Origin of the sequence: Psychrobacter fulvigenes, from assembly GCF_904846155.1 — a bacterium.
GTDB lineage: Bacteria > Pseudomonadota > Gammaproteobacteria > Pseudomonadales > Moraxellaceae > Psychrobacter > Psychrobacter fulvigenes.
On record NZ_CAJGZP010000001.1, the window covers coordinates 3,055,822 to 3,113,492 of the forward strand.

Annotated in this window: 43 protein-coding genes, 2 tRNA genes and 3 rRNA genes (1 of these 48 running past the window's edge); 17 read left to right on the forward strand and 31 right to left on the reverse strand. The window is 44.7% G+C overall.

All coding sequences use genetic code 11. The annotated features are described in order from the left end of the window. A protein-coding gene (locus tag JMX03_RS12905) for a lytic murein transglycosylase (RefSeq protein WP_201597255.1) crosses the window boundary here: on the forward strand, window positions 1-1,019 show its 3' portion. 442 nt of this gene lie to the left of the window's left edge; the window shows 1,019 of its 1,461 coding nt (coding positions 443-1,461); the start codon falls outside the window, past its left edge; it ends in the stop codon at window positions 1,017-1,019. 139 nt (window positions 1,020-1,158) lie between these two features. On the opposite strand, the gene JMX03_RS12910 is transcribed toward JMX03_RS12905, so the two are convergent. From JMX03_RS12910 to JMX03_RS12935, 6 genes are all read right to left on the reverse strand, one after another. Continuing rightward, on the reverse strand, window positions 1,159-1,665 hold the full coding sequence (locus tag JMX03_RS12910; RefSeq protein WP_192992684.1) for an IS630 family transposase: 507 nt from the start codon (window positions 1,663-1,665) through the stop codon (window positions 1,159-1,161). Window positions 1,666-1,709: 44 nt separating this feature from the next. Then, window positions 1,710-2,195, reverse strand: a complete 486-nt coding sequence (locus JMX03_RS12915) for a winged helix-turn-helix domain-containing protein (RefSeq protein WP_201597045.1) — start codon at window positions 2,193-2,195, stop codon at window positions 1,710-1,712. A gap of 51 nt (window positions 2,196-2,246) precedes the next feature. Further along, window positions 2,247-2,549, reverse strand: a complete 303-nt coding sequence (locus JMX03_RS12920) for a hypothetical protein (protein ID WP_201573404.1) — start codon at window positions 2,547-2,549, stop codon at window positions 2,247-2,249. Window positions 2,550-3,052: 503 nt separating this feature from the next. Continuing rightward, a complete protein-coding gene (locus JMX03_RS12925; RefSeq protein ID WP_201597256.1) occupies window positions 3,053-4,021 on the reverse strand; it encodes a DUF4062 domain-containing protein in 969 nt (322 codons plus the stop codon). A 50-nt stretch (window positions 4,022-4,071) separates the two neighbouring features. Further along, complete coding sequence (gene murI, locus JMX03_RS12930) at window positions 4,072-4,932, reverse strand: glutamate racemase (RefSeq protein ID WP_227695935.1); 861 nt, start codon at window positions 4,930-4,932, stop codon at window positions 4,072-4,074. Window positions 4,933-5,456: 524 nt separating this feature from the next. Beyond that, window positions 5,457-6,074, reverse strand: a complete 618-nt coding sequence (locus JMX03_RS12935; protein WP_201597264.1) for a DUF1285 domain-containing protein — start codon at window positions 6,072-6,074, stop codon at window positions 5,457-5,459. Between the two features lie 672 nt (window positions 6,075-6,746). Here JMX03_RS12935 and JMX03_RS12940 point away from each other — a divergent pair. Then, window positions 6,747-8,384, forward strand: coding sequence for an electron transfer flavoprotein-ubiquinone oxidoreductase (locus JMX03_RS12940; RefSeq protein ID WP_227695936.1), 1,638 nt, complete (start codon window positions 6,747-6,749; stop codon window positions 8,382-8,384). 147 nt (window positions 8,385-8,531) lie between these two features. Here the strand turns inward: JMX03_RS12940 and JMX03_RS12945 are convergent, their stop codons facing one another. Further along, entirely contained in the window at window positions 8,532-10,028 is a 1,497-nt protein-coding gene (locus JMX03_RS12945) for an alanine/glycine:cation symporter family protein (RefSeq protein ID WP_201597268.1), read from the reverse strand. Between the two features lie 1,113 nt (window positions 10,029-11,141). Between JMX03_RS12945 and JMX03_RS12950 the strand changes: the two genes are divergently transcribed. From JMX03_RS12950 to JMX03_RS12960, 3 genes are all read left to right on the forward strand, one after another. Next, a complete protein-coding gene (locus JMX03_RS12950; protein WP_201573396.1) occupies window positions 11,142-11,402 on the forward strand; it encodes a DUF4212 domain-containing protein in 261 nt (86 codons plus the stop codon). Between the two features lie 4 nt (window positions 11,403-11,406). Further along, window positions 11,407-13,275, forward strand: a complete 1,869-nt coding sequence (locus JMX03_RS12955; protein ID WP_201573393.1) for a sodium:solute symporter family protein — start codon at window positions 11,407-11,409, stop codon at window positions 13,273-13,275. Between the two features lie 173 nt (window positions 13,276-13,448). Beyond that, window positions 13,449-13,991: a hypothetical protein gene (locus JMX03_RS12960; RefSeq protein WP_201597269.1), complete on the forward strand. Its 543-nt coding sequence runs from the start codon at window positions 13,449-13,451 to the stop codon at window positions 13,989-13,991. A 12-nt stretch (window positions 13,992-14,003) separates the two neighbouring features. On the opposite strand, the gene JMX03_RS12965 is transcribed toward JMX03_RS12960, so the two are convergent. From JMX03_RS12965 to JMX03_RS12985, 5 genes are all read right to left on the reverse strand, one after another. Further along, window positions 14,004-14,609 carry a rhomboid family intramembrane serine protease gene (locus JMX03_RS12965; RefSeq protein ID WP_201573389.1) on the reverse strand — a complete coding sequence of 202 codons (606 nt, stop codon included), beginning with the start codon at window positions 14,607-14,609 and terminating at the stop codon, window positions 14,004-14,006. A gap of 51 nt (window positions 14,610-14,660) precedes the next feature. Beyond that, a complete protein-coding gene (locus tag JMX03_RS12970) occupies window positions 14,661-15,713 on the reverse strand; it encodes a 5'-nucleotidase (protein ID WP_201597270.1) in 1,053 nt (350 codons plus the stop codon). Window positions 15,714-16,133: 420 nt separating this feature from the next. After that, on the reverse strand, window positions 16,134-17,426 hold the full coding sequence (locus tag JMX03_RS12975; RefSeq protein ID WP_201573378.1) for a TRAP transporter large permease: 1,293 nt from the start codon (window positions 17,424-17,426) through the stop codon (window positions 16,134-16,136). After that, a complete protein-coding gene (locus JMX03_RS12980) occupies window positions 17,423-17,950 on the reverse strand; it encodes a TRAP transporter small permease (RefSeq protein WP_201597271.1) in 528 nt (175 codons plus the stop codon). Before JMX03_RS12980 ends, JMX03_RS12975 begins: the two co-directional genes overlap by 4 nt. Window positions 17,951-17,971: 21 nt before the next feature. Continuing rightward, window positions 17,972-19,042 carry a TRAP transporter substrate-binding protein gene (locus JMX03_RS12985; RefSeq protein ID WP_201597272.1) on the reverse strand — a complete coding sequence of 357 codons (1,071 nt, stop codon included), beginning with the start codon at window positions 19,040-19,042 and terminating at the stop codon, window positions 17,972-17,974. A gap of 286 nt (window positions 19,043-19,328) precedes the next feature. Here JMX03_RS12985 and JMX03_RS12990 point away from each other — a divergent pair, with 286 nt between their 5' ends. Then, window positions 19,329-20,276 carry an IS256 family transposase, variant Zn-binding type gene (locus tag JMX03_RS12990; protein ID WP_455233749.1) on the forward strand — a complete coding sequence of 316 codons (948 nt, stop codon included), beginning with the start codon at window positions 19,329-19,331 and terminating at the stop codon, window positions 20,274-20,276. Between the two features lie 130 nt (window positions 20,277-20,406). Here the strand turns inward: JMX03_RS12990 and rrf are convergent. The 6 genes from rrf to JMX03_RS13020 all read right to left on the reverse strand — a co-directional run bounded on the left by rrf (window position 20,407) and on the right by JMX03_RS13020 (window position 27,124). After that, window positions 20,407-20,521: ribosomal RNA gene (gene rrf / locus JMX03_RS12995) — 5S ribosomal RNA — on the reverse strand. Between the two features lie 116 nt (window positions 20,522-20,637). Next, a 23S ribosomal RNA gene (locus tag JMX03_RS13000) occupies window positions 20,638-23,491 on the reverse strand. A gap of 355 nt (window positions 23,492-23,846) precedes the next feature. Continuing rightward, window positions 23,847-23,922 (reverse strand) — tRNA-Ala (locus JMX03_RS13005). Between the two features lie 7 nt (window positions 23,923-23,929). After that, window positions 23,930-24,006 (reverse strand) — tRNA-Ile (locus tag JMX03_RS13010). Between the two features lie 157 nt (window positions 24,007-24,163). Continuing rightward, window positions 24,164-25,698: ribosomal RNA gene (locus tag JMX03_RS13015) — 16S ribosomal RNA — on the reverse strand. Together the 16S, 23S and 5S rRNA genes with 2 tRNA genes alongside form the textbook arrangement of a ribosomal RNA operon. Before the next feature lie 796 nt (window positions 25,699-26,494). Next, window positions 26,495-27,124 carry a DNA glycosylase gene (locus JMX03_RS13020; protein ID WP_201598147.1) on the reverse strand — a complete coding sequence of 210 codons (630 nt, stop codon included), beginning with the start codon at window positions 27,122-27,124 and terminating at the stop codon, window positions 26,495-26,497. Window positions 27,125-27,468: 344 nt separating this feature from the next. On the opposite strand from JMX03_RS13020, the gene upp reads away from it, so the two are divergent. Both upp and JMX03_RS13030 read left to right on the forward strand, forming a co-directional pair. Continuing rightward, entirely contained in the window at window positions 27,469-28,116 is a 648-nt protein-coding gene (upp, locus tag JMX03_RS13025; protein WP_201573374.1) for a uracil phosphoribosyltransferase, read from the forward strand. A gap of 65 nt (window positions 28,117-28,181) precedes the next feature. After that, window positions 28,182-28,934, forward strand: a complete 753-nt coding sequence (locus tag JMX03_RS13030; protein ID WP_201597273.1) for an SDR family NAD(P)-dependent oxidoreductase — start codon at window positions 28,182-28,184, stop codon at window positions 28,932-28,934. Between the two features lie 12 nt (window positions 28,935-28,946). Here JMX03_RS13030 and JMX03_RS13035 read toward each other — a convergent pair whose 3' ends face one another. Next, entirely contained in the window at window positions 28,947-29,633 is a 687-nt protein-coding gene (locus tag JMX03_RS13035; RefSeq protein ID WP_227695754.1) for a hypothetical protein, read from the reverse strand. A gap of 217 nt (window positions 29,634-29,850) precedes the next feature. On the opposite strand from JMX03_RS13035, the gene JMX03_RS13040 reads away from it, so the two are divergent. Further along, the gene (locus JMX03_RS13040; RefSeq protein WP_201597274.1) at window positions 29,851-30,807 is read left to right on the forward strand and encodes an alpha/beta fold hydrolase; all 957 of its coding nucleotides are present in this window, start codon (window positions 29,851-29,853) and stop codon (window positions 30,805-30,807) included. A gap of 75 nt (window positions 30,808-30,882) precedes the next feature. Here the strand turns inward: JMX03_RS13040 and JMX03_RS13045 are convergent, their stop codons facing one another. Further along, the gene (locus JMX03_RS13045; RefSeq protein ID WP_201597276.1) at window positions 30,883-31,113 is read right to left on the reverse strand and encodes a DUF1653 domain-containing protein; all 231 of its coding nucleotides are present in this window, start codon (window positions 31,111-31,113) and stop codon (window positions 30,883-30,885) included. A gap of 96 nt (window positions 31,114-31,209) precedes the next feature. Continuing rightward, the gene (tyrS, locus tag JMX03_RS13050) at window positions 31,210-32,421 is read right to left on the reverse strand and encodes a tyrosine--tRNA ligase (protein WP_201597278.1); all 1,212 of its coding nucleotides are present in this window, start codon (window positions 32,419-32,421) and stop codon (window positions 31,210-31,212) included. A 168-nt stretch (window positions 32,422-32,589) separates the two neighbouring features. Here tyrS and JMX03_RS13055 point away from each other — a divergent pair, with 168 nt between their 5' ends. From JMX03_RS13055 to JMX03_RS13065, 3 genes are all read left to right on the forward strand, one after another. Continuing rightward, window positions 32,590-33,942 (forward strand): anhydro-N-acetylmuramic acid kinase, encoded by a 1,353-nt coding sequence (locus tag JMX03_RS13055; RefSeq protein ID WP_201597281.1) that lies wholly within the window; start codon window positions 32,590-32,592, stop codon window positions 33,940-33,942. Between the two features lie 166 nt (window positions 33,943-34,108). Then, window positions 34,109-35,482: a beta-ketoacyl-ACP synthase II gene (gene fabF / locus JMX03_RS13060; RefSeq protein WP_201597283.1), complete on the forward strand. Its 1,374-nt coding sequence runs from the start codon at window positions 34,109-34,111 to the stop codon at window positions 35,480-35,482. A 128-nt stretch (window positions 35,483-35,610) separates the two neighbouring features. Beyond that, the gene (locus JMX03_RS13065; RefSeq protein ID WP_227695774.1) at window positions 35,611-36,408 is read left to right on the forward strand and encodes a hypothetical protein; all 798 of its coding nucleotides are present in this window, start codon (window positions 35,611-35,613) and stop codon (window positions 36,406-36,408) included. 114 nt (window positions 36,409-36,522) lie between these two features. Here the strand turns inward: JMX03_RS13065 and JMX03_RS13070 are convergent, their stop codons facing one another. The 6 genes from JMX03_RS13070 to JMX03_RS13095 form a co-directional block, all read right to left on the reverse strand. Beyond that, window positions 36,523-38,340, reverse strand: coding sequence for an aminopeptidase P family protein (locus JMX03_RS13070; protein ID WP_201597287.1), 1,818 nt, complete (start codon window positions 38,338-38,340; stop codon window positions 36,523-36,525). A gap of 312 nt (window positions 38,341-38,652) precedes the next feature. Continuing rightward, window positions 38,653-40,215: a peptide MFS transporter gene (locus JMX03_RS13075; protein WP_201597288.1), complete on the reverse strand. Its 1,563-nt coding sequence runs from the start codon at window positions 40,213-40,215 to the stop codon at window positions 38,653-38,655. A 351-nt stretch (window positions 40,216-40,566) separates the two neighbouring features. Continuing rightward, window positions 40,567-41,736, reverse strand: a complete 1,170-nt coding sequence (locus JMX03_RS13080) for a cytochrome-c peroxidase (protein ID WP_201597289.1) — start codon at window positions 41,734-41,736, stop codon at window positions 40,567-40,569. A 164-nt stretch (window positions 41,737-41,900) separates the two neighbouring features. Continuing rightward, complete coding sequence (locus JMX03_RS13085; protein WP_201597290.1) at window positions 41,901-42,320, reverse strand: hypothetical protein; 420 nt, start codon at window positions 42,318-42,320, stop codon at window positions 41,901-41,903. Window positions 42,321-42,454: 134 nt separating this feature from the next. Next, the gene (lnt, locus tag JMX03_RS13090) at window positions 42,455-44,029 is read right to left on the reverse strand and encodes an apolipoprotein N-acyltransferase (protein WP_201597291.1); all 1,575 of its coding nucleotides are present in this window, start codon (window positions 44,027-44,029) and stop codon (window positions 42,455-42,457) included. A gap of 266 nt (window positions 44,030-44,295) precedes the next feature. Further along, window positions 44,296-45,195, reverse strand: a complete 900-nt coding sequence (locus tag JMX03_RS13095; protein ID WP_201573326.1) for a CBS domain-containing protein — start codon at window positions 45,193-45,195, stop codon at window positions 44,296-44,298. A 230-nt stretch (window positions 45,196-45,425) separates the two neighbouring features. Here JMX03_RS13095 and JMX03_RS13100 point away from each other — a divergent pair, with 230 nt between their 5' ends. After that, the gene (locus JMX03_RS13100) at window positions 45,426-46,667 is read left to right on the forward strand and encodes an Lnb N-terminal periplasmic domain-containing protein (RefSeq protein WP_201597292.1); all 1,242 of its coding nucleotides are present in this window, start codon (window positions 45,426-45,428) and stop codon (window positions 46,665-46,667) included. A 5-nt stretch (window positions 46,668-46,672) separates the two neighbouring features. On the opposite strand, the gene JMX03_RS13105 is transcribed toward JMX03_RS13100, so the two are convergent. Further along, window positions 46,673-47,182: a YcgN family cysteine cluster protein gene (locus tag JMX03_RS13105; RefSeq protein WP_227695937.1), complete on the reverse strand. Its 510-nt coding sequence runs from the start codon at window positions 47,180-47,182 to the stop codon at window positions 46,673-46,675. Between the two features lie 279 nt (window positions 47,183-47,461). Here JMX03_RS13105 and JMX03_RS13110 point away from each other — a divergent pair, with 279 nt between their 5' ends. The 3 genes from JMX03_RS13110 to mutY all read left to right on the forward strand — a co-directional run bounded on the left by JMX03_RS13110 (window position 47,462) and on the right by mutY (window position 50,946). Further along, window positions 47,462-48,199 carry a dienelactone hydrolase family protein gene (locus JMX03_RS13110; RefSeq protein WP_201597294.1) on the forward strand — a complete coding sequence of 246 codons (738 nt, stop codon included), beginning with the start codon at window positions 47,462-47,464 and terminating at the stop codon, window positions 48,197-48,199. Between the two features lie 248 nt (window positions 48,200-48,447). Further along, window positions 48,448-49,401, forward strand: coding sequence for a ribosome biogenesis GTPase YlqF (gene ylqF / locus JMX03_RS13115; protein WP_201597295.1), 954 nt, complete (start codon window positions 48,448-48,450; stop codon window positions 49,399-49,401). A 324-nt stretch (window positions 49,402-49,725) separates the two neighbouring features. Continuing rightward, on the forward strand, window positions 49,726-50,946 hold the full coding sequence (gene mutY / locus JMX03_RS13120; RefSeq protein ID WP_201597297.1) for an A/G-specific adenine glycosylase: 1,221 nt from the start codon (window positions 49,726-49,728) through the stop codon (window positions 50,944-50,946). Between the two features lie 19 nt (window positions 50,947-50,965). Here mutY and JMX03_RS13125 read toward each other — a convergent pair whose 3' ends face one another. Together JMX03_RS13125 and rapA are read right to left on the reverse strand one after the other, a co-directional pair. Then, the gene (locus tag JMX03_RS13125; protein ID WP_201573302.1) at window positions 50,966-51,868 is read right to left on the reverse strand and encodes an acyl-CoA thioesterase; all 903 of its coding nucleotides are present in this window, start codon (window positions 51,866-51,868) and stop codon (window positions 50,966-50,968) included. Window positions 51,869-52,382: 514 nt separating this feature from the next. Then, window positions 52,383-55,271, reverse strand: coding sequence for an RNA polymerase-associated protein RapA (rapA, locus tag JMX03_RS13130; RefSeq protein ID WP_201597299.1), 2,889 nt, complete (start codon window positions 55,269-55,271; stop codon window positions 52,383-52,385). A gap of 428 nt (window positions 55,272-55,699) precedes the next feature. On the opposite strand from rapA, the gene JMX03_RS13135 reads away from it, so the two are divergent. Further along, complete coding sequence (locus JMX03_RS13135) at window positions 55,700-56,641, forward strand: D-2-hydroxyacid dehydrogenase (protein ID WP_201597301.1); 942 nt, start codon at window positions 55,700-55,702, stop codon at window positions 56,639-56,641. 26 nt (window positions 56,642-56,667) lie between these two features. Here the strand turns inward: JMX03_RS13135 and JMX03_RS13140 are convergent, their stop codons facing one another. After that, window positions 56,668-57,381 (reverse strand): RluA family pseudouridine synthase, encoded by a 714-nt coding sequence (locus JMX03_RS13140; RefSeq protein ID WP_201597303.1) that lies wholly within the window; start codon window positions 57,379-57,381, stop codon window positions 56,668-56,670. Window positions 57,382-57,671 lie beyond the last annotated feature (290 nt).

Below are 57,671 nucleotides of genomic sequence, written 5' to 3' on the forward strand. Positions count from 1 at the left end.
AATCCTTAGCGACATTATCATGTTTCGATCGTCGCCAAAGCTACTTCCAAGGTGAGTTTGCCAATGCGCTCAAAATCGTCCAACGTGGTGATATTGCACCAAGTGACATGACTGGCTCTTGGGCAGGGGCGTTTGGCCAGACACAGTTTATGCCGAGCACCTTTTTAGAGCTAGCAGTAGACTTCGATGGTGATGGTCGTCGCGACTTGGTCAATAGTGTGCCAGATGCGCTGGCATCTACCGCCAACTTCTTAGCCAAGCGCGGCTATCGCTCAGGTGAGCCGTGGGGTTATGAAGTCAAGCTTCCTGACGGCTATTGGGCAGCCTCTAGCCGCAAAAACAAAAAGTCGATGAGCCACTGGCGTAATCAAGGGTTAACGCTGGCCAATGGCAGCTCGTTACCTTATGACCTTGGTAGCGCAGGATTGCTATTACCTGCAGGTATTGACGGTCCTGCATTTTTAGTCGGTAAAAACTTCGATACCTTCTATTCTTACAATGCTTCAGAAAACTACGCATTGGCCATCGCTCACCTATCAGACTTAATCACACGCGAGGACAGCAGCAAAACGGACTTTGTTACCGCATGGCCAACCAGCGATCCAGGTATCAGCCGCCAACAAGCCAAAGATATTCAGCAAGCGCTATTAGACGCGGGTTATGATATTGGCGGTGTCGATGGCATCATTGGTGACAATACCCGTACCGCTATTCAGCAATATCAGACTAGCCGCGGCATCTTCCCAGCTGATGGCCGTGCAGGACAGAATTTTTACCGTGCCATTATTGGTACTACTGCTCCCAATAGCGGCCAATATGGCCAACCAATAAACCGTCAACCATTAATGCCCGCATCTGGGGATAGCATGGGACAGCTGATTCAACAACAATCAACAACGCCTAGCACTCCCACTTACTCAGCGCCAACCTCCGCGCCGCAGTCAGGCAATGTTCGCTATCGCCGTGTCGTGGGTAATGACGGGGTCACTCGTCTCGTACGAGTTGATGATGGTTCATAACATGACGTTGCTTGAATTGATCAGATAGTCCAAGTAATGATAAATCGAAAAAGCCACGCTCATATGAGTGTGGCTTTTTATTTTGATAACAGAGTGAGTGAGATTTCACCCAAAAAATACATTATACCAAACCCAACAATTAAAGTTGCGCCCAAGCACGAGCAGTTAACGACCGAATTCTTTGTGGCTGTTTAAGCAAATTATTCCAAGCCAAGCATGCGGCATCGACAATAGCCTCATAACTGTCATAACAACGATTAGATAGCTCATTTTGCTTAAGGTACTGCCATACCCTCTCAGAGGGATTAAGCTCAGGTGAATAAGGCGGTAGTTTAAGCATAGTGACATTAGCCTGATTCAAGCTTGGTTGATGCCATAATGCGCCGTCCATCACCACCACCGCATGACGTCCTTTTGGAACGGCTTTACTAATCTCTTGCATATGCAATAACATGGTGTGTTTATTAACGAAAGGCAGTACTAAGCCGACAGCCTTCTTTGTCGCTGGACAAAAGGCACCAAACAGATAAGCGGAATGAAACTGTTGCTGCTTGATCAGTCGAGGTCGCCCACCGCGGTAATGCCAAACTCTGGTCAATGAGCCTTGTTGTCCTATTCGAGTTTCATCTTGAAACCAGATGTCCACTTGATCTAGGCTCACATCAGTAGGCAGTGACGCCTTAACCTGTGCTATAAAGTTTTTTTAAAAGCGTCTTGAGCTTGTGGGTCGGCTTTTGGATGCTGACTACGAGCACTTATCCAACTCATATCAATACGCTTGAGTAGCTCGTAGATACCGTTAACGGTGTAGTGAGCGTTGTAGTGTTCTTTAGCCAATTGCTGAATGTCTTTGCCGGTTAGACGACCGCCAGCGCGCTTTTCTTGTTCAGAGACTATCATGGCTTTAAAAGCGGCTGTGTCTGCTTCTGCCAATTTGCTGCGACGACCTCGACGATGACGATCGTAGAGACTTTCAAGTCCTCGTTCATAATATCGCTTCAATGTCCATCTGGCAGTTTCAGGATGTATGCAGAGGTCTTTGGCAATATCGTTGGTGGCTTTGCCTATACTATATTGGTATAAGATGAGCAGGCGTAGGCGGGCTCTGGGGTTACTCTCAGTCTTTGAGTGTTTGCCAAAGTCATGGTCTTCTAGGTTATGTATTGGTATAGTCATAAGTGGATGATACTATATATTTTGGGTTTGGTATTAGTTAGACTATAGGAATTAAACGATAGGTGGTGGTTTGGGTTTGCCACTGTCACCATCCCAGTTTTCACGGGCTTTGTCGTCGAGATCTTCTGGCGTTTTTGGTTCCCACTTACCATGTTTTTTCCATGTTTCATCGCCCCAATCTTCCTCTTCTTCTCTTTTGTCCCAATCTTGATAGGCCTTACTAGGGTCGATACCACGGCGCTTCATATCTGCTATTTGCTCTTCTAGCGTATGAAATTGATCAGCCTCACGCATCTGTTCTGTCAAAGTATCAATCTCTTTATTTAATTCGTCAAACTTATTAGGGGTAGTCATTGCGCGCTCCTTAATTATGCAAAGTCTTTCATGTCTAAATTTATAGTTTGCTTTTAAGCACATATCTTAAAAATAAGTTATTTATAGTATGTCTTATCTGTATGACTTTATATTGCTTAATACCAATTATCTCTAGTCTACAACAGATTAACAACTACAGACACGTATGCTTTGTATTACAAAACGTAGCGCAATGCTTGATACCGCTCTAGCATTGAATATTAAATTTTTAGAGCACACCTAAGATATGGTTAAGACACTTTAAAACGATACTGTGTAGTGCTATTGGGGTTAGTTTTGCGCAGCCTCTGTCGGCATAGTAACAGCAAGCAAGTAAAATTTATAATAGCAGTACGCGACAACAAACGTGTCAAGTTTGTTTAGGAGTGACTTTACTATAGTCAATCCACAATAATAGTGATACAAGGAAACCAAGCACAAGCTATACATGTGTATGCTAAGCGAGGTTGACGCCGTAGCGGTTTTATTGTGGGCAGACTGTACTATTTACTCAATACGGGAACGTTCTCTATCTGACTACTCTCAAGCAGCTTTTTGGCATAAAAAGTCAGTCTCCATAGCTCTTGTGATGTTTTTAAACTCGAGGCGGTTAACTGAATACAGTTCGCAGTGACCAAGAACTGTTGTAGATGATTCAAGTCACTATGAAAAACTTGGTAGCGAGAAACGGCATGGACATTGGGCATTTGCTGTTTGATATCCTTTTCAGCATGACTGGCGATCAAACGATTGATACAAACTTGTAGACTATAGCTAGAAAAAGTCGCAGAAATCAATGCGATGGCTTGCAGGATTTGCTGCCAGCTCAGTTTTATGGTCATTTTTATATCACTGAGGTTACCATCTTCATAAGCTTGTGCACTGTACCTTATTTCAACAAGCTCTGATAATTTAAATGGTTGATCAATATTATTGGCAGCCGTGTTTTTTTCAGAGGACAAACCTGACAGTTTCTGAGCTTTATCAGCATTGCTACTTTTTTGCATACGCGTCCAACTTGCGAATAAATTATGCTTTTTAACCATCTTTGTATGCACATCAATGAGAAGCTTTGGAATATCAGTTTTATCATCATAATAATAGACATCGTATACTTGCTGCTCAACCAAGCGCGTAAAATCTCGCAATTGCCGACTTGCCTTTTTACTTTTTCCTAAGCTTTTAATCAATACCAACATAGGCTTAATTTTGGTTCTAGCACTCAAGTAACTTAAGTGTAGTTGGCTGACACTGTTTTTTTCCGCCGAGCCGTAGCTGTCTCCGATGACGACTATGGTGCAGTCACAGTCATCAATACATTGTCGGCTATACACAGAAGCTTGGGTCGAGCTGGTGGCGATATCATAAGTTAAAAAAGCAATATTTTGGAAAAAAACCGCCAAACCATCTAAGACCATTGGCTGATCATGAGCGACGCATATGACGTGAATGTGATAGCGATGATTTGGCACAATAACCTCTATAATAGCTATATTAAGGCTGGTTGATTAGAGTATCTTGATCAAATAATATATTTAACTTGAGTTTGCGGACCTACCAATCGTTGTACCACATTTTTTAATCGATCGTTGTTTTCACTAGCATAGAACACCAAAGGATGACCCTTATGCTCAGTATGGCTGACTGACTCAGTTGTCGCTAACAGCCGTTGCTCTGCCAATAACGACTTTACACGCGTCGCAATTGCTTGCCCAGAGTCAACGACCTGTAGGGCTAGCTGCTGTGCCTCTATTTCATCGAACAAAAAGCCTTTAAAAAATGGATAATGCGTACAGCCCAATATTAAGTAGTCCACATCAGCGGATGCAAACGCTTGCAGCTGCTGACGCAAACGCTGCGCCGTTTCAGAAGTCTCTGGCATGCCAGCTTCTACCCACGGCACCAGCTCCGGATCAAAATACTTAATCACTCTTGTGCCTTTAGGTGCAGCCACCTCACTGATGACTTGGTTTAATAGTGCGCCATCCAAAGTAGCTTTGGTTGCCAATACAGCGACATGCCCGCTTGTACTAGCCAGTACCGCAGGCTTCAATGCTGGTACTAAACCGACGATCGGCAGCTGCGGATAACAACGGCGCGCTGTCTGTAATGCGTGCGCAGAGGCGCTATTACAAGCGATAACGATGAGCTTACAACCTTGCTGATAGAGCCACTCTACTGCTGTTAGCGTCAACGCCTCAATATCTTTACTGTCACGGTTGCCATACGGCACATGCAAGGTGTCAGCATAATAAATATAACGCTCGGCAGGCAACTGTTCTGCCAAGTGTATATAAACCGACAACCCACCCACACCAGAGTCAAACAGCCCAATCGGCGCACGGCTATCCTTACTACCGACTCTCAGCGGAGCACCAGTCATTTTATCATCAGCACTTAACTGGCAAGTGGCTGGCTTAATAGTGATGCTCATAAACTATGACTACCATCAATGTATGTTTTATTTGCCAAACATTGCATCAGGTATTGGTTATTTATATTCACAATATATTGCCGTGCCCGTTAAGAAGTAAAATTAAGGGAGAAACAAAAAATAGCATCAATGAATTTATATCAATATCATATAGTGGCCTGTTTTGTCATTCAACCATGATACTGACAAAGGCTATTCATTAGACGATGTAAGGTAAAAACTTCTCGTTAAGGTATAGTCAAAATGACATAGCGCTACTGGGATGCTTTCTTTTAAAATACAGTTGCGCAGCCTCTGGGAACGCAGCACGCAAGTAAAACTTATACCAGTAGCGCGTCTAAATCTATAACAGTTTTATTTTTAATTGACTATGCCAATATTAACATTGGTAAGTGTTTTGTCTGAAATCAGGCTTTTTAATTCGAGCGACGCTGACTGCTTAAGTCTGATTAATTAAATCTCGTTATTCATGCTTATTTAGGCATAGAAAGCTGATAAGACCGTCCACCACTCTGCAGCGTTAAGACAGTATTACCGTTTTGCTCTGTTAATTCACCAATTTCAGTCAAATGATAAAAGGTATTGCGCCCAAGAAGCGCTTCTAAATCATTACGCACCAACATATAGGGACGGATTTGTATATTATCTTCTCCGACTTGAGTAGAGTCATTAGTCTGATAAGGACGCAGCTCAATCGGATGCAGCTCGTCTAAGCGTACGACATCACCCGTTGTTGTTGTAAATTCTAGCCAGCTTACTCTATCCTCAGTGACGATACCGACATCATTAATGAGCAACGGCACGTCTTCAACTTGGATACGGAGCTTTTGGACAGGTGTTTTTAAGAAGTACTCAATCACACCCTCATTTTCTTCTTTCCATAAAATAGTTGCAAACAGGCTGACCAATGACTGCCTAGTCATGTGTCCACCTTCATGCCACCATTCACCATTTGCTTTGATGACCAGATCCATATCATCAATTTGCTCTGGATGCCATTTATCTAAAGGCGGTATAGCGCGCCCCTGACGCTCACTAGCACTATGCTTTAAGTACTGGCTTAGAGTATCTAGGCTACTCAAGTCTGGCATGGCCTTAGCGCTATCTTCTGATGCTTGCTCATTGCTCTTACGAGCGTCATTGATATCGTTACATCATTATTAGTACTGTTTTTCATTACCTTATTTCCTAATATTATTCAAAGTTTGGTGATGACAGCATTACTATTAATTTAAGTTTCGGGTATGATAAAGCAATATAGACTTTGCATACTCATCATATTACCCTTACCTTAACACTGATATCTAGAAATGCGTATCGTGTTTGTAGGGCTTTTCTTTTATAATGAGTAACGATTTTTTATTAGAATGACTTTATAACCGTCATTTATATTGTTCTTTTGATGTGAGTCATTGATGTGATCTCAATGATAATGTTGTCAATTGATGCCGCAAAGACAGTTTTTATCGGGCAGCCATATATGTCTGAGGTGCTTTAGTGTCGCAAGCTTGATTATTTAATTGCGAGCTGTACTGCACCCATAGATAAGCCACTAAAGTTCAGGAGTAGGTATGCAAGAGCAAGATAAGCAAACGCCAGTTGTTGATGCTGATAGCGTCAACACTGATGCACCAGTAGCTGTAGATACATCTAAGCCAGAGCCGACGCAAGAGGTTGCCATCGAAGAAGCGCCTGTTGAGGAAGTCGCTGTTGAGCAAGCACCTGAGCCTGCTCCAGTAGAGCCTGAAATCGAGCGTGAGTCGATGGAGTTTGACGTCATCATCGTCGGTGGTGGACCTGCGGGGCTATCTACTGCTATCCGTTTACGTCAGTTAGCTATTGAAGCTGGCAACGATGAGTTTATGGTCTGTGTGGTCGAAAAAGGCTCTGAATTTGGTGCACACACGCTTTCTGGCGCTGTCATCGAGCCACGTGCGTTAGATGAGCTGATACCAGACTGGAAAGCCAAAGGCGCACCTCTCAATGTGCCAGCGACTGAGGACCGTGTCTATATGCTTGGCTCTGCGACCAAGTCGACCAAGCTCCCCGACTCCATCGTTCCAGCCAGTATGCATAATAAAGGCAACTATATCGTCTCACTTGGAAATGTCGTACGTTGGCTCGCTGAGCAAGCCGAAGAGCTAGAGGTCATGATGTTCCCAGGCTTCCCTGCTTCTGACATCCTCTATAACGATGACGGTTCAGTGAAAGGTATCTTAACGGGTGATATGGGCGTTGCTGCGGATGGCGAGGCCAAACCTAGTTTTGAGCCAGGTTATGAATTACTGGCAAAGTACACCGTCTTTGCTGAAGGCTGCCGTGGTCATCTCGGTAAGCGCTTAATCAGCCGTTTCAATCTCGATAAAGACAGTGATCCACAGCATTATGGCATTGGCCTAAAAGAGCTATGGGAAGTTGATCCAGCCAAGCATGAAGAAGGCGTGGTCATGCATGGCTCAGGTTGGCCACTGACTGATACGGGTTCTTCTGGTGGCTGGTGGTTATATTTTGATGAAAACAACCAAGTCAGCTTTGGTATGGTCATCGACCTATCCTACTCAAATCCTTACATGTCACCGTTTGATGAAATGCAGCGTCTAAAACTGCACCCAGTCATTCGCGATGTCCTAGAAGGCGGCAAGCGTATCTCTTACGGAGCACGTGCGTTGACGAAAGGCGGGCTTAATTCACTGCCTAAGTTCACCTTTCCAGGTGGCGTCTTAGTCGGCGACGACGCTGGCTTTTTGAACCCTGCAAAAATCAAAGGCACACATACCTCAATGAAGTCAGGCATGCTCGCAGCCGAAGCTATCTTTGAAGCGCTGCAAGCAGATCGTCAGCATGATGACGTTATTGCATATAGCACTATGTTTAAAGAGTCATGGCTCTATCAGGATAACTACGAAGCACGTAATTTCTCTCCAGCAATGCATCGTATGGGACAATGGATGGGTGGCGCCTTTACCTTCCTAGAGCAAAACCTGCTCAAAGGCAAAATGCCACTGACCATTCGTGATAATCAACCCGATTATGATCAGCTAGAGCGTGCAGCCCATGCTTATCAGCCTGTCTATCCTAAGCCTGACGGTAAGCTGGTATTTGATAAGCTGTCCTCGGTATTTATCTCCAATACCAACCATGCCGAAGATCAACCCTCGCATCTAAAGCTGACAGACGCGACAGTCCCTGTTTCAATCAACTTACCGTTATATGCTGAGCCTGCGCGTTTATACTGCCCAGCTGGCGTTTACGAAATAGTCAAAGATGCTGAAGGGGCCAAGTTTGTCATCAATGCGCAAAACTGCGTACATTGTAAAACTTGCGACATCAAAGACCCATCGCAAAACATTACTTGGGTCTCGCCAGAAGGTGGCGGTGGTCCTAACTATCCAAACATGTAGGCGCCAAAATATGTAAGCATTGAACTAAGTCTAATAAAAAACCCCGTTCAAATATCGAACGGGGTTTTTTATTTTTTAATGATACCAACGACTGTTCATTCTATTAGGGTCTGTTGACCAGTCAAATAATATATAAAACTAACAACCCTAGTCTGTCCAAGCATCACGGTTGGCTTCATCTTTTAGCTTCACAAAGTCATTAGGATCAAACTTAATCTGCTCACCTGTTTTGCCTTCTTTTACTTGGCGCTCATAGTCACGTAATATTCTAAGTGCAACTGGAGACAATAGTAAAATAGCCACCAAGTTAACCAATGCCATGAGACCCATAGATAAATCTGCAAAGTTCCATATGGTAGGCAGACTAGCGATTGCTCCGATAAATACCATACCTAGCACCATAAAGCGGAATATCATAATCATCACTTTGGCGTTTTTGGCACCAGAGATAAATTCGAGATTCGACTCACCATAGCTATAGTTGGCAATAATAGATGTGAATGAGAAAAAGAAAATCGCAATCGCCACGAAGACCACGCCCAAATCACCGACATATTGTGACAATGCTAGCTGAGTTAGCTGAATACCCTCTTGCTCGACATTGGGATCGACGACGCCAGATAAAATAATGATGGCAGCGGTTGCTGTACAGATAACCAACGTATCCATAAACACGCCCAGCATCTGCATAAACCCTTGCACCGCTGGATGGTCGGGATGACTTTTTGCCGTTGCTGCCGCATTAGGCGCAGAACCCATACCTGCTTCGTTCGAAAATAAACCACGCTTGATACCATTAATCATTGCCTGAGCAATACCATAACCAATGACACCACCTGCCGCTTGCTCAAAGCCAAATGCTGACTTCACAATCAAGGCAATCGCTGCAGGAAATTCAGTAAAGTTAGTGATGATGATAAATAGGGCTAATAAAATATATAAGATAGCCATGACTGGTACGATTTTACCCGCGATACGTGCAACCGAACGCAAACCGCCGAATACTACTGGTGCCACCAATGCAACCAGTACGGCACCTGTCATCCATGTTGGTATACCAAAAGCTTCATTGGTTGCCTGTGCAATCGTATTTGACTGCACGCCGTTGAACGCTAAACCGAATGCCACCAACAGACACAATGAGAAAAATATCGCCAGCCAGCGTTTACCTAAACCTTTTTCTATATAATAAGCGGGACCACCACGGTAGACGTTATCTTTGTGTGGCACTTTATATGCCTGAGCCAACGTTGACTCAATAAAGCTGGTCGACATACCGACAATCGCTGTCATCCACATCCAAAACACAGCACCTGGCCCACCGAGGTAAATCGCAATCGCGACCCCAGCCAAGTTACCCGTACCCACACGCGCGGCAAGCGATGTCATTAACGCTTCAAATGAGCTAATCCCACCATCTTTACGGCCTTGATTAGAAACACGTAATAATTTCCACATGTGACCAAAGTGGCGAAACTGAATAAAACGCGTAACCACGGTAAAATAAATACCAGCACCAATCAGTAAGAACATCAATAGTCCGTACCAAGGATTACTCGCAATCAACCAGTCATTATTACCCCAAATGATACTAACACCATAATTTACGATGTTGTTAAACCAACCTGCTATGCCCTCATCCATATCATCACCTTCGATTGCTGATTTATATCTTACTGAGATTTGCACTCAAATCATAAGCTTCAATTACACATTGTTTTAGCACTGCCTACTTATTGTATTTCAGTTTTATACAGTAGCCATTTTTTATGCCAGATATTCTTAGCATTTACTCTTAGCATTCTTGTATCGTACGCTAATATTTGTCAGTTATACAACTGAGATAACGATAGCCATCAACCCTTACTGTCTCTATCAAATCTTTACTAGAAATAAAAATAGCTTATGCGAAGTATAAACTTTAAAATAACCATAGAGATTAATGATATATTTATCGTATAATGATAGCATTAGAGTCAGTATTATCGTTTCAAGCGCTCTAAACCTTGTAAGACTTCTACTAAATAATGTTTTGTTACACAAAGTAATTTAAAATTATTTATTGTTAATTTTATAAAAATTGTATATATTCCTAATTAGTTTATAAGTGTTGAGTCTCCTAACAAAGTATAAAAACGGAAATCATAACCATTTACAGGCAGCACTTTATACAATAATAACCAACTTTCATATTCTTAACCTTTAATTAATACCATTGAATTTTGAATAAAGTATCTAGTCAGGAAGACAAGAGAGATAAAGAACAGCGGAATGTTATACCCTACCAACCTTCCCTAGAATTATCATCACATTAGTGACACTATAGTTAATATGTAATATGACATATAACACCTAGCCCACCGTTTTAGCGATTAAATAATATAAAAATAAAACGCTAATTTGGTATATACAAATCGAGTATAAGTTATTAATGGTCGTGGATTATATATTTATCCATATTATTTTACACTCTATTCTATATTTTATTTGTTAGCAGTACTGAGTGTTTTATTGCTAACTCTTATAGATATGAGACCCAAGCGTCTATCATATCTATAGAGTCATGTAATCTGCACTCATTTTAGTAACTTTGATCATTGATGCTAGTTGATCATTCTGTTTTAGTTGTCTATGCCGTATGGCTTTATGATTACGATATAAACGATACTGCTTCATGCGGTATGCGCTAAACCACAATGACTTGTTAGGATACAGTCAGTGATCTTGTATTTTTTGTCAGGCAAAAGGAGTTGTCCTATGGAGAACCACAACGATCCATCCGGTTATTGGCGCGCCAACGTGCGTCTTATCTTAGGTAGCTTAGTTATTTGGGCACTATGTTCTTATGGCTTTGGAATCTTATTACGCCCTTTATTAGCAGGTATCAAAATTGGTGGTACCGACTTAGGCTTTTGGTTCGCTCAGCAAGGATCCATTGGGGTATTTATCGTTTTAATTTTCTTCTACGCATGGCGTATGAATAAATTAGATAAACAATATGGCGTAGACGAGGAATAGCCCCATGAGTCAATTTACGATTAACATTATTTTTGTGGGTCTATCCTTCGCTCTTTACTTCGGTATTGCGATTTGGGCTCGTGCTGGAACGACCAGTGAGTTCTATGTTGCAGGTGGCGGTGTCCACCCAGTAGTCAACGGTATGGCAACAGCAGCAGATTGGATGAGTGCTGCGTCATTCATTTCAATGGCAGGTATCATTGCCGCTGGTGGTTATGGCGCATCCACTTACTTGATGGGTTGGACGGGCGGTTATGTTCTATTAGCCATGCTCCTAGCGCCTTATCTACGTAAGTTCGGTAAGTTTACAGTACCTGATTTTATCGGTGATCGCTTTTATTCTAAGACCGCTGCTATGATCGCAGTAGTTTGTTTGATTATCGCTTCTACCACTTACGTTATCGGTCAGATGACAGGTGCTGGTGTTGCTTTCTCACGTTTCTTAGAAGTTGAAAACACTACTGGTCTGATTATTGCTGCTGTCGTCGTATTCTTCTACGCGGTACTTGGTGGTATGAAAGGGATTACCTACACGCAGGTTGCGCAGTATGTGGTTCTTATGATTGCTTATACTATCCCAGCGGTCTTTATCTCACTTGAGCTAACTGGTAATCCGATTCCAGGTTTGGGCTTGTTCTCAACCCATACTGAATCAGGTATTCCTTTATTAACCAAGCTTGATCAGATAGTAACTGATTTAGGCTTTACCGCTTATACGGCTGACGTACCCAACAAGCTAAACATGGTACTGTTTACTTTATCACTTATGATTGGTACAGCAGGTCTACCACACGTCATCATTCGCTTCTTCACCGTACCTAAAGTCGCTGATGCCCGTTGGACAGCAGGTTGGACATTAGTCTTTATCTCATTGCTATACTTCACTGCTCCTGCAGTTGGTGCTATGGCGCGTCTAAACTTGAATGATACTATTTTCCCACAAGGCATTGATCAACCAGCTCTTTCATATGAGCAGCGTCCTGATTGGATGAAAACATGGGAAGATACGGGTCTTATTAAATATAACGACTTAAATAATGATGGCCGTATTCAAAGATACTTTGATAGCGGGCTTGGTGCAGCTACGATAGCTTTGGCAACAGCCGAAGCTGAAGGCGGCGATGTTACAGCAGCACAAGCTGCAGTTGCAAAAGCACAGGCAGCACATGATCTAGAGCTTGATGGCCGCTTTGCAGAGGCTGGTTGGGCAGGTAATGAGCTTGATGTGAACGCTGATATCTTAGTACTGGCCAACCCAGAAATCGCCCAACTTCCACCTTGGGTTATCGGTCTTATCGCCGCTGGTGGTTTGGCAGCAGCATTATCGACAGCAGCAGGACTATTGCTTGCTATCTCATCTGCCATTAGTCATGACTTGATCAAACGTAACCTTAACCCTAACATCACGGATAAAGGCGAGCTACTAGTAGCACGTATCACCATGAGTGTTGCGATTGTGGTGGCCACATGGCTGGGTATTAATCCTCCAGGGTTTGCTGCACAGGTGGTAGCCTTAGCCTTTGGTATTGCTGGTGCGTCATTGTTCCCAGCGCTAATGATGGGGATTTTCTCTAAGCGTATTAACAACCTTGGCGCTATCGCTGGTATGTTAACGGGCTTGATTACTATCTTAGTCTATATCTTTGTGTTCAAAGGTTGGTTCTTCATCAGTGGTACCGCTAACTTCCCTGATACAGAAGAGTACTGGTTATTTGGTATCTCGCCACTATCATTTGGCGCGGTCGGTGCCTTAATCAACTTTATCGTAGCATTCGCAGTTTCTTATGCGACTGCGCCACCACCGGCACATATCCAAGAGTTGGTTGAAAGCGTACGTTCTCCACGCGGTGCTGGCGGGGCAGTCGACCACTAGACACTAAGTGATTTGTAAGTGACTTATATTTACTAGACTAACTATCACTCACAGGCAGCAGCTGCTTGTGAGTGATTTTTTTATCCTATTATCGTTAAAAAACATCATTAAAAAAGATTTTTACTACTGGTGTTTGTTATATTAAATGCGCTTTTCGTATTAAGGAAAATTTTATGCTTTATGAGTTTATCGCGACCATAGCTGCTGCATTTGGCATGGCTGGGTTAGCACTTGTCATAACTCATCTCAGTAAACTGGCAGGAAAACGTGCACCAAAATGGCTGATACCGTTGTTCGCTGCTATCGGTATTTTTGGTTTTCAGATACATCAAGAATATAACTGGTATGATCAGCAGGTCAATCAGCTACCTGACGGAGTGACCGTTGTAAAAACAGCCGAAAGCACGGAATGGTTCCGTCCTTGGTCGTATGTTAAACCGCAAATATTACGTTTTATAGCTGCAGATACTGGCAACGCAACTGCACAAATAAATGACCCAAATATATATCTTGTGAATTTATACTTATTTGAAAGACGTAGAAGTGTGCAACAGATTCCACAAGTCATAGATTGCGCTGCACCTGCACGCGCAGATTATGTGATACCAGCGAAAGACAGTAAGCTGACAATCGACGAACATGTAAAACAAACGACTATGTGGCGACCATTAGAAACAGATGATCCATTATTTATCAATATCTGTAATAAAACCTAACTTTATCGTCGATTAATAACGCTGAACACGGTCCGTATATTGGTGTTTGGAGTTTGCCCCTAATAGTAAGCCGGCGCATAGACCACCAAAGTGCGCCGCAAATGAGATTCCTGGCTGCGGCGTTAGACCCTGTTTAATGGTGAGCCAATATCCTGCACCCATCACAATACACGCAAGCAGATAACCCCAGCGTCGAGCGAATACTGCCCCACCTATCATATAACCAAGCATAGCAAAACAAAGCCCTGACGCGCCTATATGAATAGATAATGGCGATCCAAGTAGCCAAGTTACTGCACCTGATGCAACTATAAGTTTCAAAACCGTACGATAGGCATTACTTTCGAAAAGTCCAAATAAAAAGAGAATTTGCAATAACGTCAATGTATTACCCAGCAGATGCGCAAAATTACCATGCATCGTCCATGAAGCAAACACTCCGATCAAACTGCCCACATCAAAAGCACGTGGCACAATACCAAATATATTCCAGAGACCAAACAGTGCTACTTTATTAATGAAATACATTGCCCACATCGGTATTAGCACAAAAGCATATAAGCCAATAACTTGCTTGATCCTAACCATCATCAGTGCTAATAACTGTCGCCATTTCATACCTTGTTTTTTCCTCTGATTATTCTCATGCTCATTCTATTCAGTCTTATATTAATGGTTTATAGAAAAAACAGGCTGTTGTATGGGTGTAAAAGAGAGAGTAGAAACTTCTTCGTCAACGGTTAGATAACGATTATCATGCAATAAGGAGTTAGAGTGATAAGGCACTAACGCAGTGGGTACAAAACTACGCGCGGCATCGATATGTTTGATCGAGTCATCAAAAAAGATATGTGGGGCAAATGTTTTGAGTACTGCTGTTTTTTCCAGACCTCCCAAGAAAAACGCCATATCCACATCCACACCCCACTCTCTTAGGGTTTTAATCGCACGCAGATCAGCAGGTGCATTACGCGCAGTAACCAAAGCAATCTGTATCGGACTGTGCTGCAATCTTGCTGGCAAACGCTCCTGTAAGTTCGATAGTTTAATGAGCAACTCAGCATAAGGTCCTTTCTCAATTGGCAGATCATGCATCTGTGCTTCACGCGCATGGAAAGCATCTAAGCCCTCTTGCTTATATAAAAGCTCTCCTGAATCATCGAACAATACTGCATCACCATCAAAAGCAATACGCAGCTGCTCAGTGTCAAGCTCATAGGTATTGACAGGGGTAGCATCAAGTATTGCACAGGCACAAATATTGGCATCTGCGACTTGCTGTGCATCTTCGCGATTGGTCGTCAAAAACAAATCAACTTCAAAATCAGCTATATAAGGCGCTACAAGACTACCCGAGATAAAAGCGGAACGGGAAATATTCAGCTTATACTCACGAATAGCATTTAGCACCTGAATACCAGTATCAGGACTACTTTTGGAAACAATAACCACTTCAACCAATGGCGCTTCTATGTCTAGCTCTTTATCTGGGCATTCATTACAATATTTATTGAGGTTTAGCAGTGCCTGAATCAAAGGATAGCCGGCACCGATGGCTAAGGGATCATCCTCGCGCTCTGCCATATAATCACGAAACTCTTTGATAGCGCTATCAGGGCGCTGCTGCAACAGCTGTAATAAATAATTCTCAGATTCTGATAAATCAAATAGCGCGGTTGCAGAAATTGCGACTATTAAGGTATTGCTAAAATCGACTGCCATGACTATCTCTACTTATAGATTTGTATATAATCAATCTATCTTAAAAAAATACAGTGCTACTGGGATGAATTTTGTGCAGCATCGAACAGTGGCGAAGTCGCCCAGTAAATAAGGAAAATTTATACCCGTAGGACTCCGTAATGGCTGTACTTTTTTATTTAAAATTCACTATATATGGAGTTTTTTGTGAGTTATTTTACTACACTCACTATCCTTTATGATAAGGAGCGTAATTATAATAACGTAATGAGAAAAAGTAGCAAGATAGACTCTTGTCAAAAGAATGCCTTATGAGATTGGATAACTCTTATTTTAGTTCGCTGACCAAGCAATCAATCGCTTAATTGGCTTTTTAAGCTTGCACAAAAAAAGCCATGTCATCACAACATGGCTCTCATTAAATAACACCAGCGATCACCCCTACGCCCCAAGTAGTCCCAACGAAATCACTGGGAAAGCCAACAGAATAGCAAGCCTAACAAAGTCAGAGACAATAAAGGGCGCCACCCCCTTAAACATATCTGACAGCTTGATATGCGGTGCCACCGCCTTAATCACAAAGATATTCATCCCCATCGGCGGCGTAATCAGTCCAAGCTCTACCGTAAGTACCGCAATGATACCAAACCAGATCGGATCAAAGCCCAATGCTAGGATGATGGGGAACACCACCGGAATGGTGATCACCAGCATCGCCAAGGCATCCATAAACAGACCGAGCAAGAAGTACATCAGCAAGATAGCAAGCAGAACAATCATCGGACTGACGGCAAGACCACCAATCCAGGTGGCTAACGAATAAGACAGACGCGAGACTGAGATGAAATACCCTAGGGCTTCTGCACCCAGTAGCATAAAGAACACCACGGCAGACAGTGCTAAGGTTTCAATCAGTGACTGCTTCAGTCCTTTTAGGCGCATGCCTTTGGCGGCGGCATAAGCCCATGAGGCAAAGGCGCCGACTGCTGCGCCTTCGGTTGGGGTAAACAGACCAAAGAAGATACCGGCAATGATGACGACGAAGATAAAGCCAAAGGGGATGAGTCCGGTTAGGGACAGCAGTTTGTCTTTCCAAGGTGTCTTCTCGCCGCGCGGGGCGAGATGCGGTTTCCAGCGTACCATGATCATGACGGTCAATGAGTACATGACCATGCCAAGGATGCCTGGTAGGAAGCCGGCGATGAACATGTCACCGACTGATTGTTCGGTTAGGATGGCGTAGACCAGTAAGGCGATACTGGGCGGAATCATGATGCCAAGGGTGCCACCAGCGGCTAAGATGCCACAGGCAAAGCCGGGTTGGTAGCCGTATTTCTCCATTTGCGGTAAGGCGACACGGGTCATGGTTGAGGCGGTGGCAAGGGAGGAGCCTGAGATGGAGGCAAAGATGCCTGAGGAGCCAATGCCTGCAATACCTAGGCTGCCTCTGACGCCACCAAAGATGGTGCGGGTGGATTCAAAGAGTTTGCCTGCCATGCCTGAGTGGGTGGCAAAGACGCCCATTAAGATGAATAGTGGGATGGCGCTGAAGTCATACTTTGCTAAGACGTCGACTGGGAGGTCTTTGAGCATTTGTAGGGCCCCGTCTGGGGAGGTGACGGCGCCAAAGCCGACGAGGCCAACGCCGAGCATGGCTAGGGCGACGGGTACTCTGACGACGACCAGTATGATCATGACGATTAAGCCGATGGCTCCGATAATTTCTGGGCTCATGCGCCTGCCTCCTCGGCGTCAAAGAATTCGCCTGTTTTAAAGATGTTGATGGATTCGATCAATGAGCGGATGGCCAGTAGTAGGCTGAGTACTGCGCTGAGCACGTAGATGGGCATCATGGAGATTCTAAGGTCTTGGGTGACTTTGCCAAATTCTATGGCGTCTAGGGCGCTTTCATATAGTCCCCAGGTGAAGACGAGTCCGATAAGGAAGAAGCCCATCATGAAGACGCCCATCATGTAGCCTTTGATGGCTTTGGACATTTTTTGGGTGAAGACGTCGACGATGATTTGTGAGCGTTCAACAAAGGCGGCAAAGGCGGCCAGTAGGGCGAAGAGCATGAAGTAGGAGACGATCTCGACGCTGCCTTTGACGGTGAAGCCCATTTCTCCGCCGGTGAGTTTGAAGATGTAGCGGGCGCCGACGTCAAGGATGGTGACGAGGACGATGATCACTAGGCTGATGTCACCGATAAATTGGCACAGCCTGGAGATGAGGGTGCTGAGTTTGACCAAGTATGCCATGTTGACATTGCCTCTGATTAATTAGATTGCACAAGCAGCACTAGCAGCCTTGGCTTTTTCGTAGACACCATCAGCATCTAAACCTAGAGCATTGATATCATCAAGATACTTTTGTGTCCCTTCCAATAACGGGCCTTTCCAATCAGGATCGTTTAATGGATCTGGGATGTCAATCATCTCATCGCCATTATCTCTAGCAGCTTGTATAGCTATATCATCATGCTTATCAAACATTTCTCCAGTCTGATTGGCCATTGCCATACCTGAATTATCATCAATGACTTTTTTTAGGTCATCTGATAGTCCATCATAAGTGTTCTTATTCATAGTAACCATAACAGCAGACGTATAGAGCGGCAGATTTGTATGGTACTTAGTGAGCTCGTTGATTTTAAATGTAGTTACTGCTTCCCATGGGAAACTCAAACCATCAACGACGCCACGCTGTAACGAGGTATACATATCGTTGGCAGGTAGACCAACAGGAGATGCACCCATTTTTTCAATAATATCACCTGCTACTGCTGACGGACGACGGATACGCATACCTTTCATATCAGCAGGAGTGCGTATTAGCTTGTCAGTAGTATGCAATGCGCCGGGCCCAACACCATACATAAATAGTAGATGTGTGTCCTCATATTCGCTAGCAATAGTACCGTCTTCGTATAAAGTTTGTAATATACAACCCATTTGAACAGCTGAATTGGATAAGCCTGGAAGCTCTGTAATTTGAGTCAAAGGAAAACGACCAGCTGTATAGCCCTGAACTTGAGATCCGATATCGATAGTACCTTTAGCAGTAGCTTCATACGTGACATCAGCTTTAGCAAGACCAGCTGATGGATATAGCTCAACTTTTAGACGACCACCAGATTCATCCTCTATCTTTTTCGCCCAAGGCTCAAAAATTTCTTTGCTGATGTTAGACGTTGCAGGCCAAAAGTGTGAAAAGCGTAGAGTAGTCGTTTCTTGTGAGGCAGCTGAGGTAGTGGTGGCGGTATCATCGCTACTGGTATCAGACTGATTAGAACATCCCAGTAAGCTAACTGCGGCTAGAGCGCCAATAGAAAAGAGAGGGGCAAATCTCATTATCAATTCCTTTTGATAAGTAATAATAAAAGTGGTCATTCACTTTGTTAATTATTTACAACAATTTACCTAACTATGACAGAAATAGGTATCAGTTGTAAACTAAAAAATCATCAAGTAAAAATATCAACTATAACGGATAGAAGTCAAATCATTTTATAAATGAATTATACATGACTTTAGTAATCTATCGACTATCATGTTAAATTTATCAAAATAATCATATTAAATTAGGTGTAATGGACATTATTCATGCTGGTGTAGGGTCTAACGCTATATACTGTCTATATTTGCAAGGAATCAACGCTATGAATCAAAAAACTGCCCTTTTTGTAGTGATAAACACACTAAAAAGAATGGACGCAAACTAGGCAAACAACAGTACCAATGCCTATCTTGCAAACGGCAGTTTTTAGGGGGCACAAGACTCAATAACCAAATGCTTTGGACTGAATATACGCAAGGGAAACAGACGTATAAACAACTGGCTGACAAGTACCACTGTAGTCTTAAAACCATTCAAAGACGCTTAGACAAAGTGAGTATTGAGTACCAAATCAAACGACCTAAGCGTGCTAATATCATCATGGACACGACCTATTTTGGCCGTGGGTTTGGTCTCATGGTATTTATGGACAACGCTACTAGAATGGTTCTCCATTACGCTATAGTCAGTCATGAAACCAATAGTGCCTATAAGCAAGGGATTGATTACTTAAAGGTGCTAGGCATTGATATACAAAGCATCACCTGTGATGGTAGACGAGGACTTAGAACGCTATTTACCAGTACTCCTTGTCAGATGTGCCAGTTTCATCAGATACAAATAGTGACTCGCTACCTGACTCGTCGCCCTAAGAATATCGCTAGCATTGAGCTTAGGCAGCTTACTTTGACCCTAACACAGCTTGATAAAGCCGCGTTCATAAAGTGCTTAGATCACTGGTACCTGACTTACGAAGCCTATCTCAGTGAACGTAGTACCAATGAGGATACGGGTAGAACTTGGTACACGCATAAGCGTCTTAGAAGTGCTTATCGTAGCCTGCGAACCAACAGTGATTGGTTGTTTACTTATCAAGAATATGAGCACTTAGATATACCAAATACAACCAATACGCTTGAAGGTTTATTTAGTAAGCTCAAGCGGCAATTACACAGTCATCATGGCTTAAATGAGCACCGTAAGTTACGGTTTATTAAAGACTTTTTACTCTCAAAGTCACGCAAATAGCATGAATTATGTCCATTAGCGACTACCTTCTACTTTTTAGCATGAATTTTGTCCATTACACCTTAAATTATAATCTCGCCCATAAAAAAAGCCCCCTCAACAATATTGAGGGGGCTTTTTAGGAATAGAGAGCTGACGATGACCTACTCTCACATGGCCGGAGCCACACTACCATCGGCGCTATGATGTTTCACTTCTGAGTTCGAGAAGGGATCAGGTGGTTCCATCATGCTATTGTCGTCAGCAAAGGGGGTTAGATATGAGTCTGTTGTTTTATGTGACTTATCACACTACTTGACTGAATCAAGCAATAGGTGATATCGAAATAATTAGACTTGTATACAAACCACTTGGGTGTTGTATGGTCAAGCCAAACGAGCAATTAGTACAGGTTAGCTACACGCATCGCTGCGCTTCCACACCCTGCCTATCAACGTCCTAGTCTTGAACGGCTCTTTAGGGAAATCTTATCTTGAGGTAGGCTTCCCGCTTAGATGCTTTCAGCGGTTATCCCATCCGAACGTAGCTACCGGGCAATGCCATTGGCATGACAACCCGAACACCAGTGGTTCGTCCACTCTGGTCCTCTCGTACTAGGAGCAGCTCCTCTCAAATTTCCAACGCCCACGGTAGATAGGGACCGAACTGTCTCACGACGTTCTAAACCCAGCTCGCGTACCTCTTTAAATGGCGAACAGCCATACCCTTAGGACCTGCTTCAGCCCTAGGATGAGATGAGCCGACATCGAGGTGCCAAACACCGCCGTCGATATGAACTCTTGGGCGGTATCAGCCTGTTATCCCCAGAGTACCTTTTATCCGTTGAGCGATGGCCCTTCCATACAGAACCACCGGATCACTAAGACCTACTTTCGTACCTGCTCGACTTGTGGGTCTCGCAGTTAAGCGCGCTTTTGCCTTTATACTCTATGAACGATTTCCGACCGTTCTGAGCGCACCTTCGTACTCCTCCGTTACTCTTTAGGAGGAGACCGCCCCAGTCAAACTACCCACCATACATTGTCCTCGGTACTGTTATACCTGAGTTAGAACCCCGACATGACCAGGGTGGTATTTCAAGATTGGCTCCACAAACACTAGCGTGTCTGCTTCAAAGCCTCCCACCTATCCTGCACAAGTCAGGTCAAAGTTCAATGTAAAGCTGTAGTAAAGGTTCACGGGGTCTTTCCGTCTAGCCGCGGGTACACAGCATCTTCACTGCGATTTCGATTTCACTGAGTCTCTGCTGGAGACAGCGCTGCCATCATTATGTCATTCGTGCAGGTCGGAACTTACCCGACAAGGAATTTCGCTACCTTAGGACCGTTATAGTTACGGCCGCCGTTTACTGGGGCTTCGATCAAGAGCTTCGCTTACGCTAACCCCATCAATTAACCTTCCAGCACCGGGCAGACATCACACCCTATACGTCCACTTTCGTGTTTGCAGAGTGCTGTGTTTTTAATAAACAGTTGCAGCAGCCTGGTATCTGCGACTGCCAATAGCTTACGGAGCAAGTCCTTCACCATCAGCAGCGTACCTTCTCCCGAAGTTACGGTACCATTTTGCCTAGTTCCTTCAGCAGAGTTCTCTCAAGCGCCTTGGTATTCTCTACCTGATCACCTGTGTCGGTTTAGGGTACGATTCGTTTATGACTATCGCTTAGAAGCTTTTCCTGGAAGCATGGTATTTGCCACTTCGCTGTACAAGTACAGCTTGCTATCAGATCTCGGTATGAAATAGCCCGGATTTACCTAAGCTATAAACCTACATCCTTCCACCTGGACAACCATCGCCAGGCTGGCATAACCTTCTCCGTCCCTCCATCGCATCATAAACAAGTATCGGAATATTAACCGATTTCCCATCGACTACGCCTTTCGGCCTCGCCTTAGGGGTCGACTCACCCAGCCCCGATTAACGTTGGACTGGAACCCTTGATCTTCCGGCGTGCGAGCTTTTCACTCGCATTATCGTTACTCACGTCAGCATTCGCTCTTGTGATACCTCCAGCATGCCTTACGACACACCTTCACAGGCTTACACAACGCTCCCCTACCACTTGAAAACAAATTCAAATCCGCAGCTTCGGCTCCTAGTTTGAGCCCCGTTACATCTTCCGCGCGGGCCGACTCGACTAGTGAGCTATTACGCTTTCTTTAAAGGATGGCTGCTTCTAAGCCAACCTCCTAGCTGTCTATGCCTTCCCACCTCGTTTCCCACTTAACTAGGAATTTGGGGCCTTAGCTGGCGGTCTGGGTTGTTTCCCTCTCCACAATGGACGTTAGCACCCACTGTGTGTCTCCCGGATATCACTCATCGGTATTCGGAGTTTGCATCGGTTTGGTAAGTCGGTATGACCCCTAGCCGAAACAGTGCTCTACCCCCAATGGTGTTCGTCCGAGGCGCTACCTAAATAGCTTTCGGGGAGAACCAGCTATCACCGAGTTTGATTAGCCTTTCACCCCTATCCACAAGTCATCCCCTGGCTTTTCAACGACAGTGGGTTCGGTCCTCCGGTGCCTGTTACGGCACTTTCAACCTGCTCATGGATAGATCACTCGGTTTCGGGTCTATACCCTGCAACTAGACGCCCTATTAAGACTCGGTTTCCCTACGGCTCCCTAAATGGTTAACCTTGCTACAGAATATAAGTCGCTGACCCATTATACAAAAGGTACGCGGTCACCACGCAAGGTGGCTCCCACTGCTTGTACGCACACGGTTTCAGGTTCTATTTCACTCCCCTCACAGGGGTTCTTTTCGCCTTTCCCTCACGGTACTGGTTCACTATCGGTCAGTCAGGAGTATTTAGCCTTGGAGGATGGTCCCCCATCTTCAAACAGGATTTCTCGTGCCCCGCTCTACTTAATATGTTAACGCTAATGTTTCGAATACAGGACTATCACCTACTATGGTCAGCTTTCCCACGCTGTTCTTCTACATTAGCATTAATCGGCTTCTCCCCGTTCGCTCGCCGCTACTAGGGGAATCTCAATTGATGTCTCTTCCTAAGGGTACTGAGATGTTTCACTTCCCCTCGTTCGCTTCTTGTACAAGTACAAGATACCTACCTTATGGTAAGTGGGTTTCCCCATTCAGAAATCTCCGGATCACAGGATATTGCCGCCTCCCCGAAGCTTATCGCAGGCTGTCACGTCTTTCATCGCCTCTGACTGCCAAGGCATCCACCATGTGCGCTTAATTACTTGACCATACAACCCCAAGTAGTCTTACTCTTAAAGAGTTTGATTACTAAGTGTTGTCTGTCGTAATTATAACGATATCACCTATGTTTACGCTTGATTCAGTTCTCTTTACTTTTTTAATAACTCACTACTGGGATAACAACTGATGTCGTTAAGTAGTGAGTTATTAAGGTTAATGACGACACGTGAACATGTCATCACTAACCCAGACTCATATCTATGTTTTTAAATAGTCTCTGTGCTCTCGTCAAGTCACAGATTCTGTATAAAACAGAAAGAAGTAATCAATGCCGTCTCGGCTGAATCACTTGTTTCTATTTATACGTATTTAAATATTCTGTCTAAAGCATGTCGTTTATAGTGGTGGAGCCAAACGGAGTCGAACCGTTGACCTCCTGCGTGCAAGGCAGGCGCTCTACCAACTGAGCTATGGCCCCATATATATGGTGGGTCTAAGTGGACTTGAACCACTGACCCCCGCGTTATCAACACGGGGCTCTAACCTGCTGAGCTACAGACCCTGAGAAGCGTGTAAAAAGCACTGCTTTTTTAGCTTCGCAAGGAGAATCCTTTAAATAGGATTCTCTATAAGCTTGGCTAGCAGTACCTTACATACTAAGCTAATAAACTAAACTAAAGAACAACTTGTTGTGAATTCTTGCTGACCGAATGCGTCTATAAGGAGGTGATCCAGCCGCAGGTTCCCCTACGGCTACCTTGTTACGACTTCACCCCAGTCGCCAACCACACCGTGGTGAACGCCATCCCGAAGGTTAGGCTATCCACTTCTGGTGCAATCAACTCCCGTGGTGTGACGGGCGGTGTGTACAAGGCCCGGGAACGTATTCACCGCGGCATTCTGATCCGCGATTACTAGCGATTCCTACTTCATGGAGTCGAGTTGCAGACTCCAATCTGGACTACGATAGGCTTTTTGAGATTCGCATCACATCGCTGTGTAGCTGCCCTCTGTACCTACCATTGTAGCACGTGTGTAGCCCTGGTCGTAAGGGCCATGATGACTTGACGTCGTCCCCGCCTTCCTCCAGTTTGTCACTGGCAGTATCCTTAGAGTTCCCGGCTTAACCCGCTGGTAACTAAGGAAAGGGGTTGCGCTCGTTGCGGGACTTAACCCAACATCTCACGACACGAGCTGACGACAGCCATGCAGCACCTGTATTCTAATTCCCGAAGGCACTCCCGCATCTCTGCAGGATTCTAGATATGTCAAGACCAGGTAAGGTTCTTCGCGTTGCATCGAATTAAACCACATGCTCCACCGCTTGTGCGGGCCCCGTCAATTCATTTGAGTTTTAACCTTGCGGCCGTACTCCCCAGGCGGTCTACTTATTGCGTTAGCTGCGTCACTAAGTCCTCAAGGGACCCAACGACTAGTAGACATCGTTTACGGCGTGGACTACCAGGGTATCTAATCCTGTTTGCTACCCACGCTTTCGAGCCTCAGTGTCAGTATGATGCCAGGAAGCTGCCTTCGCCATCGGTATTCCTCCAGATCTCTACGCATTTCACCGCTACACCTGGAATTCTACTTCCCTCTCACCTACTCTAGCTCAACAGTATCAGATGCAGTTCCCAGGTTAAGCCCGGGATTTCACATCTGACTTATCAAGCCACCTACGCTCGCTTTACGCCCAGTAATTCCGATTAACGCTTGCACCCTCTGTATTACCGCGGCTGCTGGCACAGAGTTAGCCGGTGCTTATTCTGCAGCTAATGTCATCGTCTAGGGGTATTAACCCTAGAGTCTTCTTCACTGCTTAAAGTGCTTTACAACCAAAAGGCCTTCTTCACACACGCGGCATGGCTGGATCAGGGTTGCCCCCATTGTCCAATATTCCCCACTGCTGCCTCCCGTAGGAGTCCGGGCCGTGTCTCAGTCCCGGTGTGGCTGATCATCCTCTCAGACCAGCTACAGATCGTCGCCATGGTAGGCCTTTACCCCACCATCTAGCTAATCCGACTTAGGCTCATCTAATAGCGAGAGCAGTAAACTGCCCCCTTTCTCCCGTAGGTCGTATGCGGTATTAATTCGAGTTTCCCCGAGCTATCCCCCACTACTAGGTAGATTCCTAAGTATTACTCACCCGTCCGCCGCTCGTCAGCGAGAAGCAAGCTTCTCCTGTTACCGCTCGACTTGCATGTTAAGCCTGCCGCCAGCGTTCAATCTGAGCCATGATCAAACTCTTCAGTTTAATCTTGCTTGAAGTCTTCACTATAAATAGTAAGATGACTCCTAATCTTGGCTCATTCTTTTCTGGCTCGTCGCTCTAAATTATGTTCGTAATGAATTAACTTTGAGTTTTCTTGCTTTAAAGAATGATAATTTTTATAGTTATAAGTCCCCAGATAAACGAGGTCTCACAACTTTATTTTTTAGCATTCTGTGTCAGCAAAAATCCACACAAGTTGTTCTTTAGTTATGCTTTTAAATAGTGTCAAGCTACTGTCGTCCAGTAGTTGATTATATAGGGTATTGCTTTCACTAGTCGTTTTAACCTTGTTGGTTAATCCTAACTAGCGAGCCGACTATCATATCATAAAGATTAGGTTTGTCAAGCTTTTTTATAATTTGTTTCAATAAGTTAGCCAGGTTTGTTATATGTAAATTCACATATAAGTTAATCCGGTTCATCTTAATGAGCTGCGTATTATAGACGCTTTATTACTTAAGTCAAGGGCTAAATTATTTTATTTTAAATAAACCTAAAATAATTCTTCGGCTTTGATTTTTAAAGTGGTGATCCACTTTGCAATCCGCCTTCCCTTTCGACTGGGTGGCATTATACGCGTATTTGAATGGGGGTCAAGGGGACTGGCTTATTAATTAAGAGATTATTTGGCATGATGATTGATACTTGATATATATCAAACAGTTAGCATTGAAAATAATTTCGCCTTAGTACGAATGTTATTCTATTAATCAATATCGCTTCTTTTTTCTGTATAGCATTCTTCTTATATACCCTATATATGACATATATGACTACTTTATAGCTTACCTATTTTCTCAAAGAAAGCTTTGTAGGCAGCTACCTTCTTATCTAAGGCTAATGGATAAGCACGTGAGGTAGAAGGCAACCTATATAAGGTTAAATTATTAACTTCAGTTGCTTGATTATTGTCATTCTGCCATTGATAGGGATAGTCGATACTCTGGTTGGTCTTGGGATAAAGTGATTTGGGCGTTGGGGTTGGAAGTAAGTTAAGCAATACCTCTGTTGCTTTACCGCCCGTGGTAAACAAGGTACTCACCTTGGGTACTTGTGCAAAAACATAATCTAAGTCCACTGGCGTTACCACAGTTAAGTGTTTATCAGAAGCGTTACCCGTCTCACGGATAGCTTGCCTGACCGTTGGACATGAGGCTATGCCACGCTCAAATAAAAAATTACGAATCTGTTCAGGATCAAAGCGCTTCTCTTCGCCTACTCTAAAGTAGTCGGCATCATCAAAAAATACTCGGCCATAGATACGCCACATATCGTTATAAAAGTTGGGATAATGAAAGCGCATTGCCCATTTATCAGCGGTCGGCGGAAACGTGCCCATCATCATAACAGTAGCATCTGACGGTAAGACAGGCTCGAATGGATGGGTCTCTATCTCTGTGGCTGCCATATTTGACGATACTAAATCGTCAACAGCGTTATTAGTGTCGTTTTGAGCATGTGATGGTCGTGTGGTCATAAGATTCTTCATCAGAAAAGGGGTTTTTTTGTTATCATAGCAGGCCTAAACACTGCTTAGCAGTTAATGACAGCATCTAACTGGCTTAAAAAGCCGCACAATATATGAATAAGCTTTGATTACCGTTATAACATATATCATCGTAACCTTTTTTATTAAGACAGTTATGAAAGCGTTAAGCTCAATTTATGAGCCCAACTACGTTATGACCCTCCATATCCTAATAGCAAGCGCAGAGAATGCGTAAGCCATAGACCAAAACCAAGAGAATATTTATGAGCGACTTAAAAATCACTGTAATCGACCATCCGTTAGTCCGTCATAAGCTCAGCCTCATGCGCGAAAAAGACTGTAGTACCTATAAATTTCGTACGCTCACCAAAGAGCTTGCGCGCTTGATGGCTTATGAAGCAAGCCGTGACTTTGAAATTGAAACCTTTCCAATGGAAGGCTGGTGCGGTGAGATAACAGGTGAGCAAATCATCGGTAAGACGGCAACGATTGTACCTATCTTACGCGCTGGAATTGGCATGCTAGATGGTGTGCTCGATTTGATTCCTACTGCAAAAATTTCTGTGGTTGGCTTGCAGCGTGATGAAGAAACCTTACAGCCCGTTCCCTTCTTTGAAAAGTTTGTCAGCCACATGGATAAACGCCCTGCGCTTATCGTCGATCCAATGCTGGCGACTGGTGGTTCGATGGTTGCCACTATTGATATGTTAAAAAGAAATGGTTGTAAGAGTATCAAGGCACTCGTATTGGTTGCCGCTCCCGAAGGCGTACGTTTGGTCAATGAAGCACATCCTGACGTGACCATTTATACTGCTGCGCTAGACAGCCACTTGGATGAACACGGTTATATCATCCCAGGTCTTGGCGATGCGGGTGATAAAATCTTCGGTAAGCAGTTATTCAATAAATAAGCTGAGATAAACAGTCGCCACAACCATCATGAACAAGTACGCAGCATCAATGATAAGGATATAAAATGAACGTATTGATTACAGGGGCAAGTGCTGGTTTCGGTAAAGCGTTGGCAGAGCGTTTGGTCGCAGGCGGTCATCGGGTGATTGGCTGTGCCAGACGTCTCGATAAGCTCAATGCATTAGCAGATACATTAGGTGAGTCGTTTTTACCTGTGGTGATGGATGTCAGTGATACGGCCTCTATCCCGCAAATCATTGCTGACTTACCTGATGGCTTTGATCAAATCGACGTGTTGGTAAACAATGCAGGGCTGGCACTGGGTACAGAGCCAGCTCATGAGGCCAATCTCGATGATTGGATGCGTATGATTGATACCAATGTTAAAGGCCTCATGGCGCTGACCCATGCAGTCTTGCCAGCGATGGTCGCACGTGACAGTGGCTATATCATTAATGTTGGTTCGATTGCAGGTAGCTGGCCATACTATGGCGGTAATGTGTACGGTGCCACCAAAGCCTTTGTAAAACAATTTAGTTTGAATCTACGAGCTGACTTACTTGGTACACAAGTGCGAGTCACCAATCTTGAGCCAGGTAACGTTGCGGGCACTGAGTTTTCAAACGTCCGTTATCACGGTGATGAAGATCAAGCGGCCAAGGTTTATGATGGTTTTAAAACCATGACAGGTGATGATATTGGCGATATCTTACTGTGGTTAATTGAGTCGCCTGCTCATATTAACGTTAACCGCTTAGAAGTCATGCCAGTCGCACAAACCTATAATGGCCTAACGATTGCTAAGCAGAATCAGTAAGCAATTAATCTACTAACGTAGTTCATAATATCTAAGCAGGGCAGCTGTATCTGTGTTTATATCTATCGATGCGCCTACCCTGCTTGCTTCTAATATCTCTTTTTCTACTGTTTTTTCATCAACCAAACGCAAATCCTTAAAATCCAAAATCAACACTTCATTACGAGTGCGCTCACTGGTGCGCTTGTTATGACGCAACGCAAATCCCACTACTTGCCTACTGGCGACCTTTATCTGATTGAGCACTATCTGCTGCTTGTTTACTATCATTCTTTGACTGAGGTTCTGCGCATTGATGACGGCGGTGGCAGGATTAACCGTGGTCGTTAACAGCTTTTCTTGCCGAGCATTTTTGGGGATATTACCTGCGACAAACAATATCTGCTCTAATGGCAAAAACTGCGCATGACGCATCAACTCACGGCGGAACAACGCTGGCATATCGACATTAAAACTGTCTTCCGTTTGCCGATAGAAGGCGGCAAAGTTTCGCTGCAAATAGCGACCAAACACCGAAAAATTAATCCATTCTTGATAAACGTCATTTGCCAATAACTGCTTGGTAAAAGCATTGGCATCTGGGATAACACTCCCTGTCAACAGTGCCATTAATAATGACTGCGGACTACCAAACGTCTGCTGCTGCCAAGTCTGCGGATAAAGACTGTTATCAAGTGCTGGTAGCGTTTGTGTGCTCATCAATCAATATCCTTATCATTTTTTATTATCCCTATTTATAGCAGCCTTAGTCTTCCATATCTAAAGTCCTTCACATTTATAAAGCTATTATGCTATGGTTAATTTGATTTCGTGAATATACTTCAATATAGCAGTCTTTTATGAGCGCCATAACAGTATTTGTTGCTACGCTACTCAATATCAAGATAGATTGATAATCTCAAAACGGCATTGTTGCATGAAAAAAAACTTACTCACCTTACCGACAAAGTACCAGTTACAGACGATGAATATCGCTGTTGCTGACGGGGTGATGCTGCCTGTGTCCGTTATCGGTAGTGGTAAACCTGTGCTGATGCTGCATGCCTATGGTATGGACGCGCGTGAATTTTTGCCATTTATCCTATCATTAACTGGCGAATATACGTTTTATCTGCCGCATTTTCGAGGTTTCGGGGAAGCAAAATCTATTGACCTCACTCAGTTTGATTTTGTGCGCCAATATGCTGATGATATAAGCGTCGTTATTGAGAAGGTTTGCCTATTACACACTGTTCCATCCATCCCTGTTGCAGCTATCTCGATGGGCGCGCAAGTCATGTGGGCATATTTTGAACGTTACGGTACAGTGAAAGTCAGTCGCTATTTAAATATCGACCAAAACCCTGCCATTCATAATCAATCTGATTGGCAAGGTGGCTTATTTGGCGAGAGACAGCAAGAGGTATTTGAGGTGTTTCACAATGTGGTCGATATGACGCTACCCTATGCCAAGGTCGATAGCTTTACGCACCTGCCGTTTGCTCTTAAACGTCACGTGACGGATGTCGAACGTCAGTTTTCCTTGATGTCTGTCAGCCGTCCGCGTTCAAAGGCCATCGTTCAGGTCTTAACGCATCAAAATGATCATAAGCTGGTATTTTATGATCACAGTATTTGGCAGCATAAGATGCGCTGCTTGCAAGCGTATTTAGCATTGCCCTATGACTTTCGAGCAACGATAGAGAAAGTCACTATTCCTGTGGTCAATCTCATCGGTGGTCGCTCCAAACTATACGATGTAAAATGGCAGCAAAAAATCACCCACATGTTACCCAATGCTACGGAAATCATGTTACCACGTTCAGGTCATGCGGTACCGATGGATGAGCCAATTGGATTTTATAAAGTTTTGAAAAGATTCTTTCAGGGATAGTTTTAATAGCTGTAAAAAAGCGACCATTAAAAGTCGCTGTTTATTGGGATAATAAACTTTAAAGATTTTCCGTCATCAGTCCGTGAGCGCTTTAATCAGCTCAAATCTAGGTGCTTCTTTACCCTCTACTATGACCGTCTCAGTAAACATCTCAAGCGGTCGTACCCACACGCCATACTCACCGTAGAGACAGCGATAAACCACTAGTGACTCTTCGGTTTCTGAATGCTGAGCCGTGTGCAAAACTTGGTAAAGGTTGCCTTTGTAATGGCGGTAGATGCCTTGCGGGATATTGTTTTCTGTCATCTTAACGTCCTAGTATATAGATCAAATTATCTTAACAAAAAATAAGGCCGACCATCGATGTCGACCTTACTATTGCTTCCTACTCCCCACAATCTATTAAGCCACCGTCACTCTAGCATAAGCCTTTTTGCCTGCTTGGATGACCGCTGTCTGACCTGAGGTTAGACTAAAGCCAGCATCGACTGTTTCGCCATCCACTTTTACCGCGCCACGTTTGACCATATCTTTGGCTGCCGAGTTGTTTTTGGCCAGTTCTGCTTGGTTGAGGATTTGCGTGATAAATAACGCCTCTTGACCTTCTAAATCTAGCATGACTTCTGGTAAGTCGACTGGCAACTCACCATCGGCTAATACGTTACCCGCTGATTTGTGCGCATTAGCCGCAGCATCGGCATCGTGGAAACGTTCGATTAACTCTTCGGCAAGAATACGTTTGATCTCTTGTGGATTGCGACCGTTTTCCATCTCTGTCATTAACGCTTCGACTTCTTCCATCGGCTTAAAGCTTAAAAACTCAAAGTAACGACGAATTAAGGTGTCTGGCATCGACAGCAGCTTTTGGTACATGGTACCTGGCGCGTCATAAATGCCGACGTAGTTGCCGAGTGACTTAGACATTTTATTGACGCCATCCAACCCTTCTAAGATCGGTACCGTAATACAAACTTGCGGCTCCTGACCATAACGACCTTGCAAGGTACGTCCCATCAAGATGTTAAAGGTTTGATCGGTACCACCAAGCTCAACGTCGGCTTTGAGCGCAATAGAATCGTAGCCTTGCACCAATGGGTATAAAAACTCATGGATGGCAATTGGTGTTTGCGCTGCATAACGTTTGGCAAAATCATCACGCTCAAGCATACGTGAGACGGTCAACTGGCTACCAAGCTGAATCATATCAGCGGCTGACATGTCTTTGAACCATTCAGAGTTAAAGACGATGCGGGTTTTTTCTTTATCCAAAATCTTAAATACTTGCTCAGCATAAGTTTGAGCATTGATTTTGATCTGCTCATCGGTCAATGGTGGACGCGTAGAACTCTTACCCGAGGGGTCACCAATCTTGGCCGTATAATCACCGATTAAAAAATAAATCTCATGGCCCAAATCTTGAAAATGCTTAAGCTTATTAATCAATACCGTATGACCTAAATGCAGATCAGGCGCGGTAGGATCGAAGCCTGCCTTAATACGCAGCGGACGGTTTAGCTTGAGCTTAGCGATTAAATCCTCTTCAGATAAAATCTCTTGTGTACCGCGCTGGATAAGGGCAAGTTGCTCTTCTAGGGTGTGGGTTTGATTGGTCATGATGCTCTCTATTTATGGTCTTTATTTGGGGTTTTATTTATAACTTCTACTGGTAACTTCTTATGACTTCTACGGACTATTAACGCCTGACAAAGTTTAGAACCTCGTAGGCCAACAAAAAATGTTAGAATTTGGCAGATATATTAGCGTTTTTTAAGGTAAATTGCCATGACCAACCCTGTCCTTGCTACTAATGAGCATGAAAACACCAGCTTTTCAGGTGACCCGCTCAACTCAATAAATAATGACGATGATACAAATTATGCATCACTGACTGAAGCACTTGAACAAACAGTATTTGAAAACTTCGACGATGGTTTGTATATCGGCATGATGTCAGGCACCAGCTTAGATGGTATGGATGCAGTTCTTTGTCAGTTTAGTACTGGTGTTGATCATGAAGACGACATCCAGACACCCATGCGCCTGTTAGCTACTTATAGTAAAAGCTTTCCGCCACGTTTACGTGAAGTGTTATTGGCACTATGTCAACCAAATGGCGTACAAGAGTTAGTAGCAACAGCGGATGAACCCAACAGCGAATTAGACTGGTTCGGTTGGGCAAGCAAAGCGTATGCTGAGTTTGCCAGCGAAGTAGTGAATACTTTATTGCAAAAAACCAATACCGATAGCGAGTCAGTATTGGCGATCGGTTGCCATGGACAAACCGTGCGCCATCGTCCACAGATGGGTTTTAGCTTGCAACTGCTCGATGCCAATATCATCGCTGAGCGTACTGGCATCAGTGTCGTCAGTGATTTTCGTCGCCGTGATATGGCAGTCGGTGGGCAAGGAGCGCCTTTGGTACCTGCTTTTCATCAAGCATTATTTGCCACGCCAGATAGCACACGGGTGTTATTGAACTTGGGTGGTATCGCCAATATAACGGTCTTGCCAGCGGTTTCTGCTGCTAGTGACACTCAAGCAAATGACAATGTCGTTGGCTATGATACTGGCCCTGCCAATTTGTTATTAGATGCGTGGACAGCGCTGCATACTGATAAAGATTATGATGAAGGCGGTGCGTGGGCACAGTCTGGACAGGTCGTGGAACCACTACTTAATCAGCTGATAGAGCATCCGTTTTTTGCACGTCATTATCCCAAAAGTACTGGCCGTGAGGAATTTAACTTAGAATGGCTGCAAGCTGAACTGCAAAGATTCGATCAAGCGTCTGCTCATATTCGCTATTCGTCAGCGGATGTGCAGGCAACGCTTACTGAATTGACGGCAATGAGTGCCAGTATGCAAATCAATCAGTTTATCAAAAACCACGAGAACAGCTCGGTTTACGTCTGCGGTGGCGGTGCCCTGAATGAGTATTTGATGACGCGACTTCAAGCGCATTTACCGCATTGTACTATAGAGACTACTGCCAGCTTGGGGCTTGACCCGACATGGGTGGAAGCCGTTGCTTTTGCATGGCTAGCACGGCAGACGCTAATCGGTGAGAATGGCAATCTGCCAGCCGTCACTGGAGCAAACAAAGGCGTGGTACTGGGACAGGTCTGTTTTACTTAAGTTTTCTGTGTAAATATCATTCTATATAATTAAGTTTACAGGCGTAAACTAATATGTTTTATAATGGGTGATAAAATACGGATATAACGCTATAAATATCACAACCTAAAATGAGCCGTATTAAGACGGCAAGCCCTCTATAAAGCGCAATTATAGGATATAACGCATGAGCCAAAATAGTAATTCACCCACGCCCAACGCCAATAATAACACTCAAGCCGCAGCAGCAAAACCTCGTAAGCCACCACACTATGAGCGCTCAGATGAGACGCGTGTGGTCGTTACTGGTATGGGCGCTGTCACACCTCTGGGGTTAGATGTTGAGAGTACTTGGAGTCGTCTGCTGGCAGGTGAGAGTGGGATTGATACTATCTCGCACTTTGACGCCACTGATTACCGTGCGCAAATTGCAGGTGTCGTCAAAGACTTCGATGCCAAGCAATATATGAATGCCAAAGACGCACGCCGCTATGATGAATTTATGCATTATGGAGTGGCCGCCACCTCAATGGCATTGCATAATGCAGGTTATATTGATGAGGTAAGCGCGGATGATGCCCCTGTCAAACATGTCGATCAGGAGCGTTTTGGTGTCATTTTAGGCTCAGGCATTGGTGGTATCCAAACCATCGAAAATAGCCGTGATATGCTGCGTGATAAAGGCGCCAAAAAAGTCTCTCCGTTTATCATTCCTGGCTCTATTGTCAATATGGCAGCAGGACTGGTAGCAATCAAGCACAGCCTAAAAGGCCCCAATCTTGCCACTGCCACCGCATGTACGACAGCGACTCACGCTATTGGTTTAGCAGCACGCCTAATCGCTTATGGTGATGCGGATGTGATGTTGGCTGGTGGTAGCGAAAAAGGCTCTAGCCCATTAGGAATGTCAGGATTTGGTGCGATGCATGCCCTCTCTACTCGCAATGATGAGCCAGTCAAAGCGTCGCGCCCGTTTGACAAAGACCGTGATGGATTCGTGCTTGGTGACGGTGCAGGTGTATTGGTACTCGAAAGTCTCGCTCATGCAAAAGCACGCGGGGCAAAGATACTGGCAGAAGTGGTTGGCTTTGGCATGAGTGATGACGCCAGCCACATTACCGCGCCGCCTGAAGATGGTAGCGGCGCTGCACGAGCCATGCAAAATGCGCTTAATGATGCTGGTATTGATCCTTCAGTAGTGGGCTATGTCAATGCTCATGGTACCAGCACACCTGCTGGCGATGTCGCTGAGTCGATTGCCATTGAAACGGTATTTGCGCCTGTCAAAGACAGTATCTTAGTCAGCTCCACTAAATCTATGACTGGCCATCTGCTTGGTGCCGCTGGTGGTATCGAAGCCATATTTTCCATACTTGCCCTGCAGCATCAGCATGTCCCGCCGACGATAAATCTAGACAACATCGAAGATAACTGTAACCTAGATTATGTCGCACACCAGTCACGTAAAGTTGATGACTTGAATTATGCTGTCTCTAATAGCTTTGGCTTTGGCGGCACTAATGGCTCATTGATATTTGCCCGCTGGCCTAGTAGTGAGTAAAGCTTAAAAGGTTACAATCTTGTTCGTTGTAACTTTATTGTCATATTTACTACGATTGTCCTCTTGCAGCCCCTTATCGTACTTGCGTATGATAAGGGGTAATTTTTGCGATATTTATGGAAGATACCATGTCAAGCTACTCATTTTCCCATCAATTCTATCAGCGTTGGACACTTGCGCCAGAGCCAGTACGTACTGCTATCACCCAAGAGCTAAAAGACATCACCACGTTACTGCAAACAGAGACGCCTTTTGAAAGCTTTGTTTTTAGCATCCATGATCTAGATGCTCATATCGATGAGCTCTATCAAAACCACGAAGCTGAACAAGCGATTGCCAAAGCCATCGCCGACAAACAAGCGCAAGAGCGAGCAGCCGCAGAGCAGCAGCGATTAGCAGAAGAACAAAAGATGGCACAAGAAGAAGCGCGCGCCTTGGCAGAAGCTGAGCGTGTAGAGGCTCAGCGTCATGCAGAAAAAGAACAGAAAGAAAAATTAGAAAAAGAAAAAGCTGAAGCGATCGCACAACAATCAATAGAAGACGCCAGTAGCCCTAGTGGCGAAGCGAATAAAAATGCTAAAGGGCCAAGTGATAATAAAGATAGCAACAATAACAACGACAATAATCAAGATATTACTGCCGTGGCGGACAAGCCAAACGATGCCGTTAACCCTGCTAATCATACCAAAAAAGAAGTAGCACTCGATATAGCACCGACAAATACTGTCTTAAGTGATGACCACGAAGGCCTCATCCATGAGTTAGGCGTACACGTCGATGACTACCTAAGCGAACAGATGATGCAAATGTCTGAGGACTTAAAGTCATGGTTACGTGCTGAAGTGAGCCGTCAATTGGCTGGTATGGTAGAAAAACCCCAAGCTGTCGAAAATACTGTACAGAAAAACGATGCAAAGCAAAACTAAGGGGTTTTTGATTAGGGTCTAAACGTCGTATTCGTATATAGAAGACTGCAAATAAGAAAACCCCAGTAACTATAGTTACTGGGGTTTTTCGTTATAGAATTAAAAGGCTTTTTTTTAAATGGCTTGCGTACGCTCGGTCAGCCACTCAAGTGCCGCGCCATCAACGCGATCTTTTAGCTCAGCGTAGACTTGGCTATGATAGTCATTTAGCCAATCTATCTCTACCTGAGTCAACAATGAAGGCTCAATCAAACGGGTATCAATCGGGCAGTAAGTAATGGTTTCAAAGTTTAAAAAGTCACCAAACTCAGTCTCAGTTGGACTCGCCACTGTTGTATTGACGACCAAGTTTTCGATACGAATACCCCACTTGCCCTCGCGGTATAGACCTGGCTCATTACTAGATATCATACCTGCTTTCATCGCACGCTCTTTTGGTGTACTGGCACTATAGGCGATGACTTGCGGACCTTCATGCACGTTTAAGAAGTAACCAACACCATGACCCGTCCCATGACCATAATCCATCTGCGCTTGCCATAGTGGCGCACGGCAGATCGCATCGATGAGTGGCGAGGCAATACCATCAGGGAAGCTGGCACGTGCCAAAGCAATATGCGCTTTTAGTACCGTGGTAAAGTCGCGTTTATGCTCGTTACTTACTTGTCCAATACCCACCACGCGAGTGATATCGGTGGTACCGTTTTGATACTGGGCACCTGAGTCAATCAGCAATAAACCGCCCTCGCCTTCACTCACATCGAGGTAGCTGAATTTTTCTGCCGTTGCACGATAATGTGGCAATGCACCGTTTTCATTGAACCCTGCAATCGTTGGAAAGCTTGGCGATACATAATGTGGCTGCTGACTACGTACCTCAATCAGCATACTATCAACGTCTAACTCACTTAAACGCTCACCGTCTGCTAAACGCTGCTCGAACGTGGCAAAAAACTCACACAGTGCCGCGCCATCTTGACGCATCGCTTCGCGCACATGATCGATATCAGTATCAGATTTGACAGATTTCAGCAAAGTACTTGGTGCCATTTGCTCGATAAAGCCCACATCGTCCGCCATTTTTGATAGCGTGCCCACTGCAACTTTACTTGGATCTAACAATAGCAAGTCTTCTGGCGTCAGCTCGCTCAAGGCATCCTGTACTGCCTCATAATCAGCAAGCGTGATACCACTCTCTTTTAGAGATTTTTCGATATCGCTACTGACTTTGTTTTTATCAACAAACAACATCGCTTTGTCTGCACTGATGAGCATGTGTGATAAAAACACTGGGTTGTAATCGACATCAGCGCCGCGCAGATTGGTCAACCAAGCGATATCATCTAAGCTTGAAAGCAAGTGATGCGTGGTGCCTGCGTCAGCCATACCTGCGCGCACGGTGGCAAGCTTTGAGGTAGCAGACTGCGCGACAAACTGCGCTTCATGTTGATATAGCTTTGCTGAAGGTAGCGCTGGACGATCTGTCCATATCTCGCTCAATACATCACGCTCAGTGATTAAAGTAATGTCGTTGACATCAAAAGCATCTAGTAGCTTATCTTGCTCAGCGATGGACAGCACATTACCATCAACTGCCACGCTATCACCCTCTGCCAACTGCTCGGCGAGCCAGTCAATATGATTTGGCTGACCTGGAGCAAGTTTCTCCAAAGTAATACCCGTGCCCTCTAGTTGATCCGCTGCGTGCACCCAATAGCGACTATCGGTCCATAGTCCAGCAAAATCAGCGGTAACGACGAGCGTACCGACTGAGCCTGTAAATCCTGATAACCATAAACGCGATTGCCAGTATTCTGGTAAATACTCAGACAAATGCGGATCAGCAGACGGTACGATAATTGCCGTGAGGTCTTGGGCAGCTATGCTCTTACGTAAACTATCGATACGGTCATGAATGATTTGTTTATTCATTAAAAGTGTCCTTATGAGTTTTGGAAAAATTAAATTTAGAAAGTTACTGCTGTGAGGCGACTATGGATAGCCGTCTTATGCGAGCGGGTAAATTGTTAAGCGTTCACTGAACGATGATTATTTGAATGTAAATCAATTAAATTGAAAACAGAACATCATTAGATGTTTGGGCAGAAAGTACGCTTTCAATGGCCTAGAAGAAACATCTCACTAATTACAATCATAAAACGTGCTACCAGTCATGGTAACACGTCTCATCATTTGCCTTTTACTCGTACTATATTTTTAAAAGCGTCGTTAAGCCTCTATTCATTAGCTCGCTTTATCAGCGTGCTCGCTTTTTTCGAGCATTTTATTGATAGGTTTCGCCAATAACAACAATACAACGGCTGTCACCACCAAAAAGACTGCCATCGTCGTAAAGAGTGTTGGCAATCCTTCGATTTTATCTGCTGAGACATTACCACCGAAGAATGCGGCAACAAGGTTACCCATCGCTAAAGAAGCAAAGAACAGCCCCATCATCTGTCCTTGCATGCCTTTTGGGGCAAGCTTAGTCATCGATGATAGACCTACAGGACTAAGTGCCAACTCACCAAGTGTCAGTAGCAGCAAACTACCCACCAACCACAACGGTGACGCGAGACCAGTATCATTGGTCAAGATACTCTTGGACGCCACAATCATCAAGCCAAAGCCTGCGGCGGCAAGCAGCATACCGAGAGCAAATTTTGCCATACTGCTAGGCTCAATGCCTCTGTTGCCAAGCTTAACCCAGATAATACTAATGATTGGCGCTAGCAATAAGATGAATAGAGGGTTGAGTGATTGAAACCAAATACTTGGTATCTCAAACCCTAAAACGTTCAAATCTGTATAACGATCAGCAAACAAGTTAAAAGAAGTCGGCTGCTGCTCAAAGCTTGACCAAAACAGCGTCGAGCCAATAATTAAAATAAAGCAAATCAACAAACGCAGCTTGTCGGTTTTATCAAGCCTAGGTGAAATGAACATAATAACAAAGTAGAGTATCACCACGGCTGCGATGATGTAGGTCATATACTCTGCTACCATTTCAGGCTGAAACGGCATGATCCCTGCAGAGACTAAAACGACGACTGCCACTAACAAGGCTAGGAATCCTGCGACCCAGCGGCCTACGTTTCTGTAACGGTCATTTGAGCGCTCCCACTCAGGAGTGATGCCCTTTGCTTGCGCGTAATGGGTCAGTGTCTTTTGAGCAGAAAAACGATAGGTGAGCAATGAGACCAACATACCCAGACCACCAACACCAAAGCCGACGTGCCACATGCCTTGTTCTTTGAACACTCCAACGATAAGCGCGGCTAATAACGCGCCGATATTGATGCCCATATAAAACAAGGTAAAGCCGCTATCACGGCGCACATCACCCTCTTCATACAACGCACCAACCATTACGGAGATACAGGTTTTAAACAGCCCTGAGCCCAAAACAATGCACATGAGACCGACAAAAAACAGCGTCATGCCAAACATAGCGGAGAGCGCAATACACAAATGCCCAAGAGCAATAATAATACTACCCCACCACAGAGCACGCTCTTGACCAAGCCAGTTATCAGCTAGCCAGCCCCCTGGTACCGCTGCTAAATATAACGAACCAGCAAAGATACCATAGATAGCAGATGCGGTGACTTCATCAAAACCAAAACCACCGCTGCCTACTGTCGCCACCATGAATAGTACTAATAGCGGGCGAATACTATAATAAGAAAACCGCTCCCACATCTCAGTAAAAAATAGCGGGCGCAGCGGCTTTGGGTGCCCCATAAAGCCATTGTCTAGCGACTCTAATTCAGCAGCACTGACCTCAGAACCTGATTCTCTGCTCATAACATTATTCCTTGAGGTATACGATAACAATAATGACCAAACCCTTTATTATTATGACGGACGGTCATATATTTGCGTTATTGTTTCATTAGATTATTCACAAGTAAAGAATAGATATGTTCATTAATTGAACAGACCATGCTAATTGTCATTTAGCGAGGATAACGCTTAGACGGCTTTTTCTACTGAATGTTTGGTGAGTAGCTATATATTAATAACAGAGATATTACTGACCTAACAACTGTAAATACATTGATAAAAAACTGACAAAAAAAAGCACCTATTTATAAATAGGTGCTTTTAGATAAATATAATATAACGATCAACTGCCCTGTTTCAGCAACCAGTCAATTAAGACGTGGTCTTTTCAAACGGCTCAGGTAATGGCGTGTTCTCATTCGATGGTGGTAATGTAGGATAGTTAATGACTGGCTGATCACCGGTAAGCGTCTTTAAGAAAGCCACTATATCTGTCGTTTCCTCTTCGGTATATTCACGGTTAAGCTGTATTTTACCCATGATATTGACCGCTTCGGCCAGTGAGTTTACTTGACCGTCATGGAAGTACGGATAGGTCAGCTCGATATTACGCAGGGTTGGTACTTTAAACACATACTTATCTGCTTCTTTACCAGTGACCGCATAGCGTCCTTCAGATAAATTTTGCGTGGTATATTTTTCAAACACCCCAAACTTCTGGAACGAGCTACCACCGAGTGCTATACCACTGTGACAAACAACACAGCCACTTTCTTTAAAGACTTTATAGCCATTTAGCTCTTGCGCCGTGATGGCGTCATCATCGCCACCAAGCCACTGATCAAAGCGTGAGTTGGGCGTTACTAAAGTATCTTCAAATATAGCAATAGCACTGGTGATTTGATCGATAGTAATATCACCATCGGTATCAAATGCTTCATTAAATCGTGTTTTGTACTCTGGAATAGAATTAAGTACCTTGACCACATGCTCATGGCTTGATGCCATTTCAATCGGGTTCTCGATTGGGCCGCCTGCTTGCTCCATTAGGTCTTTAGCACGGCCATCCCAAAATTGCGCCAAGAAAAAGCGGCTGTTGAGAACGGTTGGTGAGTTGATAGGCCCTTCTGCCCATCCATGCCCAATTGAAGTAGGTATGTTATCTGTACCACCTTTGGCAAGATCATGACAACTGTTGCAAGATAGGCCACCAGATTTGGATAAGCGCGTATCGAACCACAGCATATTACCCAGCTCAACTTTTTTAGGTTCAGTGATGGCGACTACCGGGATAGGCTCAATAGGCTCATCACGAACACTAACAATAGGCTCTGCCACAGTGTTTTCAGCACTGGCTGCAGCAGTGACTTCAGTCTCTACCACTTCAGCAGCGTCCTCATCCACCGCCACTTCCATATGCTCACCCGCTGGACGCAAGAAAGCCGAAATACCAATTAGCAGTACGATGGCTAAAAAAATGCCCACACCTGCCAAGGCATAGAGCAATTCTTTTTTTGGGTTATTTTGGCTTGAGTCGGCCATAGGTCACCTACTTATATTCATGGGTATGACGATGATTTTAAATTAAAATTTGCGTTTAAATCTAAGGTTAATACTGCTGATGGTAAAAGCTTATCAAGCTTATAAAAACGGTAGCTATGTAGCTGTCTGTATGACCGGCTGTATGATCGTACTACAGCAATAGACTACTGCTCGGTGTTTTCGATTTCAACATCACCTGCTTCCAAATCTCCATCCGCTTGCTCTGCAGTCAGATCAGCGTCGGCAACCGCTGCTTGATCGACGGTGTCATTAGCTCCATCCGTAGCCACTGGCGCTGCAGCTGCTGCGTCTTCAGCTGGCGTTTCTGCTGCGTCAGCGTCAGTAACAGAGGCTGTAGCATCTTCGGTTTCTTCTGCAGCTACCGGAGCATCTTCTGTCGCCACAACTTCCGCTTCATCGACTACCGTTGTTACTTCAGTATTTTCAACTGTTATATGCTGACCAGCTGGACGCAAAAAGGCTGAGATACCGACGATTAAGACGATCGTCAAAAACAGGGCAACACCGCCTAAAGCATACAAAAACTCTTTTTTTGGACTATTACTTCTGATATCTGCTGACATACCTTATCCACCTTGCGCAAAATATTTAAAATTTTAGCCTATTATATCGCAATTTATACCGATTTGTTAAAACCCTTAACTATTTAAAGGAATTATTATTAAGTACCATTAGTAAGGCAATGATGATTACCCTCTCACTTGCCCAGATTAGCACGATTGGTTGCACGCTTGCCTAGGTAGCTCAATAACAACAATAGCGTTATGACAAATAACACTGGGTAATGTCCGAAGCGCATAAAGGGCGTATTACCAACCCGAGCCTGAACCTCACCACGTAATACGGTACGCTCAAACTGCGGGGCGCGCTCTACAATGCGGCCTTTGTGATCAATGATAGCGGTCACACCAGTATTGGTGGCACGCATAAACCAGCGCCCATTCTCTAACGCGCGCATCTGCACCATTTGCAAATGTTGCAACGGACCTGCTGAGGTGCCAAACCAAGCATCATTTGAGATGGTTAATAAAAAGTCCGTACCAATCGCGTTTTTCCGAGTGGTATCAGGATATGCTACCTCATAACAAACTGCTGACCCCAAGCTATGCCCGCGCACCTGTAGTGGTGATTGCTGCTCACTCCCACGGCTATAGCTCATGATGTCTTGACTACCTGCCAAATCAGGTAAGATATCCAACAAACCTTCGAACGGAATATACTCGCCAAAAGGCACTAGACGTTGTTTTTTGTACAGACCTTCTGCCTCTGCTCCTAGGGCAATGACGCTGTTATAAAAAGGAGGGTACTTATCGGTACTGGGATCAAAAGCCGCTTCATCTTTATAAGGAATACCAGTCACCCAAGTAGTATTCGTTTCATTCGCTATTTTTACCATTTCATTGATAAATCCCCACGCTTCAGTCTGAAACATTGGAATCGATGACTCAGGCCACAGCACGATGTCACGCCCCCACTCTGTACTGGTCAACGTGGCGTAAATATTGAGCGTTTCTACTTGAAACTCTGTCAGCCACTTGAGATCTTGCGGGATATTACCTTGTATCAAGGATACCGATAAGTTGGGTGTGCCTTTGGGCTTGGTCCATTGTGGATTCATCAGCCACAACGACGTGCTGATCACCAATAGGGCTATCGAAACAATCATATAACCACCGCGGCGACGCAGTAGCTCTACGATACTTGCCGCTAGCAATACCGCGACGAAAGAAACAGCAAACACGCCAGCTATCGGTGCAAGCGATGACAACCAGTACTGTTCAGTAAACGCATAACCGACGAATAACCAAGGAAAGCCTGTAAATAGCCAAGTTTTCATCCATTCTTGTAGTATCCAAAGAGCCGCAAATGACAATGGCTGACGACCGAGCATACGATTGAATATCAAGGCTAAAAAACCATGAAACAATCCCATTCCCAGACCCATCAGCGCAATCATAATCAGCGCCAGCCATACTGGAGTATTACCATAGACATGAATAGAGGTATACAGCCAAAATGCGCCCACGCAGAACAGTCCTGTGCCATAAGCATGACCGATAAAAAACGCACGCTTACCAGTCATCTCTGGCAATAGCAAAGCATACAAAATAGCGGGCGATAGTAGCGCTATTGGCCAGATACCATAAGGCGCAAGGGCAAATAAAAACATCGCACCTGCAAGTAAAGCGATCACGATAGTCAGTCCAAGCGGCATGCGCTTAGAGCTATCAGGGTTTAGACGCTTTTGTAAATCAACAGTAGTCAGGCGCATAGCAAGGTATCCAAAATATCATTGTCCAAAACATTAATTCTTTGGGGTGTGCGGAACAGTCCCCAAGCAAAATTCAATCCGAGGCCGCCTAACAAACAACGATTTCAGCCTCTAAAAATTAAACCCGCCCATGATACCAGTCTGTACTCATGAATGGGTAAATTTGCGTAGCTGATGGCATTCATTCCAAGGGTAATACTAACGTCAAATCTAAAAAGCAAAAACACGACCGAAGCCGTGTTTGCATGTTCAATGTAATCAATAAATCAATGACTACCTATCAGTAGTTGTTGCTCGCCAGTGGTCTTGGTCAGTTCTAGGTTTTGAATAAAGCGCCCTTCTACATCAATGACCTTAATCTGCCAGTCATCAATTTGTACGCTTTCTCCTTCTAAGTCACCGACATAGCCAAGCGCCTGCATGACAAGTCCACCCATCGTATCGACATCGGTATCATCAAACTGGCTGCCTAGCTCGTCATTACAGTCTTCAATGACCGTAGACGCTTGGACTCGCCAAGTATTAGGCTTTTCTGGATGGGCAACGATATTATTGATATCACTGTCTTCATCAAAGTCATCATGCTCATCGACGATATCACCGACGATTTCTTCTAGCAGATCTTCCATAGTGACCACGCCAGCAAAGTTACCAAACTCATCAATCACAATTGCCATATGAACTTGCGTGCGCTGCAAGGAGCGCAGTAGCGTATCAGAGCGTGCAGTCTCACTAATATATAGCGGCTGACGCACCAAGTCTTTTAGACGTTTGCTATCTATCCTATCTTCTTGATCGCGCACCATATGCACCAAGATAGGAATCAAATCCTTTGCCAATAAGATACCAATCACCGCATCATCATCTTGGCTATCAAATACTGGATAGCGCGAATGCGTCGTATCAAGGATGATATCCATCACCTCTTTGAGACTGGTGCTTTCATGTAGGCCAATAACTTGCGGGCGCGGCGTCATAATCTCACGCACTTGGGTGGCGGGCAGATCGAGCACACCCTCTAACATATCCACGGTGTCAGGCTCTAAGAACTGACGCGAGTCTTGTACCAAGCGAATCAATTCGTCACGGGTTTCGGGGGCGGTCGATAGCCAGCGTTTTAAGCCGCGCATCGACCAACTACTCGGGCTGGGAGTGTCGTCAGACATGTTGATGTGATTTAACCTCTTTAGTTAATAGCAATGAAAACGATAGATGGGGATAAAAAACGATAAAAAAACCAACCAATCAATTATTAGATAATAATAGACCAGCGTAGATTAGCTCCACTTTATCGTAAGCCTACAAGACATTCAACGACAAAATTATCCAATATTGTATTGTCAGTGTGTTATAAACTTTGCTATGGTCAAAGCCTTTATTTATTCAAACTATCCTTATGTCGCTACGCAATTTTTTCTCTAAGTTCTTGTCGTCTCTTAAAGCCGATCATAGTGGGTCAGCCAGTACGAGTAACGACACACATCGACCAAGAAATTGGCGGCATTATATTGTGCAGTTTTTATTAATCATTGCCTTGATATTGTCAGCACTGTGGCTGTTGATGGCAGTCTGGTACCAGCTTGGCGCGACGTCACCTATGACATGGCTGGCAACGATTTTCATCATCGGCTCGCTCACAGCGTTACTCAGTAATCGTTATTGGCCAAAGCTGATTCACAAAGTACTTCCAAAGTCAGTCGCGAAGACCGTTATCAATCACCATATGAGTAGCAAATGGCTAGCAGGACTTTATGCTGCTATCTGGCTCATCGGTGCTGGCTGGTTCGTCTCCCTCTCTCCGCAGCAAGACCGTGATTGGCAACCTGAAGTCAGTCAAAGACTCTCTTATGAGCGGGATGCAAATAACCCTGACTTAATCACCTTTACCAATATACGTAACTTTGATTGGCACACTAGCGAGGATGCCACCGAACGTTGGGAGACGCGTACGGTGGATATGTCCAAGCTCTCTGGCGTCGATATCATCAACTCATACTGGATGGGGCCACTAATTGCCCACACCTTGGTCAGCTTTCGCTTTGAAGATGAGCGTCCGCTGTCTTTTTCACTTGAGATTCGTAAAGAAAATGGAGAATCATTTTCATCGCTGGGCGGACTGTTTAAGCGTTATGAGCTGAGCCTGATCGCTGCTGAAGAGCGTGACATTATCTACACTCGCAGCAATGCACGCGGTGAGCAGGTATACCTATTCCCTGTCAGCAACTTAAAGCAGTCTGAAGTAAAATCGTTATTTGAGTCTTATCTGACGGTAGCTGATGAGCTAAATGCCGAGCCTGCTTGGTACAACACCTTGACCAGTAACTGTACCAATATTATCTTTTATATGGCACGTATCATCAGTGGTGAGAGGTTGCCATGGGACTATCGGATTTGGGCGTCGGGCTGGTTGCCCAACTATCTATACGAGATAGGTATGTTGCCAAAAGCGCCAAAAGAAGAGGCGCAACCTTGGTCAATGGACACTTGGTATGAGCGTGCGCATATTAATCCAAAAGTTAGGGGTTTTGATAACCAGTCCAATGTAGACGCAAGTGCTAATAGCAGTGAGTTTTCTACTCAAATTCGTCAAGACCTTCCCATTCCGATGCTTACTGATGCTAACAAAATCGCTGACTAGGGCGACTAAGGCGTCACCCAAGTCACCACGCGCATCTCCATTTCTTCATCAGACATACCTGTCTCTGAGACGCAGCGCCCTGCTACCCCAACGTTGGCCGCGCGCATTTGCTGCTGCGTGGCTACTGCATCTTTGGTCAATAGTAGATGCCATGCAGGCAATGACTGGCCTTTATACAAGCGCTTGTATGCACAGTGCGCGGGCAGCCACATCATGTCAGGTAAATTCTCAATCGTCAGCTGGATACAGTCTGGTACATACTCTTGGCGTGATTCGTAATGTCTACAGTAGCCTGTAGCACAGTCCATCAGCTTGCAAGTGACATCCGTATATTCGACCAACTCCTCGTCCACATTGCCCTGCTCATCTTCGTCGATATACTTAATGAGGCAGCAGCTGCCACAGCCATCGCATAACGCTTCCCATTCGCTATGCTTGAGTTCTGCCAACGCAAAGCGCTCCCAAAACTGTGGGCGCAGTGAATCAGCCGTCTTAGTACTAACATCATTGCCAATATCAGACTCAGGAAACAAAGTCACAGATGGATCCGTTTTAGCATTTGCATCAAACTTTGATTGAGAGTCTGAATCAGAATTTGAGTTGGCTTCATTGTTATTTAACAAATTTATAGTCATAAAATTGCAGTAGCTCTTTAATATAGAGACATTTTGATAGAGAGAGTTACAGTATTATAGCTGTTTTTATTGCTGATGGGCGTTATGGTAATACGAGTCTGCACATTGAAGACACAAAAATATAAGTAAATAAAACTCAAACTATAAAAGGGAAATAATATGTCAATTAAGACTTATGAGCTTATTAGTACGACAGAAAACGGCGTTGAGCTAATCAGTTATATTGCGCTACCTGAAGATGCTTCGGCAGACAACCCAGTCGCGGGTATCATGGTTGCCCCAGAGTGGTGGGGAGTAGTAGATTACCCAAAATCAGTGACTGAGCGTTTAGCAAAGGCAGGCTATGCTGCGATAGCAATGGATGTCTACGGCGAAGGTAAGCTAACAGCAGATGCTGCGATGGCTAATATGTGGATGACGCAAGTACTTGAAGATCAAGACATGCTGATGGAACGCTGCCGTTTGATTCTTAACGACTTTAGTGATCAATTAGCGGTTGATAAAGACAATCTGGGCGCAATTGGCTTTTGCTTCGGTGGCAAAATCGTGCTTGATATGGCCCGCGTTGGCATGCCATTAAAAGCAGTTGCCAGCTTCCACGGTAACCCGACACCCAAACAGCCTGCGGACAAAAACTTTAGTGCAAAAGTCTTGTTTGCCCACGGACGTGATGATTCGATGGTGTCTATGGATGCAGTAGAAGACTTCAAAAAAGAAATGGAAAACGCTGGCGTCGATTACACTGTTGATGTGTATGACAATGCTAAGCACGGCTTTACCAACCCTAATGCGGATGAGCGCGCTGCCAAAAACGATGTGGATTTGGGCTACAACGAAGCCGCTGCCAAGCAAAGCTGGGATAAAATGATGGACTTTATGAAAACTCATTTAGCGTAGTTTTTATAACTGCGTTTTATAAGGCCATGTATAAAACAAGCTAAATAGCCTTACGATAAACCATGAGAGCCGCTTAATGATATTAAGCGGCTTTTTTAGTTTTTGTCAATTTTAGCTTTTGTTAAAGAATAGAATGAATGGAAATTCTAGCCTGATGACTTTGTTTCTGTAGTAAACTTAACGCCATCACAAAAGTATGAAATCACCATCTTGCTTTTGACATATTATTAAAAAAGGTTGTTAGATCAATGAGTAATGCTAGTATCCAATGGTTCCCTGGACACATGAACAAAGCCCGCAACGAGATCAAAGAGATCATGCCAGAGATGGATGTGGTCATCGAGGTCATCGATGCGCGCATTCCATACAGTAGCGAAAACCCGATGGTGGCAGCGCTACGTGGACAAAAACCTGTCATTAAAATATTAAATAAAGCAGACCTTGCCGACCCCCATCAAACGCAAGCGTGGATTGAGTATTTAGAAAGTCAGGATCAAGTCAAAGCCATTGCCTGCGACGACAATAAATCCAGCGAAGTCAAACGTATCGTGCAGATATGTAAACAATTAATGCCTAACAAAGTCGGTACTGGTCGGCAAATTAAAGTGCTGATCATGGGCATACCAAACGTTGGTAAATCGACGCTGATCAACAGTCTGGCTGGACGCAGCATCGCCAAAACGGGCGATGAACCTGCCGTTACCAAGTCGCAGCAGCTCATCAAAATCGATGATGACATCATGCTCTATGATACACCTGGCATGCTCTGGCCAAAAATTGAAAACCCCAATTCAGGCTACCGCTTAGCAGCCACGGGCGGTATCAAAGATACGGCTTTTGACTTTGATGATGTGGCTGGCTACACCGCTGAATATTTGATTCAGGCATATCCTGAGCTGCTCAAAGAGCGTTATAAGGTCGAAGATTTACCAAAAACCGACTGGGAGTTTTTTGACGTTGCGGGACGTAATCGAGGACTGTTAAAAAAAGGCGGCGTCGTTGATACCTACCGTATGTCTGAGATTTTGGTCAATGAGCTGCGCAGTGGCACACTGGGTCGCATTACTTTAGAGACACCAAAAATGCGTGAAGAGGAGCTGTTATTGGTAGAGGAAATACGCGCACAAGCGGAAGCGAAAAAAGAAGCTAAACTAGAAGAAAAGCGTTTACGTAAAAAGCGTGCAAGGAAGAATCGGAAGTAGATTACTACATAGCTTGCGTAATTAAAAATTTTTAATATTCAAAGTTTAGACCAACTTTATTACTCATAAAGGCTACTATGACTCCATCTGCTAAGACCATTCAAATCTATCTCCCTAAAGGCAATCCGCGCAGACTACGTTTGGCGGAGATAACTACAATTCATACTTATAATATCAATCTGTATCTTTTTTTGAGCTTATGTAGGGTGCGCCCAGCGCACCGATAAGGACTCATTACATCCTTGCATCAACTCTCATTACACCCCATAAACCACCTTAATCATATATTTTTAAAAATGCTATTTTGATTTACAAGGAATACGCTTGTCTACTTTATTCTCTCAACCTGAATCATCTTTAAACACCTTCGCCCCCCGCCTACTCGACTGGTTCGAAATTAACGGTCGCCATGACTTACCTTGGCAACAGCATCAGACCGACACACCCAATCCTTATGTCGTTTGGTTATCAGAAGTCATGCTCCAGCAAACGCAAGTAACGACTGTACTGCCCTACTTTGCGCGTTTTATGGACACCTTTCCAACGGTGCAAGATTTAGCCGCAGCAGAGTGGGATACAGTGGCGGAGCATTGGGCGGGTTTGGGCTATTATGCGCGCGCGCGGAATTTGCATAAAGGCGCGAAGCAATTGGTCGAGATAATTGATGAGACTGGCGACTTTCCGCAAACCCTAGCAGGTTGGGAGTCGATATCTGGCGTTGGCCCGTCTACCGCTGGCGCAATTATGGCGATGGGGCTGCATCGTTATGGCGTCATCTGTGATGGTAATGTCAAAAGGGTGCTGACGCGTTGGGCGGCGATTGACGGTGATATTACCAAATCTGCCACGACTAAAGAGCTGTGGGCATTAGCGAAGCGTCTGACCCCTAGAGAGAGTTCAGGATTATTTGCGCAAGCCATGATGGATATGGGCGCAACTTTATGCACACGTAGCAAGCCTGCCTGCCTGTTATGCCCGCTACAAGACGACTGCTTGGCACATGCTGAGGGGCGTGAAACTGAGTATCCAGTCAAAGCAAAAAAGCCGCCCAAACCCAGTAAGTTTAGCCATGCATTATTGATTCAGAACACTGAGGACGAACTTTTATGGCTTCAACGCCCTGATAACGGTATTTGGGGTGGGCTATGGAGTCTGCCATTGCAGTTTGTAGAGAGAGTTGATGGCAAAACGGGTAAGGGACAAAACAGCACAAAAGATAAGTCGTTAAATGTGCGCAGCAACGAAAAAGTATATGAGACAGAATTTACCACCGCTGAGCAGATTATCAATGAATGGCTAGAAGAAAATAAGATAATCGCAGAATCAATGAACAATACCTTGCTTGACGATGCGCCAATTAAGCATACGTTGACGCACTTTCATTGGTATTTGACGCCATACAAGCTATCTATTAGTACGACACAGATAACTGAATTAAACGATAAGCTAGGTGCTGCTGAAATAGAGTTTAGATGGCTCACCACGCAGCAAGCTGAGGACAGTTTAGGCTTACCACGCGCGATGGGCAAAATTATAGAGGGTTAAAGGCTAATTAATAATAGGGTTAAGACTTAGGCACCCGCAGACGCATCAAGCCTTCTTGCTGTACAGTTGCCACTAGCTTGCCATCCTGCCAAAACTGACCATGATTAAGTCCCATCGCATTGGAGGTCGTATCGCTCCACATGTCATATAATAGCCAATCATTTAGATCAAACGGGCGATGAAAATGCATCGAATGATCAATGCTTGCCGCTTGCAGACCTTTAGTCATAAAGCTAACTCCGTGTGACATCAGCCCTGTACCGACCAAATAAAAATCAGATGAGAATGCCAATAGTGCTTGCTGAATAGCGACAGGCTGCGCGCCAAGCTCGCGAATACGCAGCCAGTTGGCTTGCTTGGGTTTCATCGGTTCTGGATTGATGGGGTCGCGCGGCTTAACAGGCTTAATCTCTACATGACGACGACGCATAAAACGTGCCTTAAGCGCATCAGGTATTTTGCCTACGTATTCTTCTTTTAAGTCTTGCTCGGTCGGCAGATCTTCTGGCGGTGGATACACAGGCATGTCTTCTTGATATTCCAAGCCCTCCTCCATCGCTGAAAATGAAGAGATCATTGAAAATATCACTTGCTCAACGGGCGGCTTACCTTTTACTTGCTTATATTGAATGGCCGTCACTTCACGCGCTGATAAGCTGCGACCATCCCGCAGGCGCCGCACTTGATAGATGACTGGCTGATCGATATCACCACCGCGCAAAAAATACCCGTGCAACGAATGGCAGGGCTTGTCTTCATCCAGTGTACGAGCAGCTGCCATGATTGCTTGCGCAAGCACTTGTCCACCAAAAATACGAGCACCGACATAGTCATGGCTTTTGCCTTCAAACACATCGGGACTTACTTCTATCAATGATACGGTAGCAAGGAGCTCATCAATAAGTTGTAAATAATTAGACATGACGGTAAGTCTCCTATTTTTTCAATGACTATGTTTTTTTATGGTTATAGATGAGCGCTATGTTGGTGATACGACATACTTATGAGCCAATACCTGGTGTTTATTATTAATATAATCGATACACTCTAAAAATGTCATAGCGCTACTGGGATGAATTTTGCGCAGCCTCTGGGTACGCAGCACGCAAGTAAAATTTATACCAGTAGCGCGTTTAAATCCATAACAGTCTTACATTCAGCTAAATATAAGGCGTATGCAGCACTCAACAAAGATGTATGACTCAGTACGCTCAGTAGCAGTCAGCTTTGCTCAGATTCATAATCACATAAAACGGCAAACATCTTACCCAATATTTATGGCTTTGACCAGTTGCTGACAGCATACGCACACGCTTTAGCCTGACTGCTTAGGTAGCACTTTTTTGAGCAATGACTTTACTTTTAAGTAATGCTAGCGCTGTCCATGAAAAAAGAGGCGCTGTTTAGCACCTCTCCTTTACTCTCATTTATTACGGCTACGGTTTAACCGATACCAACACACGGATGGAGTCTGGTACTAATGATAAGTTGGCTAACGCCTGTTCACCTTGCTCTTGCAGCTGCTCTAGACGCTCAATTTCTGCAGGGCGTACATTGGGGTTAATGGTTTGCAAATGCTTGAGACGTTTGATTTCACGAGACCACTGCTGACTGAAGCGCTCATTTGCTTGCGCACCAATGTCAGCAAGCTGCGCACGTGCAATCTCTTCGGCTTCATAGTAACGCTGCTCTATCACATCACCGCGCACTTTTACGACCTGCCGCGCACGGTTTTTATCTAAGCGCTCGATATGAGGCAAGATCATCTCACTGCTGATACGTGCGGACAGATCGCTGCCTTGCTCACTAATAAAAACCCGAATCGTTTGGGCAGGTAAAGTCGCTGGCAAATTCAATACTTTCGGAGCAATGACTTCCACGCGGAAATTCACTTCTAGCATCACCATCCCTTGCGGCATCGCAGCACTCTTAAGCATCGCAACCGTGGTATTACCAAAGGTAGTATTGGTCGCCAACTCATAAATCGCGCGCATCAATGGGTGTTCATGAGTGATAAAATCAATGTCTTCACGCTGTAGCGCTTGCTCACGCTCAAACGTCAGTGTCATGCCGTCTTCTTCACCAAGTGGTAACCCTTCGATATACTCACTAATCTCTGTGCTATCGACTGGGGCAATCACCCATGAGCCATCACGTTGGATACTGTGATCTATATTGGCCGAGGCAAAGAAACGCTCAATGAACTGCGGCAGTAGATTGTGACTGTCAAATTCGTGCATCGCGTTGGCAATACGACCAGCGACACGAGGACGACAAGAGTTATATTCTAGCAGGCGATCTCGTCCCGCTTGTAGCTGCGCTTCCAATGCCAGTCTTAATTGCTTGGCTTCTACGATTAAATCTTGTAAAAGCACATGATTGTCAGCGGTATCTGCGCCTTCAAGTAAGGGCTTGAGCGTTTGGATATATTGCTCTTGCACACTTTGAGCGGTTGGCGATATTTGGTTAAACATATTGAGTGCGCTGTCATACCATTGATACATGCGCTCTTGTGCCGTGCCTTGAACATAAGGCACATGCAAGGTGATTTGCTTGGTCTGCCCGATACGATCAAGGCGACCAATGCGCTGCTCTAAGATATCTGGATTGGCAGGTAAATCCCATAAGATAAGCTGGTTTGCAAACTGGAAGTTGCGCCCTTCAGAGCCAATCTCAGAGCACAGTAGTATCTGCGCGCCTTCGCTATCGGCAAAGAATGCCGCCGCTTGGTCACGCTCCAGTAACGCCATTTGCTCAGTAAAGATAGCGGTTTTGATACCAGCATGTAAGCGCAATACTGCTTCCAAGCTTTCTACGGTCGCGCCACTACGGGCAATGAGCAGTACTTTTTCGTGTTTTAGCTCACCTTTTAAAATATCAATCAGCCATGGCACACGTGGGTCATCTTCTAGCCAGCCACCGTCGGGCTGATTTTCTTCACCCCACAGCTGCTCACGCAGTTTGCCGTTGGTTTGATAGCTGTCTTGCCACGCCTCAGGTAGCGGCAAAGGATGTGGCCTACTGCTACGGCCATAAAACCCTTTGACACTCTCGCGGGTATTACGAAACAGTATCCGTCCAGTACCATGACGATCTAGTAGCTCATTGAGCGCATAAGTACGCAGCTTGTCATCTTCATTAATGGTAGCCAGCTCATCAGCATCTACGTCCAACAGATGAGTCAAAGCCGTAATCTGGCCAGCACTTAAGGGCTTGTCTTCTATCAATACCCCTGCCACGGCGGCGGTTTCAGCGAACGCATCTTGACCCGCGATGAACTCATCTAAGTCATCAAAACGATCGGCATCAAGCAGGCGCAGACGAGCAAAGTGGCTTTGCGCACCCAACTGCTCTGGAGTTGCCGTCAGTAGCATAACGCCAGGCGTCTCTTCTGCAAAATCGGCGACCAAATCATATTTCTCATTGCCGCCCATCTCCTGATCCCAGTGCAAGTGATGCGCTTCATCGACGACGAGCAAATCAAAGCCAGCATCTATTGCCTGCTCATAAAGGTCATGGTGATCAAGCAGCAAGTCCATTCCCGCAATGATGCATTGCTCAGTCAAAAACACATTTTGCTCAGGATCATGTTCTTTAATAGCAGCGGTACGTACCAAATCAAATAACGCAAAGTTAAGATTAAAACGGCGACGCAGCTCAATCATCCACTGATATTGCAAGCTGTCAGGCACCAATATGAGGACACGCTCAGCCTTACCAGTGAGTAGCTGCTGGTGGATAATCAGGCCAGCTTCAATGGTCTTACCCAGACCCACCTCATCGGCGAGCAACACACGCGGTGCAATACGCTTGCCGACTTCGTGCGCAATATAAAGCTGATGCTCAATGATATCGACGCGCGCGCCCATCAAGCCTTTGAGTGGGTGACCCGCCAGCGCTGATTGCATACGCAAAATATCTTGACGCAGCTCATACCAATCGCCGCGCTCTATACGTCCTGCTAATAGACGCTCAAGCGGTTTTGCCAAGGTGATATTTGCTGCAAGCCGGGTTTCCATGATGCCTTTTTCGTGCTCATCGACACTGTATTTGAGTACGCCCATCACCTCATCGACAGCAGTGACAATATAATCATTGCCTTGTTGGTCACTGATACTATCGCCAACCTTAAATACTACCCGTGATAGCGGTGCAGAGTTTTTTGCATATACGCGTGTCTCTTCGCTTTGCGGGAACAAGATGTGCACACAGCGGTCATCGACATCGATGACCACACCCAATCCAAGCTCGGATTCAGTATCAGATAAATAACGTTGGCCAACGGCGAATTCGGTACTGTGCAATGAAGCGGCAGAGATAGTCATAGGGCGATGTCTTTTGTACTCAGATGATAAGAAAATAGTTGGTAACAGCGACTGCATTGATCCAAAAAGATCAGCATCAACCATTACCATATAAAGCGGGCACCATGTTTTAGCAGATGCTTATTTAATAGGTACTTATAAGTAGTTCTGGCTAAGCTTTTATCCGACTCAGCCAGTCAGGTGCAGCATTATATAACGTAACCTGCTAGATGCGTGCAGTAAGTTACATTTTCAAGAGCATATCCCAATGCTCAGCCTGCTTTTTTGTTTTTGAGCAAAGCATGCTACATTGAATGCTTGTACAGACCATACAAAAAACAAACCACATCAACAGCCATACAACCAGTATTAAAAACATCAGTATAAGAAACACTTTGTATAAATGATGAAATATCTGGCCAATAGTGATGTATAAACAAGGAGCGGACATGCAAGCAGTTTTTTTAGATAAAGGGACGTTTTCTGATGGCGTAGACTTGCCAGCACCAACAGGGATAAGTGATTACATTACCTATGATGACACCGCTTCAGATCCAGAACTCATTATAGAGCGTAGTAAAGATGCTGAGATCATCATTGCCAATAAGGTAAAGATCTCTGCTGATGTCATCAGTCGCCTGCCTAACCTCAAGTTGATTCAATTAACAGCGACTGGTATGGATAACGTCGATCAAGACGCTTGTGATAAGCATGGCGTTACTCTCTATAATGTCGCCGGCTATGCGGTGAAAAGCGTGCCCGAACATACCTTTATGCTTATGCTCAGCGCCATGCGTGCAGGACTGCACTATCATAATAAAGCCATCGACGGCACCTGGCAGGATGATGGCAACTTCTGTCTACTTGATATCCCGTTGATAGATTTGGAAGATAAAACCCTAGGCATCATTGGTGTCGGTACCATTGGCAAACGCGTCACTGAAATTGCCCGTGCCTTTGGCATGACCGTCCTCTGGGCAGAGCATCAAGGGCGCACGCCGCGTAGCGATCACTATACGGCATTTGATGACGTACTCGCCCGCTCAGATGTGCTCAGCTTACATTGCCCGTTAAATGAACATACCAAGCATCTAATAAACAAAGACACCTTGGCAAAAATGGCTAAAAAACCGCTGATTGTCAACGTTGCCCGTGGCGGTGTCGTCGACAGTCAGGCGCTCACTGATGCTGTGCAAAATGAACAGATTATTGGCTATGCCAGTGACGTATTCGAACAAGAACCCATCGTTGATAATGATCCTTTACTAAGCATTGCTCACCATCCTCGCGTGATATTTAGCCCGCACAACGCTTGGGGTAGCAAAAGCGCACAGGAAACTTTATGGCAAATCTTAAGCAGACAAGTAGCTGACTTCATTAGTCAGCACTAAAGGCCAAACTCAATTAATAGGATCTATTAAAAAGGTACTGGGCTTTCCCAATCCATCCAAGCACCCAATACTGGGTGCTTGAGTCGCAGTTGCTGCGCATGCAAATTCAGTCGCGGCGCAACCTCTAACGCAGCACCCTCAGCATAGATAGGGTCTCCAATGATGACGTGCTCGCAATGCACCATATGTACCCGCAGCTGATGGCTGCGCCCTGTGACCGGCTTGAGTGCAACGCGTGTCACCGCTTGCCCATTGCACTCCTCATAGCCAAGCACCTCATATAGCGTGAGGGCGTTTTTTTTCCAGTCATGGTCGACGATGTGGCGCGGCTTGGTTGTTGGCTCGTAACGCACTGGTACTGATATCCTGCCCGTTGCACCTATGGTTTCCCATTTACCAAAAACCCGCGCTTGATAGGTCTTTTGTGGTAAGCGATCAATGAACTGCTTACTGATATTGCTTTGCGCGGCAGCGTTTTTTGCAAATATCAGCAGCCCAGAGGTATCCATATCCAACCGATGAATCAATTTTACACTTGGATTGGCGCGCTCAAGTCGTGATAGCAGACTCACCTTCAGCGTTTTGCCATCGACGCTCAATAGCCCTGCAGGCTTATCGACCACCCAAATATCATCATCCTCATATACCGTAATCTCTCGTGCAAACGCTTGAAAAAACTCTATCGGATACTGGGTTTCTTGTTGGTTTAGTTCAATTACGACATCATCGGTGATAGGCATAAAAATTGGCTACTTATAGTAATGGGTTAAAAGTTGATTTATATATGATGAATAAACAATAGGTTCTATCCAAAAACCTACACAGTCGCTTCACTATAAAAACAGTAAAGCGCTACGGGTCTAATTCTAATATTGGTACTTATTTTCGTTAGGCGTGAATATAGACCATACAACGCTTATTGACTGATATTGTGACTGAGTGTTGTGATTTATTGTACTTATATCAATTGTTGAGCAATTTAACCTGCTAGCAGCTACCAACGTCTGGCAAACATGTTAATATAATGGCA

Bases quoted from the DNA above. Each gene is read 5' to 3' on its own strand.
- JMX03_RS12970 (WP_201597270.1), bottom strand. From the start codon at position 15,713: ATGGCAGTCGATTTTAGCAATACCTTAATAGTCGCAATTTCTGCAACC.
- JMX03_RS13080 (WP_201597289.1), bottom strand. From the start codon at position 41,736: ATGGCCGACTCAAGCCAAAATAACCCAAAAAAAGAATTGCTCTATGCC.
- JMX03_RS12985 (WP_201597272.1), bottom strand. From the start codon at position 19,042: ATGAGATTTGCCCCTCTCTTTTCTATTGGCGCTCTAGCCGCAGTTAGC.
- JMX03_RS12935 (WP_201597264.1), bottom strand. From the start codon at position 6,074: ATGCCAGACTTGAGTAGCCTAGATACTCTAAGCCAGTACTTAAAGCAT.
- JMX03_RS12950 (WP_201573396.1), top strand. From the start codon at position 11,142: ATGGAGAACCACAACGATCCATCCGGTTATTGGCGCGCCAACGTGCGT.
- JMX03_RS12980 (WP_201597271.1), bottom strand. From the start codon at position 17,950: ATGGCATACTTGGTCAAACTCAGCACCCTCATCTCCAGGCTGTGCCAA.
- JMX03_RS13035 (WP_227695754.1), bottom strand. From the start codon at position 29,633: ATGAGCACACAAACGCTACCAGCACTTGATAACAGTCTTTATCCGCAG.
- JMX03_RS12920 (WP_201573404.1), bottom strand. From the start codon at position 2,549: ATGACTACCCCTAATAAGTTTGACGAATTAAATAAAGAGATTGATACT.
- JMX03_RS12940 (WP_227695936.1), top strand. From the start codon at position 6,747: ATGGAGTTTGACGTCATCATCGTCGGTGGTGGACCTGCGGGGCTATCT.
- tyrS (WP_201597278.1), bottom strand. From the start codon at position 32,421: ATGACCAATCAAACCCACACCCTAGAAGAGCAACTTGCCCTTATCCAG.
- JMX03_RS13070 (WP_201597287.1), bottom strand. From the start codon at position 38,340: ATGAATAAACAAATCATTCATGACCGTATCGATAGTTTACGTAAGAGC.
- JMX03_RS13065 (WP_227695774.1), top strand. From the start codon at position 35,611: ATGTCAAGCTACTCATTTTCCCATCAATTCTATCAGCGTTGGACACTT.
- JMX03_RS13040 (WP_201597274.1), top strand. From the start codon at position 29,851: ATGAAAAAAAACTTACTCACCTTACCGACAAAGTACCAGTTACAGACG.
- murI (WP_227695935.1), bottom strand. From the start codon at position 4,932: ATGACTGGTGCTCCGCTGAGAGTCGGTAGTAAGGATAGCCGTGCGCCG.
- fabF (WP_201597283.1), top strand. From the start codon at position 34,109: ATGAGCCAAAATAGTAATTCACCCACGCCCAACGCCAATAATAACACT.
- JMX03_RS13140 (WP_201597303.1), bottom strand. From the start codon at position 57,381: ATGCCTATCACCGATGATGTCGTAATTGAACTAAACCAACAAGAAACC.
- JMX03_RS13135 (WP_201597301.1), top strand. From the start codon at position 55,700: ATGCAAGCAGTTTTTTTAGATAAAGGGACGTTTTCTGATGGCGTAGAC.
- JMX03_RS12945 (WP_201597268.1), bottom strand. From the start codon at position 10,028: ATGGATGAGGGCATAGCAGGTTGGTTTAACAACATCGTAAATTATGGT.
- JMX03_RS13030 (WP_201597273.1), top strand. From the start codon at position 28,182: ATGAACGTATTGATTACAGGGGCAAGTGCTGGTTTCGGTAAAGCGTTG.
- JMX03_RS12960 (WP_201597269.1), top strand. From the start codon at position 13,449: ATGCTTTATGAGTTTATCGCGACCATAGCTGCTGCATTTGGCATGGCT.
- JMX03_RS13045 (WP_201597276.1), bottom strand. From the start codon at position 31,113: ATGACAGAAAACAATATCCCGCAAGGCATCTACCGCCATTACAAAGGC.
- JMX03_RS13075 (WP_201597288.1), bottom strand. From the start codon at position 40,215: ATGAGCAGAGAATCAGGTTCTGAGGTCAGTGCTGCTGAATTAGAGTCG.
- JMX03_RS13110 (WP_201597294.1), top strand. From the start codon at position 47,462: ATGTCAATTAAGACTTATGAGCTTATTAGTACGACAGAAAACGGCGTT.
- JMX03_RS12965 (WP_201573389.1), bottom strand. From the start codon at position 14,609: ATGAAATGGCGACAGTTATTAGCACTGATGATGGTTAGGATCAAGCAA.
- JMX03_RS12955 (WP_201573393.1), top strand. From the start codon at position 11,407: ATGAGTCAATTTACGATTAACATTATTTTTGTGGGTCTATCCTTCGCT.
- JMX03_RS13100 (WP_201597292.1), top strand. From the start codon at position 45,426: ATGTCGCTACGCAATTTTTTCTCTAAGTTCTTGTCGTCTCTTAAAGCC.
- JMX03_RS13055 (WP_201597281.1), top strand. From the start codon at position 32,590: ATGACCAACCCTGTCCTTGCTACTAATGAGCATGAAAACACCAGCTTT.
- upp (WP_201573374.1), top strand. From the start codon at position 27,469: ATGAGCGACTTAAAAATCACTGTAATCGACCATCCGTTAGTCCGTCAT.
- JMX03_RS12915 (WP_201597045.1), bottom strand. From the start codon at position 2,195: ATGACTATACCAATACATAACCTAGAAGACCATGACTTTGGCAAACAC.
- rapA (WP_201597299.1), bottom strand. From the start codon at position 55,271: ATGACTATCTCTGCCGCTTCATTGCACAGTACCGAATTCGCCGTTGGC.
- JMX03_RS13095 (WP_201573326.1), bottom strand. From the start codon at position 45,195: ATGTCTGACGACACTCCCAGCCCGAGTAGTTGGTCGATGCGCGGCTTA.
- lnt (WP_201597291.1), bottom strand. From the start codon at position 44,029: ATGCGCCTGACTACTGTTGATTTACAAAAGCGTCTAAACCCTGATAGC.
- JMX03_RS13085 (WP_201597290.1), bottom strand. From the start codon at position 42,320: ATGTCAGCAGATATCAGAAGTAATAGTCCAAAAAAAGAGTTTTTGTAT.
- JMX03_RS13125 (WP_201573302.1), bottom strand. From the start codon at position 51,868: ATGTCTAATTATTTACAACTTATTGATGAGCTCCTTGCTACCGTATCA.
- JMX03_RS12975 (WP_201573378.1), bottom strand. From the start codon at position 17,426: ATGAGCCCAGAAATTATCGGAGCCATCGGCTTAATCGTCATGATCATA.
- JMX03_RS13020 (WP_201598147.1), bottom strand. From the start codon at position 27,124: ATGGCAGCCACAGAGATAGAGACCCATCCATTCGAGCCTGTCTTACCG.
- ylqF (WP_201597295.1), top strand. From the start codon at position 48,448: ATGAGTAATGCTAGTATCCAATGGTTCCCTGGACACATGAACAAAGCC.